General features: G+C 29.9%; 54 protein-coding genes and 3 tRNA genes (1 of these 57 running past the window's edge). 33 read left to right on the top strand and 24 right to left on the bottom strand.

Features of this window, described 5'->3' with window-relative positions:
* On the bottom strand, positions 1–1,176 hold the 5' portion of the coding sequence (locus tag J3U20_RS08680; protein ID WP_160542893.1) for a pyridoxal phosphate-dependent aminotransferase. The gene continues 9 nt to the left of window position 1, outside the view; 1,176 of the gene's 1,185 nt are visible here — the first part of the coding sequence; it begins with the start codon at positions 1,174–1,176; its stop codon lies off the left edge, out of view.
* A 179-nt stretch (positions 1,177–1,355) separates the two neighbouring features.
* On the opposite strand from J3U20_RS08680, the gene rlmD reads away from it, so the two are divergent.
* The 16 genes from rlmD to J3U20_RS08600 all read left to right on the top strand — a co-directional run bounded on the left by rlmD (position 1,356) and on the right by J3U20_RS08600 (position 15,983).
* Positions 1,356–2,762 carry a 23S rRNA (uracil(1939)-C(5))-methyltransferase RlmD gene (rlmD, locus tag J3U20_RS08675; protein WP_160542892.1) on the top strand — a complete coding sequence of 469 codons (1,407 nt, stop codon included), beginning with the start codon at positions 1,356–1,358 and terminating at the stop codon, positions 2,760–2,762.
* Between the two features lie 2 nt (positions 2,763–2,764).
* The gene (locus J3U20_RS08670) at positions 2,765–3,247 is read left to right on the top strand and encodes a DUF6452 family protein (protein ID WP_160542891.1); all 483 of its coding nucleotides are present in this window, start codon (positions 2,765–2,767) and stop codon (positions 3,245–3,247) included.
* The gene (locus J3U20_RS08665; RefSeq protein WP_160542890.1) at positions 3,213–3,893 is read left to right on the top strand and encodes a DUF6048 family protein; all 681 of its coding nucleotides are present in this window, start codon (positions 3,213–3,215) and stop codon (positions 3,891–3,893) included. Before J3U20_RS08670 ends, J3U20_RS08665 begins: the two co-directional genes overlap by 35 nt.
* A gap of 82 nt (positions 3,894–3,975) precedes the next feature.
* Positions 3,976–5,286, top strand: a complete 1,311-nt coding sequence (locus J3U20_RS08660; RefSeq protein ID WP_160542889.1) for a UDP-glucose dehydrogenase family protein — start codon at positions 3,976–3,978, stop codon at positions 5,284–5,286.
* 15 nt (positions 5,287–5,301) lie between these two features.
* On the top strand, positions 5,302–6,354 hold the full coding sequence (rfbB, locus tag J3U20_RS08655) for a dTDP-glucose 4,6-dehydratase (RefSeq protein WP_160542888.1): 1,053 nt from the start codon (positions 5,302–5,304) through the stop codon (positions 6,352–6,354).
* A gap of 8 nt (positions 6,355–6,362) precedes the next feature.
* Positions 6,363–6,887 (top strand): hypothetical protein, encoded by a 525-nt coding sequence (locus J3U20_RS08650; RefSeq protein ID WP_160542887.1) that lies wholly within the window; start codon positions 6,363–6,365, stop codon positions 6,885–6,887.
* Positions 6,888–6,891: 4 nt separating this feature from the next.
* The gene (rfbA, locus tag J3U20_RS08645; RefSeq protein ID WP_160542886.1) at positions 6,892–7,761 is read left to right on the top strand and encodes a glucose-1-phosphate thymidylyltransferase RfbA; all 870 of its coding nucleotides are present in this window, start codon (positions 6,892–6,894) and stop codon (positions 7,759–7,761) included.
* Between the two features lie 13 nt (positions 7,762–7,774).
* On the top strand, positions 7,775–8,635 hold the full coding sequence (locus J3U20_RS08640) for an ABC transporter permease (RefSeq protein ID WP_160542885.1): 861 nt from the start codon (positions 7,775–7,777) through the stop codon (positions 8,633–8,635).
* 58 nt (positions 8,636–8,693) lie between these two features.
* Positions 8,694–9,959 (top strand): polysaccharide ABC transporter ATP-binding protein, encoded by a 1,266-nt coding sequence (locus J3U20_RS08635; RefSeq protein ID WP_160542884.1) that lies wholly within the window; start codon positions 8,694–8,696, stop codon positions 9,957–9,959.
* The gene (locus J3U20_RS08630) at positions 9,952–10,362 is read left to right on the top strand and encodes a sugar 3,4-ketoisomerase (protein WP_160542883.1); all 411 of its coding nucleotides are present in this window, start codon (positions 9,952–9,954) and stop codon (positions 10,360–10,362) included. The genes J3U20_RS08635 and J3U20_RS08630 overlap by 8 nt, the downstream gene beginning before the upstream one ends.
* On the top strand, positions 10,359–10,844 hold the full coding sequence (locus J3U20_RS08625) for an acyltransferase (protein ID WP_160542882.1): 486 nt from the start codon (positions 10,359–10,361) through the stop codon (positions 10,842–10,844). Before J3U20_RS08630 ends, J3U20_RS08625 begins: the two co-directional genes overlap by 4 nt.
* Entirely contained in the window at positions 10,841–11,947 is a 1,107-nt protein-coding gene (locus J3U20_RS08620) for a DegT/DnrJ/EryC1/StrS family aminotransferase (protein ID WP_160542881.1), read from the top strand. Before J3U20_RS08625 ends, J3U20_RS08620 begins: the two co-directional genes overlap by 4 nt.
* A gap of 14 nt (positions 11,948–11,961) precedes the next feature.
* Positions 11,962–12,936: a glycosyltransferase gene (locus J3U20_RS08615; RefSeq protein ID WP_160542880.1), complete on the top strand. Its 975-nt coding sequence runs from the start codon at positions 11,962–11,964 to the stop codon at positions 12,934–12,936.
* Positions 12,929–13,738: a DUF5672 family protein gene (locus J3U20_RS08610; protein ID WP_160542879.1), complete on the top strand. Its 810-nt coding sequence runs from the start codon at positions 12,929–12,931 to the stop codon at positions 13,736–13,738. The genes J3U20_RS08615 and J3U20_RS08610 overlap by 8 nt, the downstream gene beginning before the upstream one ends.
* 20 nt (positions 13,739–13,758) lie before the next feature.
* Entirely contained in the window at positions 13,759–15,057 is a 1,299-nt protein-coding gene (locus tag J3U20_RS08605) for a glycosyltransferase (protein ID WP_160542878.1), read from the top strand.
* Positions 15,054–15,983 (top strand): glycosyltransferase, encoded by a 930-nt coding sequence (locus tag J3U20_RS08600; protein ID WP_160542877.1) that lies wholly within the window; start codon positions 15,054–15,056, stop codon positions 15,981–15,983. Before J3U20_RS08605 ends, J3U20_RS08600 begins: the two co-directional genes overlap by 4 nt.
* A 70-nt stretch (positions 15,984–16,053) precedes the next feature.
* On the opposite strand, the gene J3U20_RS08595 is transcribed toward J3U20_RS08600, so the two are convergent.
* The gene (locus tag J3U20_RS08595) at positions 16,054–18,159 is read right to left on the bottom strand and encodes a leucine-rich repeat protein (protein ID WP_160542876.1); all 2,106 of its coding nucleotides are present in this window, start codon (positions 18,157–18,159) and stop codon (positions 16,054–16,056) included.
* Positions 18,160–18,865: 706 nt separating this feature from the next.
* On the opposite strand from J3U20_RS08595, the gene J3U20_RS08590 reads away from it, so the two are divergent.
* Positions 18,866–19,912 carry a glycosyltransferase family 2 protein gene (locus tag J3U20_RS08590; protein WP_160542875.1) on the top strand — a complete coding sequence of 349 codons (1,047 nt, stop codon included), beginning with the start codon at positions 18,866–18,868 and terminating at the stop codon, positions 19,910–19,912.
* Positions 19,913–19,918: 6 nt separating this feature from the next.
* On the opposite strand, the gene J3U20_RS08585 is transcribed toward J3U20_RS08590, so the two are convergent.
* Genes J3U20_RS08585 through J3U20_RS08575 form a run of 3 tightly spaced genes read right to left on the bottom strand, consistent with a single transcriptional unit; the run spans position 19,919 to position 23,303 of the window.
* On the bottom strand, positions 19,919–20,917 hold the full coding sequence (locus J3U20_RS08585; RefSeq protein WP_160542874.1) for a glycosyltransferase family 2 protein: 999 nt from the start codon (positions 20,915–20,917) through the stop codon (positions 19,919–19,921).
* Positions 20,918–20,926: 9 nt separating this feature from the next.
* A complete protein-coding gene (locus tag J3U20_RS08580) occupies positions 20,927–22,234 on the bottom strand; it encodes a nucleotide sugar dehydrogenase (RefSeq protein WP_160542873.1) in 1,308 nt (435 codons plus the stop codon).
* Positions 22,235–22,250: 16 nt separating this feature from the next.
* Positions 22,251–23,303: an NAD-dependent epimerase gene (locus J3U20_RS08575; RefSeq protein WP_160542872.1), complete on the bottom strand. Its 1,053-nt coding sequence runs from the start codon at positions 23,301–23,303 to the stop codon at positions 22,251–22,253.
* A gap of 629 nt (positions 23,304–23,932) precedes the next feature.
* On the opposite strand from J3U20_RS08575, the gene J3U20_RS08570 reads away from it, so the two are divergent.
* Both J3U20_RS08570 and J3U20_RS08565 read left to right on the top strand, forming a co-directional pair.
* The gene (locus J3U20_RS08570; protein ID WP_160542871.1) at positions 23,933–24,505 is read left to right on the top strand and encodes a 5'-nucleotidase C-terminal domain-containing protein; all 573 of its coding nucleotides are present in this window, start codon (positions 23,933–23,935) and stop codon (positions 24,503–24,505) included.
* Between the two features lie 11 nt (positions 24,506–24,516).
* Positions 24,517–25,449 (top strand): metallophosphoesterase, encoded by a 933-nt coding sequence (locus J3U20_RS08565; protein WP_160542870.1) that lies wholly within the window; start codon positions 24,517–24,519, stop codon positions 25,447–25,449.
* Here the strand turns inward: J3U20_RS08565 and J3U20_RS08560 are convergent.
* Positions 25,437–26,096, bottom strand: coding sequence for a YggS family pyridoxal phosphate-dependent enzyme (locus tag J3U20_RS08560; protein ID WP_160542869.1), 660 nt, complete (start codon positions 26,094–26,096; stop codon positions 25,437–25,439). The two genes, J3U20_RS08565 and J3U20_RS08560, sit on opposite strands and share 13 nt — an antisense overlap.
* 150 nt (positions 26,097–26,246) lie before the next feature.
* Positions 26,247–28,712 (bottom strand): beta-glucosidase, encoded by a 2,466-nt coding sequence (locus J3U20_RS08555; RefSeq protein ID WP_255448190.1) that lies wholly within the window; start codon positions 28,710–28,712, stop codon positions 26,247–26,249.
* 282 nt (positions 28,713–28,994) lie between these two features.
* On the opposite strand from J3U20_RS08555, the gene J3U20_RS08550 reads away from it, so the two are divergent.
* Positions 28,995–29,294, top strand: coding sequence for a DUF3817 domain-containing protein (locus J3U20_RS08550; protein WP_160542867.1), 300 nt, complete (start codon positions 28,995–28,997; stop codon positions 29,292–29,294).
* A gap of 157 nt (positions 29,295–29,451) precedes the next feature.
* Here J3U20_RS08550 and J3U20_RS08545 read toward each other — a convergent pair whose 3' ends face one another.
* Positions 29,452–30,195 carry a YebC/PmpR family DNA-binding transcriptional regulator gene (locus J3U20_RS08545; RefSeq protein ID WP_160542866.1) on the bottom strand — a complete coding sequence of 248 codons (744 nt, stop codon included), beginning with the start codon at positions 30,193–30,195 and terminating at the stop codon, positions 29,452–29,454.
* A gap of 189 nt (positions 30,196–30,384) precedes the next feature.
* On the bottom strand, positions 30,385–31,173 hold the full coding sequence (nadE, locus tag J3U20_RS08540; RefSeq protein ID WP_160542865.1) for an NAD(+) synthase: 789 nt from the start codon (positions 31,171–31,173) through the stop codon (positions 30,385–30,387).
* A gap of 54 nt (positions 31,174–31,227) precedes the next feature.
* On the opposite strand from nadE, the gene J3U20_RS08535 reads away from it, so the two are divergent.
* The 3 genes from J3U20_RS08535 to hemB all read left to right on the top strand — a co-directional run bounded on the left by J3U20_RS08535 (position 31,228) and on the right by hemB (position 33,696).
* Positions 31,228–32,244, top strand: coding sequence for a gliding motility protein GldB (locus tag J3U20_RS08535; RefSeq protein WP_160542864.1), 1,017 nt, complete (start codon positions 31,228–31,230; stop codon positions 32,242–32,244).
* A 42-nt stretch (positions 32,245–32,286) separates the two neighbouring features.
* The gene (gene gldC / locus J3U20_RS08530; RefSeq protein ID WP_160542863.1) at positions 32,287–32,613 is read left to right on the top strand and encodes a gliding motility protein GldC; all 327 of its coding nucleotides are present in this window, start codon (positions 32,287–32,289) and stop codon (positions 32,611–32,613) included.
* 105 nt (positions 32,614–32,718) lie between these two features.
* Positions 32,719–33,696, top strand: a complete 978-nt coding sequence (gene hemB, locus J3U20_RS08525) for a porphobilinogen synthase (protein WP_160542862.1) — start codon at positions 32,719–32,721, stop codon at positions 33,694–33,696.
* Positions 33,697–33,864: 168 nt separating this feature from the next.
* Here hemB and J3U20_RS08520 read toward each other — a convergent pair whose 3' ends face one another.
* The 7 genes from J3U20_RS08520 to recJ all read right to left on the bottom strand — a co-directional run bounded on the left by J3U20_RS08520 (position 33,865) and on the right by recJ (position 40,756).
* Positions 33,865–36,039, bottom strand: a complete 2,175-nt coding sequence (locus tag J3U20_RS08520; RefSeq protein WP_160542861.1) for a peptidylprolyl isomerase — start codon at positions 36,037–36,039, stop codon at positions 33,865–33,867.
* Positions 36,040–36,192: 153 nt separating this feature from the next.
* Entirely contained in the window at positions 36,193–36,450 is a 258-nt protein-coding gene (locus J3U20_RS08515; RefSeq protein ID WP_160542860.1) for a DUF6952 family protein, read from the bottom strand.
* Complete coding sequence (locus J3U20_RS08510) at positions 36,431–36,745, bottom strand: thioredoxin family protein (protein WP_105296559.1); 315 nt, start codon at positions 36,743–36,745, stop codon at positions 36,431–36,433. The genes J3U20_RS08515 and J3U20_RS08510 overlap by 20 nt, the downstream gene beginning before the upstream one ends.
* A gap of 22 nt (positions 36,746–36,767) precedes the next feature.
* Entirely contained in the window at positions 36,768–37,406 is a 639-nt protein-coding gene (locus J3U20_RS08505; RefSeq protein WP_160542859.1) for a peroxiredoxin, read from the bottom strand.
* 372 nt (positions 37,407–37,778) lie between these two features.
* Complete coding sequence (locus J3U20_RS08500) at positions 37,779–38,408, bottom strand: 7-carboxy-7-deazaguanine synthase QueE (protein WP_160542858.1); 630 nt, start codon at positions 38,406–38,408, stop codon at positions 37,779–37,781.
* A 50-nt stretch (positions 38,409–38,458) separates the two neighbouring features.
* Complete coding sequence (gene nadD / locus J3U20_RS08495) at positions 38,459–39,034, bottom strand: nicotinate (nicotinamide) nucleotide adenylyltransferase (RefSeq protein ID WP_160542857.1); 576 nt, start codon at positions 39,032–39,034, stop codon at positions 38,459–38,461.
* 9 nt (positions 39,035–39,043) lie between these two features.
* The gene (gene recJ / locus J3U20_RS08490; RefSeq protein ID WP_160542856.1) at positions 39,044–40,756 is read right to left on the bottom strand and encodes a single-stranded-DNA-specific exonuclease RecJ; all 1,713 of its coding nucleotides are present in this window, start codon (positions 40,754–40,756) and stop codon (positions 39,044–39,046) included.
* A 121-nt stretch (positions 40,757–40,877) separates the two neighbouring features.
* Here recJ and J3U20_RS08485 point away from each other — a divergent pair, with 121 nt between their 5' ends.
* The 4 genes from J3U20_RS08485 to J3U20_RS08470 all read left to right on the top strand — a co-directional run bounded on the left by J3U20_RS08485 (position 40,878) and on the right by J3U20_RS08470 (position 44,234).
* Positions 40,878–41,369 (top strand): hypothetical protein, encoded by a 492-nt coding sequence (locus tag J3U20_RS08485; RefSeq protein ID WP_160542855.1) that lies wholly within the window; start codon positions 40,878–40,880, stop codon positions 41,367–41,369.
* A gap of 121 nt (positions 41,370–41,490) precedes the next feature.
* A complete protein-coding gene (pyrF, locus tag J3U20_RS08480; RefSeq protein WP_160542854.1) occupies positions 41,491–42,849 on the top strand; it encodes an orotidine-5'-phosphate decarboxylase in 1,359 nt (452 codons plus the stop codon).
* Positions 42,850–42,866: 17 nt separating this feature from the next.
* Positions 42,867–43,433: a crossover junction endodeoxyribonuclease RuvC gene (ruvC, locus tag J3U20_RS08475; RefSeq protein ID WP_160542990.1), complete on the top strand. Its 567-nt coding sequence runs from the start codon at positions 42,867–42,869 to the stop codon at positions 43,431–43,433.
* Positions 43,434–43,445: 12 nt separating this feature from the next.
* A complete protein-coding gene (locus tag J3U20_RS08470; protein WP_160542853.1) occupies positions 43,446–44,234 on the top strand; it encodes a hypothetical protein in 789 nt (262 codons plus the stop codon).
* Positions 44,235–44,275: 41 nt separating this feature from the next.
* Here J3U20_RS08470 and J3U20_RS08465 read toward each other — a convergent pair whose 3' ends face one another.
* Positions 44,276–44,659 (bottom strand): DUF4293 family protein, encoded by a 384-nt coding sequence (locus J3U20_RS08465; RefSeq protein ID WP_160542852.1) that lies wholly within the window; start codon positions 44,657–44,659, stop codon positions 44,276–44,278.
* 195 nt (positions 44,660–44,854) lie between these two features.
* Between J3U20_RS08465 and rho the strand changes: the two genes are divergently transcribed.
* A complete protein-coding gene (rho, locus tag J3U20_RS08460) occupies positions 44,855–46,528 on the top strand; it encodes a transcription termination factor Rho (RefSeq protein ID WP_160542851.1) in 1,674 nt (557 codons plus the stop codon).
* Positions 46,529–46,681: 153 nt separating this feature from the next.
* On the opposite strand, the gene J3U20_RS08455 is transcribed toward rho, so the two are convergent.
* From J3U20_RS08455 to J3U20_RS08445, 3 genes are all read right to left on the bottom strand, one after another.
* Positions 46,682–47,254 carry a DUF2892 domain-containing protein gene (locus J3U20_RS08455; protein ID WP_160542850.1) on the bottom strand — a complete coding sequence of 191 codons (573 nt, stop codon included), beginning with the start codon at positions 47,252–47,254 and terminating at the stop codon, positions 46,682–46,684.
* A 131-nt stretch (positions 47,255–47,385) separates the two neighbouring features.
* Positions 47,386–48,276 carry a GTPase Era gene (era, locus tag J3U20_RS08450; RefSeq protein ID WP_105296571.1) on the bottom strand — a complete coding sequence of 297 codons (891 nt, stop codon included), beginning with the start codon at positions 48,274–48,276 and terminating at the stop codon, positions 47,386–47,388.
* A 29-nt stretch (positions 48,277–48,305) separates the two neighbouring features.
* Entirely contained in the window at positions 48,306–49,229 is a 924-nt protein-coding gene (locus J3U20_RS08445; RefSeq protein ID WP_160542848.1) for an N-acetylmuramoyl-L-alanine amidase, read from the bottom strand.
* 135 nt (positions 49,230–49,364) lie between these two features.
* Here J3U20_RS08445 and J3U20_RS08440 point away from each other — a divergent pair.
* From J3U20_RS08440 to J3U20_RS08430, 3 genes are all read left to right on the top strand, one after another.
* A tRNA-Ser gene (locus J3U20_RS08440) sits at positions 49,365–49,449 on the top strand.
* Positions 49,450–49,470: 21 nt separating this feature from the next.
* Positions 49,471–49,543, top strand: a tRNA-Pro gene (locus J3U20_RS08435).
* Between the two features lie 21 nt (positions 49,544–49,564).
* Positions 49,565–49,638 (top strand) — tRNA-Arg (locus J3U20_RS08430).
* 348 nt (positions 49,639–49,986) lie between these two features.
* On the opposite strand, the gene J3U20_RS08425 is transcribed toward J3U20_RS08430, so the two are convergent.
* The 3 genes from J3U20_RS08425 to J3U20_RS08415 form a co-directional block, all read right to left on the bottom strand.
* Complete coding sequence (locus J3U20_RS08425; protein WP_324125940.1) at positions 49,987–50,715, bottom strand: DUF5655 domain-containing protein; 729 nt, start codon at positions 50,713–50,715, stop codon at positions 49,987–49,989.
* A 318-nt stretch (positions 50,716–51,033) separates the two neighbouring features.
* On the bottom strand, positions 51,034–51,237 hold the full coding sequence (locus J3U20_RS08420) for a hypothetical protein (RefSeq protein WP_185149856.1): 204 nt from the start codon (positions 51,235–51,237) through the stop codon (positions 51,034–51,036).
* Between the two features lie 30 nt (positions 51,238–51,267).
* Positions 51,268–52,368, bottom strand: a complete 1,101-nt coding sequence (locus J3U20_RS08415) for a hypothetical protein (RefSeq protein WP_160572920.1) — start codon at positions 52,366–52,368, stop codon at positions 51,268–51,270.
* Positions 52,369–52,749: 381 nt separating this feature from the next.
* On the opposite strand from J3U20_RS08415, the gene J3U20_RS08410 reads away from it, so the two are divergent.
* Complete coding sequence (locus J3U20_RS08410; RefSeq protein ID WP_160542843.1) at positions 52,750–53,448, top strand: OmpA family protein; 699 nt, start codon at positions 52,750–52,752, stop codon at positions 53,446–53,448.
* Positions 53,449–53,475: 27 nt separating this feature from the next.
* On the opposite strand, the gene J3U20_RS08405 is transcribed toward J3U20_RS08410, so the two are convergent.
* Positions 53,476–55,647: a helix-turn-helix domain-containing protein gene (locus J3U20_RS08405; RefSeq protein ID WP_160542841.1), complete on the bottom strand. Its 2,172-nt coding sequence runs from the start codon at positions 55,645–55,647 to the stop codon at positions 53,476–53,478.
* 302 nt (positions 55,648–55,949) lie between these two features.
* On the opposite strand from J3U20_RS08405, the gene J3U20_RS08400 reads away from it, so the two are divergent.
* Positions 55,950–57,281: a hydroxymethylglutaryl-CoA reductase, degradative gene (locus J3U20_RS08400; RefSeq protein ID WP_160542839.1), complete on the top strand. Its 1,332-nt coding sequence runs from the start codon at positions 55,950–55,952 to the stop codon at positions 57,279–57,281.
* Positions 57,282–57,671: the final 390 nt, after the last annotated feature.

Below are 57,671 nucleotides of genomic sequence, written 5' to 3'. Positions count from 1 at the left end.
GGTATTTTTGATTCTTTTTAAAGCTTCAATAAGATCTTTTTCAGAAGCCGCATATGATAATCGTATGCAATTACTGTCTCCAAAACATACACCACCCACTGTAGCTACATGTGCTTTTTCTAATAATAATAAAGCAAAATCATCGGAATTTGTAATCTTATGTCCTTGAATAGTCTTTCCAAAATAAAAAGATACATCAGGAAAGAAATAAAATGCTCCGGCCGGTTTATTAACTTTAAATCCCGGAATTTCGTGCAATAAATTGTATACAAGCTCCCTTCTCTTTTTAAAACCGTCAATCATATAATTAATAACCGAAGGATCAGCTTCTATAGCTGTTATAGATGCCATTTGGGCAATACAATTTGCCCCTGAGGTCATTTGTCCTTGAATTTTATCACAAGCATCAGTAAGCCATTTTGGGCCTCCTAAATATCCAATTCTCCAACCTGTCATGGCATACGATTTGGAAACGCCGTTAATTGTTACAGTCTGATTAAAAACTTCAGGAAATTGAGCTATACTTTCGTGTTTTCCTTCATAATTTATATATTCATATATTTCATCAGAAATAATAATTACGTTAGGATGCTTTTCTAATACTTGAGCTAAGGCATATAATTCCTCTTTAGTATAGACAGTTCCCGAAGGATTACATGGAGAGCTGAATAAAAACGCTTTGGTTTTTGGAGTTATAGCGCTCTCAAGCTGTTCGGGTGTGATTTTAAAATCAGTGTCAATGGTAGTATTTACCACAATATTTTCCCCTCCGGCAAGTTTAACCATTTCATAATAGCTTACCCAATAAGGAGCAGGAACGATTACTTCATCTCCATCATTAATGATTGAAAGCAATACATTAATAATAGACTGTTTTCCTCCGTTCGAAACAACTATTTGATCAGGTTTATATTCTAAATTATTGTCTCTTTTAAATTTATTAGCAATAGCTTTTCTTAATTCAAGATATCCGGGAACGGGGGTGTAGGATTTAACACCATCATTAATCGCTTTGATGGCAGATTCCCTTACAAATTCAGGAATTTCAAAATCAGGCTCTCCCAAAGTTAAGCTAATAACATTGATTCCTTGAGCTTTTAATTCTCGAGCTTTGTTAGACATAACAAAGGTTTGAGAATAGCTAAGACGATTAACGCGATCGGATAATAAATTCATTTTGGACTAATTAATTTTTATTGTTTTTCAAAACTCAAAAATACAGTATTTTTTTAGATTAAAATAGTTTTATAAGATAAAAATATGAAGAGTATTCAGTTCAAAATCAGTAAATATAATCTCTTTTTATAGAATACATTTTTTGTGTATTTTTGTAATCTTATTTTATATTCTGTAATTTGAGAAGAAAAAAAAATATTCAAATCCCCAATTTAGAGCTTACTACTGCCGGAGCTAAAGGGGTTGCGATAGGAAAAACTGAAGAAGGAAAAACAGTATTAGTAGGATATGCCGTACCGGGGGATGTAGTTAATGCCCAGGTAATTAAGTCTAAAAAAAATTATTATGAAGCTAAAGTTTTAGATTTTATTAAATATTCTTCTGATCGAGTGGATCCCGAATGTATGCATTTTGGAATATGCGGAGGTTGTAAATGGCAAAATCTTTCTTATGAAAAACAATTAGAATATAAAGAGAAAGAGGTTTACAATAATATAAAAAGAATTGGAAAAATTGATAATTTTCAAGAATTAACCATTGTCCCTTCAACGGATAAGTATTTCTACAGAAATAAAATGGAATTTTCCTTTTCTAATGCTCGATGGTTGACATCTGAAGAAATACAATCCGATAAAGATATTGAAGATAAAAATGCGTTGGGTTTTCACATACCTCAACAATGGAATAAAGTATTAGACATTAAAGAATGTTTTTTACAACAAGAACCTTCAAATAAAATCAGAAATTCAATTAAAGAGTTTGCTTTAAAGCATAAGATGGAATTTTATGATTTTAAAGAACAAAGTGGATTTCTTAGAACATTAATGATTCGTTCTAATTCTAAAAATGATCTAATGGTTTTGCTACAGTTTTTTAGAGAGGATGAGCAAAATATTGGCAAAATATTGAACTATATTCGCGAAGAATTTCCTGAAGTAAAAACGATTCTTTATGCAATAAATTCTAAAGGAAATGACAGCTTATATGATTTGGATGTTAAAATATTCCATGGAAATGGTTTTTTAATGGAGGAGATAGAAGGACTAAAATTTAAAATTGGACCCAAATCATTTTTTCAAACTAATTATAAACAAGCCGTAAAATTATACGAAATAGCAAGAGATTTTGCAGATTTAAAAGGCGATGAAGTAGTGTATGATCTTTATACAGGAACAGGAACCATAGCGCAATTTATTTCTCGTAAAGCAAAAACGGTGGTCGGTGTAGAAGCGGTACCCGAGGCAATAAAAGCTGCGAAAGAAAATGCAGAGTATAATAATATTAAAAATTGTCGTTTTTATTGTGGAGATATGAAAGATATATTCACGGAAAAATTTATTCATGAAAACGGTCATCCGGATATTATTGTTACCGATCCGCCGAGAGAAGGAATGCATAAAAATGTAGTAGAAACTATATTACGCATAGCCCCCCCAAAAATAGTTTATGTAAGTTGTAATTCAGCAACACAAGCTAGGGATCTGGAGTTGATGAAAGAAAAATATGAGGTTGTAAAAGTTCAAGCTGTAGATATGTTTCCACAGACTTATCATGTAGAAAGCGTTGCGCTTCTTAAACTAAAATAAAAATGTTTCAAAAAAAAATAAATATACTATTCGTCCTATTCTTTATAGGTTTACTTGTTTTTTCCTGTGTAGATGATGATGTTTGCGACAAAGTTACTACACCGAGATTGACTATAGAATTGGATAGTTTAGGTAGTAAATATAAGAAAACTCGATTATATGTTGACAGGAAAATGCCGGATGGTTCTGTACATTCGGAAGGTGTCTTTCTTGGAAAAGACAGTATTCAATTACCTTTAAATTCTTTATCCGACGAAACTGTTTTTTATTTATACGATACACTGCATACTCCGGATTCAAGTAAAAATATTATTACAATAAAATACCTGACTGATCAACAGTTTGTTTCAAAGGCATGTGGATTCAAGGTAATATTTAATGAGGTAACTTATGATGCAACTGCGCTTACAACTATAAAATCCATAACAGGTCAAACTAATCAAATTTATAATGAATCCTCTACGAATTTACGTATTGCTTATTAGTGTATTTCTGGGTATATATGCTCATTCCCAAACAAAAAGCAACGATTCTATTCCGGTAAAAAATCCAAAGCATCAACTATTTATAGGAGTGGATTTATTAAATCCGGTTGCTGGTTTTTTTGCAGATAAAAAAAATTATAGTAGTTTTATCGCTTATAAAATTAAAAATAGGTGGTTGGCTGTTGCCGAAGTAGGGTATGAAAAAAATATTTATAATAAAAATAATTGGAATATTGATGCAAAAGGAGTTTTTGGAGAAATAGGAATAAATTATATTTTAACTAACAACTATGAAAAATCAGGCGAAGGGTTTTATATAGGAGGAAGATTTGGTTATTCCCCCTTCAAGCAAAATGTAAAAAAATATCCTCTTAAGGGAATGAATCCCGAAGGACAAATACAAATAATTGGAGAAGGTTCTTTACCGGAAGCAAATGTAAGTTCCGGCTGGTTAGAAGCAGTTGCAGGAGCTAAAGTTCAAATTGGAAACTCACCGTTTTATATTGATTTCATGGTTCGTCCTAAATTTCTATTGTTTTCCAGCAAACAGAAAAATGTAGACAATTTAGTTATTCCCGGGTATGGAAAAGATAAGGGATCGGCAAATATATCTCTTTTCTGGGGGATATCTTATAAATTATTTTAATCCTATTGAAAACCTATAGTATTACTAATAGATAAAATAATTAATAAAATATAAATTATATTTTTGTAAAATATTTAAATATATGAATATTACAATTGTTGGTACAGGATATGTAGGACTGGTTTCAGGAACCTGCCTTGCAGATTTGGGACATAGTGTACATTGTGTTGATATAAATGAAGAAAAAGTTACCTTGATGAAAAATGGGCAAGTACCCATTTATGAGCCACAATTAGAAGAAGTATTTCTGAGAAATATAAAAGGAGGTCGTTTGTTTTTCACCACAGATTTGAGTGAAGCAATGCGAGTTTCAAATGTAATATTTTTAGCCTTGCCAACTCCACCGGGAGAAGATGGCTCAGCGGATCTGTCTTACGTACTGGAAGTTGCCGGTCAAATAGGAGATTTAATGACTGAATATACCTTAATTGTAAATAAAAGTACGGTTCCGGTAGGTACAGCAGAAAAAGTCAAAAACCTGATAAAATCAAAAACTCAAGTACCTTTCGATGTTGTTTCAAATCCGGAATTTTTACGAGAAGGATATGCTGTGGAAGATTTTATGAACCCTGAAAGAGTAATTGTGGGAGCCGGTTCACAGAAAGCATTTGAAATAATGGATAAAATTTATTTGTCTTTAACTAATGCCGGTGCTAAAATGATAAAGATGGATGAAAAATCTTCTGAGTTAACAAAATATGCTTCCAATTCTTTCTTAGCCACCAAAATCACTTTTATGAATGAAGTAGCTAATTACTGCGAAAAAGTAGGAGCAGATGTTGATAAAGTAAGATTAGGTATGGGGTCGGATGAAAGAATCGGGAATCGATTTTTATTTCCGGGTGTAGGATATGGAGGAAGTTGTTTTCCCAAAGATGTAAAAGCTTTAATTAAAAGCGGAAAAGAAGTTGGATATACTTTTGAAATTTTGGAATCTGTAGAAGAGGTAAACCAAAAACAAAAAACCATATTAGTACCCGAAGTCGAAAAATATTTAGGAGATTTAAAAAATAAACAAATAGCAATTTGGGGGTTAGCTTTCAAAGAAAATACGGATGATATTCGGGAAGCTTCCTCACTTGAAATAATTGATATGCTTCTGGAAAAAGGAGCAAAAGTTAAAGCATACGATTCGATTGCCGTCAATAATGTAAAAAAAATATTAGGCAATAAAATAGAATATGCCAACAATATGTATGATTGTGTAGAAGGTGCAGATGCATTAATTATTGTAACAGAATGGGGCGAATTTAGAAATCCTCATTTTGATATTTTAGAAAAAAAGATGAATAAAAAAGCTATTTTTGATGGAAGAAACCTTTATAATCTAGATGAATTACAAATTCATGGCTTTTATTATAAAAGTATTGGTAGGAAATTAATAAATGGATAGATAATTTTTAAATAAATGAAAAAATTAATAATTACAGGAGGTGCCGGATTTATCGGATCTCATGTAGTCAGAAGGTTTGTAAATCAGTATCCGGAATATAAAATTTTAAATTTAGATGCATTAACTTATGCCGGTAATTTAGAAAATTTAAAAGATATTGAAAATAAGCCTAATTACCAATTTTTAAAAGCCGATATAACTAACGAAGAACAAATAAAAGAAATATTTTCTGAATTTCAACCGGATGGAGTAATACACTTAGCCGCTGAATCTCATGTAGACAGATCCATAACCACACCTTTAGAATTTGTAAAATCTAATGTTATAGGAACGGTTATTCTTTTAGATGCTGCAAAAAAAGTATGGAATAATAATTATGAGGGTAAAAGATTTCATCATGTATCCACCGATGAAGTGTATGGTACATTAGGTGAAACCGGTTTTTTTACTGAAGAAACAAAATACAATCCTCATTCCCCTTATTCGGCTTCAAAAGCCTCATCTGATCATTTTGTAAGAGCATATACAGATACCTATGATTTACCGGTGGTAATTACCAATTGTTCTAATAATTATGGTCCCAATCATTTTCCTGAAAAGTTTATCCCGTTGTTAATTCATAATATCTTAAATAATAACCCTTTACCTGTATATGGTGATGGAAATTATACCCGTGACTGGTTGTATGTAATTGACCATGCCGTAGCTATTGATCTGGTTTTTCATAAGGGAAAAAACAAAGAAAATTATAATATTGGAGGATTTAATGAATGGAAAAACATTGATTTAGTTCACTTATTATGTAAATTGATGGATAAGAAATTAGGAAGAAAAGAAGGAGAAAGTGCCAAATTAATAACTTTTGTTAAAGATCGTCCCGGACATGATTTACGCTATGCTATTGATGCTACTAAAATAAACAAAGAGCTAGGATGGAAACCTTCCGTAAATTTTGAGGAAGGATTAACTAAGACTATTGATTGGTATATGGATAATCAAGATTGGTTAAGCCACGTAACCAGTGGCTCATACCGAAAATATTATGATGAACAGTATGATTTAACGTAATACCTATCATGAGTAAAATAAGTGTATTTATTTTTTCGTTGTTACTTTTAATAAGTTCTTGTACACAAAGTAAGGAAAGTAAAAAACAAACAACGAATACCTATCAAAAAGAAGGATTATCTATTAATTTACCTTTACATTGGAAAGTTAAAAACGATTATTTCAAAGAAGGTGTTAGATATCTGGAATTAGACAAATACACAAATTACAAAGTAGAAAGTACCATAGCGATTAGCATTTTTAATAAAAAATTATCTGCCGACTCTATAGTAAGTGATCAAATCAATCAACTTCAATTTTTTTATCAAAAAGTAAATTTTAAAGTTACAAGCAAAAATAAATCAACCCATCTTGGTAAGTTTAATTGGATAACTACCTATTACGAAGCCGATGATACCAGAGACAAAGTATACGGTGAAGTAGGGGTTATGCACTATGAAGATAAAACAATTACTTTACAAATAGTTGAAGATAAAAATAATACCGATAGGTCGGATTATAATGTTATGTTTAATACATTTATAATAAAATAATTATATGAAAGGAATTATATTAGCTGGAGGATCCGGAACACGATTATACCCACTTACCATTGCAGTAAGTAAACAACTTATGCCTGTTTATGATAAACCTATGATCTATTATCCATTATCGGTTTTAATGGATGCAGAAATTAAAGATATATTAATTATTACCACACCTCATGATCAAGAGGCATTCAAAAAATTGTTAGGAGACGGTTCAGATTTCGGGTGTAACTTAACTTATGAAATCCAACATACGCCGAACGGTTTAGCTCAAGCTTTTGTTATTGGTGAAAAATTTATAGGAGATGATTCGGTGGCATTAATATTAGGAGATAATATTTTTTATGGATCAGGCTTAAGCCAATTATTGAGATCCAAGACCAATCCAAAAGGAGCTATAGTTTTTGCTTACCATGTAAATGATCCGGAAAGATATGGGGTAGTTGAATTTAATGAAGATATGAAAGCTATATCCATAGAAGAAAAGCCATTAAATCCAAAATCAAACTATGCAGTACCGGGATTATATTTTTACGATAATAAAGTAGTAGAAATAGCAAAACAATTAAAGCCGTCAGCTAGAGGAGAGTATGAAATTACAGATGTAAACAAAGTATATTTAGAAAACGAAGAGTTGGAAGTTGGAGTAATGGACAGAGGTACAGCTTGGCTGGATACCGGAACTTTTGATTCTCTTCATGATGCTACGGAATATATACGTGTAATTGAAAAAAGACAAGGTATAAAAATTGGATGTATTGAAGAAACTGCTTATAAGAGAGGATTTATTACTATTGAAAAATTATATGAGATTGCTAATAAATATGGAAAAAGCGGATATGGAGAATATCTTAAAAATATTACCTATTATAAACGTTAGTACTTATTATTAAATGGAAGAAACTCAAAAATGGACTGAAAATATAAGTGCAAAGCATTCTTTATTAGATTTTAAGCTTAAAGAAATTTGGGATTATAGAGACTTATTAGTCCTTATGGTAAGGAGAAATTTTGTTGCTAACTATAAGCAAACCATTCTAGGCCCCCTTTGGTTTTTTATAAATCCAATTATAACTTCTTTAATGTTTACTGTTGTTTTTGGAGGGATTGCCGGTATAAAAACAGATGGAATACCGGGAATTTTATTTTATTTATCGGGTTTAACTCTTTGGAATTATTTTCAAGATTGCTTAGCGGGAACTTCATCAGTATTTAGAGATAATGCAAGTATTTTTGGAAAAGTATATTTTCCTCGCTTAATCATGCCTTTGTCAATAGTTATTGGTAATTTATTGAAATTTTTAATTCAGTTTATTTTATTTCTGATATTTTTGTTTTATTATATATTTAAAGGAATTCATCTTCAAACAAATATATATGCTATTTTACTTCCTATTTTACTTGTTCTTATGGCAGGTATAGGACTAGGTTTAGGTATGATTATTAGTTCCATGACAACTAAATATAGAGATTTATCCTATTTATTGTCATTTGGAGTGTCATTACTTATGTATGCTACTCCAATCATTTATCCTATATCCATGATTTATAACAAACTTCCCGAAAATTTTCATTGGTTAGCTATGATTAACCCTATTTCACCGATCATAGAAGCCTTTAAATACGGCTTTTTAGGAGAAGGAGTTTTGAGTTGGGGAGGCTTATTATATAGTACTCTATTTGCTTTTTTTAGCATATTTTTTGGTATCATAATTTTTAATAAAGTGGAAAGAAGCTTTATGGATACTGTATGATATGTAAATTATTATATTATCAAAAAATTTATAAAAAATATATTCATTACTTTTCAATATGAATTTAGCAATAAAAATAGAAAATATTTCAAAACTATATAGATTAGGTCAGGTAGGTACCGGAACTTTACAGCAAGATTTAAAAAGATGGTGGTGGAAAACGATGGGAAAGGGAGATCCCTTTGCTAAAATAGGGGAAACGAATGATAGAACGACAAAAGGTTCTTCAGATTATGTATGGGCATTGAAAGAGGTTAGTTTCGACGTTAAACAGGGTGAGGTCTTAGGTATTATAGGGAGAAATGGTGCAGGAAAATCAACCTTGTTAAAAATACTATCTAAAACTACATCTCCTACATCAGGATGTATAAAAATTAATGGTAGAATAGCATCTTTATTGGAAGTGGGAACCGGTTTCCATCCGGAATTAACAGGCAGAGAAAATATTTTTTTAAATGGGGCTATTTTAGGAATGACTAAAAGAGAAATACGATCCAAATTTGATGAAATCGTAAATTTTTCGGGTGTTGAAAGGTATATAGATACCCCCGTGAAAAGGTACTCTTCAGGAATGTATGTTCGGTTAGCATTTGCTGTAGCAGCACATTTAGAACCTGATATTCTTATAGTTGATGAAGTATTAGCTGTAGGAGATGCGGAGTTTCAGAAAAAATGTTTGGGTAAAATGAAAGATGTTAGTATTAATGATGGAAGAACCGTTTTATTTGTAAGTCATAATATGGCTGCCATCAGAACTCTCTGTAATCAAGGGGTTGTAATGCAACATGGTGGTGTGTCTTATATCGGGGGAGCATTAGAATCTGTAGAATACTATCAAAAATTAACTAATATTTCATCTTTTCTTGAACATAAAGGAGATATTGAAACAGCTCCGGGTAATGAAAATATTAAAATACTTAAATTTAATACTCAACCGATAAATGGAAGTTATCTAACAATCTCTTCAGGAGTACAATTTGAATTAGTATTTTATAATAATAAAGTTGGAATAAATTTAGATGCTACATTTGAATTACGTAATTCAGATGAAATAACTATTTTTCATACAGGAGAATTAATAACAAAAAATAAAGATTCAAAAAGAGGTATTTATAAGGTTACAGGTCAAATAGATCCTAATTTTTTAAATGCAGGAGTTTATAAATTTAATTTGATTTTTGGAGAAGATCAGAGATATCCATTATACATACAAAACGAGGTAATTCAATTTGAAATAATAAACGAATCTTTAGGGTTTAACAGTAATTTACTTCCAGGTGTATTACGACCGGATCTTAATTTTTCAAATAAATTTTATGGATAGAACGAATAAACCAAAGATTATTGAATTACCAAAAATAGGGTCTTCTATATTGGGATATATTACGGTTGCTGAAGAAAATCGTAATATTCCATTTGATATAAAAAGGGTTTATTGGACTTATTTTACTCCACAGGATGTACATAGAGGAGGTCATGCTCACAAAGATCTTGAACAGGTGATATTTGCGCTTTCCGGGACTATTGAGTTTAACATAGAAGATATATATGGCAATAAATCAATATTTATCTTAGATTCTCCCGAAAAAGGATTATATATACCCTGTAAAATTTGGAGAGATATAAAATTTTCACATAACGCAGTCTTATTATGTCTAGCTTCTGAATTGTATATTGAACAAGATTATATAAGAGATTATGACGAATTTAAAAAATTAACGAAATGATTAAAATTCATCCAACATCGGATGTACAGACTCATAATATCGGGGATAATACTTTCATTTGGCAGTTTTGTGTAATTTTAAAAAACGCAATCATCGGTAATAATTGTAATATTAACTTTAATGTTTTTATAGAAAACGATGTTACAATTGGAAATAATGTAACCATAAAATCCGGTGTTCAGATTTGGGACGGAGTCACTATAGAAGATGATGTTTTTATTGGTCCCAATGTTACCTTTACCAATGATTTAATACCCCGTTCAAAGCAATATCCTAGTGAATTCCAAAAAACAATTATAAAAAAAGGAGCCTCCATTGGAGCAAATTCTACTATTATAGCAGGACATAGTATTGGAGAATATAGCTTAATTGGAGCAGGAAGTGTAATAACTAAAGATATTCCCCCCTATACGGTTTGGTATGGCAATCCCGCAATTCAACATGGCATAATATCAAAAGAAGGTAAGATTCAAAAATTATGATAAAATTTTTAGACTTAAAAAAAATTAATCTTCAATTTCAAAAAGAAATCGAAGATGAAATTATAAAAGTATATCGGTCAGGATGGTATCTTTTAGGAGAAAAAGCTAAAGAATTTGAAATTAATTTGGCAAAATATATTGGAGTAAAAGAAGCGATTGGAGTAGCCAATGGATTGGATTCTTTACGATTAATAATTAAAGGATATAAAGAATTAGGAGTAATAAATGAAGGGGATGAAATAATCGTTCCTGCCAATACATACATAGCTTCGGTTTTAGCTGTTTCAGAAAATGGATTGATTCCAATTTTTGTAGAACCAGATGAACGAACCTTTAACATAGATATATCAAAAATTGAAGAAAAGATAACCCCTAAGACTAAAGCAATCATGCTTGTCCACTTATATGGACAAGCCGTGTTTTCCAATGAATTAAAATTATTGGCACAAAATTATAATTTAAAAATTATTGAAGATAATGCTCAAGCAATTGGAGCCGAATGGAAAGGAACTAAAACCGGAAACTTAGGAGATGCTTCGGGTTTTAGTTTTTATCCGGGGAAAAATTTAGGAGCTTTAGGAGATGCGGGAGCAGTATGTACCAATGATACTGAATTAGCGCAAATTGTAAGAACGTTGGCTAATTACGGGTCACAGAAAAAATATGTGAATAAGTATCAAGGATTAAATAGTAGGTTAGATGAAATACAAGCCACAGTTCTTAATCTAAAATTGAAATATAATGATCAAGAAAATCAGAAAAGGAGAGAGGTTGCTAATTATTATTTAAACCATATTAAAAATCCTAAGATTGAATTACCTAAAATTGAAAATTGTCTTCAAAACCATGAGCATGTTTGGCATATATTTGTAATTAAATGCAAACAAAGAGATGAATTACAAGAATATTTATCAAAAAACAATATTCAAACTTTAATTCATTATCCTATACCCCCTCATAAACAGGAAGCATATTCAAACTATAATCATTTACAATTACCAATAACAGAAAAATTAAGTAGAGAAATTTTAAGCATTCCCATTTCACCTGTTTTAATTCAAGATGAAATAAAAAAAGTAGTTGATCAAATAAATCAATTTTAAATTATAAACTTGTTGTGGACAAAGAATTACCTTTAGTTAGTATAGTAGCTATCAATTATAATAATAGTAAGCATCTAGTAGAAACTTTAGATAGTATTGATCAGCAAACGTATAAGAACATTGAATTAATAATTGTTGATGATTGTTCCACAGATGATAGTGTAAAAAAAATAGATCAGTGGTTGCTCACTTATAATAAACCATTTCAATTTATAAAGCATACTGAAAATAAGGGAATTTGTAAAACTATAAATGACGGATATAAAGTGGCCAAAGGGAAATACATTTCATCGATAGCAACGGATGATCTCATGTTACCTAAAAAAACTGAAATCCAAGTACAATTATTAGAGAATACAGATGATCGTGTAGGAATGGTATTTTCTGATGCTTTTCTTATAGATGAAAATTCAAGTCCTATAGAGAGCAAATTTATTGAAAAATATAAATCTAATGTATTTCATATAAATTCCGAAAATATTTATGAAGATTTATTAAAAGGGAATTTTATACCGGCTATGTCCATAATGATAAAAAGTAAAATTTTTTCGAAAATTGGATATTTTGATGAAAGCTTGAATTATGAAGACTATGATATGTGGTTGAGAATAGCTGAAATATACAAAATACTTTATTCGGATTACATTTCCGCTAAGTATAGGATACATAACAGTAGTTTTACACAAGTTTTATCAAGAGATAAATGGGTGGTTGATGATATTAAAATATATAATAAACATAAAAATAAGTCGCCAACAGCCCAACGTGCTTTTAATTATTTAATAAAGGATTCTTTTATAAAGGATAATAAAAATCTATATAAATATTTAAAAAGTATGAAAATAAATAAAAGGATCACAATTATGTGCAAAATATGGGGTATAAATGCTTTATCACATAAAAATAAAATAAAACTATATGAAAAATCTCTTAATTTGATTTCCTTTTATTATAAATTACAAGCAATTTTAAGCAATAAAAATGGATAAATTAGTAACTATAATTATTCCAGTTTACAAAAAAGAGTTATCTAATCTTGAAAAAATATCTTTTAAACAAGTTTTAAAAATTTTAGGGAAAAGATATTCTATCTGTCTTATTTGTCCTGAAAATTTGTCACTAAATTCGTATTATACAATAGCACAAAACTACGAGACTATTAACTTACAACATAAAAGATTTCCATTATTTTTTTTTGAAAATATAAAATCATACAATAAATTAATGCTTAGTGTAGATTTTTATGAAAAATTTTTAAATTATAAATACTTGCTAATATACCAATTAGATTGTTATGTATTTAAAGACAAGTTGGAATATTGGTGTAATCAAAACTATGATTATATTGGAGCACCTTGGTTTACCTATTCAATATATAATTTAACAAAATTTAAAAAATTAAAATTTTTTGCCAAACAGTATTTTAATTCTATTTTAAAGAAGAAGGTTACTGAAAATTCATTATATTATAAAGTTGGAAATGGTGGGCTTTCATTGCGTAAAACAGAAAAGTTTTACCAAATTTTATTGAATTACGATCAAAATATTATAGATCAATATACAAGTAATGACTCAACTTCTCTTTTTAATGAAGATGTATTTTGGAGTTATGAAGTAAATAAAGGATTTATAAAAAAGTTGAAAATACCAAATTATAAAAAAGCAGTACAATTTTCTATAGATCCATGCCCCAATATTGCAATGAAATTTATTTATCCCGAACTGCCTTTTGGCTGTCACGCGTGGCAGAAAAATAGTATATTTTGGAAAAATTATATTAAAGATAAATAGCCTTATTTCATAATTGAATAATGAAAAAAATTCTAATTCTTACCCCTATTATTCCTTATCCGCTATCTGAAGGTGGAATAGTAGCTCAATATGCAATTGCAGATTATTTAAGAAAAAAAATGAAGCTCATTTTTATATTTATCTTAAAAAAGCAAAATCATATAATAGCGGTTGAAGAATTAAAAAAACAATGGCCGGAAGTAGATATCTACACTATTAATTGTATTCCTAAAAAAATTAAAAAACCGTTAATTAAAAATTTTTTTAATAAAATTATAACTTTCTTATATAAATTATCAAACCTTCTTTCAACTAAAGATAATATACTTATTACGAAGAATATTTTTCAAGAAGATTTACAAAATTGTGTAAATTTTATCAGACCCTTAAATAAAGATTATATTGAAAAAATAAGTGAAATTTCTAAAAAAGAAAAATTAGATATCATACAAGTTGAACATTTTGGATTCATGAATTTAATTTTTACGCTGCCAAAAGGCATTCCAACGGTTTTTGTACATCATGAGCTTCAGTTTGCTAGATTAAATACTTCAAGACAAATCATTAATTCAGAAAAACTCAATGATTACAACTACAACAACTACGTTTATAATCTTTTAAAATGTATGGAAAAAGCAATATTGGAGAAGTTTTCAGCAGTTATAACATTTAGCGATATTGATAAGAAAAAGTTGGAACAATTATTATCATTGGATAATATATATAATTCTCCATTTCCTATTTTAGAGAGTGCATTTTGTAAATATGCTAAAGAAGAATTTACTATTGAAAAATTGATTTTTGTTGGTTCAGATGTACATTCTCCTAATTTTGATGGACTAAGGTGGTTTATTAATGAATTATATGAAGAAGTATATCGTGAAACTCATTTAAAATTAGAAGTTATTGGAAATTGGTCAATTGAAAATCAAAAATTATTTGAATCTTATGAAAATATTAAATTTTTGGGTTTTGTAGAGAACTTGCAATCATATTCTCGTAATAGTATTCAAATAGTTCCTATAAGAACAGGTAGCGGTATAAGAACTAAAATACTATATTCAATGGCGCAATTTACTCCTGTTGTCACAACTATAATAGGAATAGAAGGAATTGATGCAAAAGATACGGAAGAGGTTATGATTGCAAAAAATGGAAAGGAATTTATTGAGAAAATTAAATATTTATTTGACCATAAAGAAAAAGCCTATCAAATAGCTGAAAAAGCACAAAATTTTGTTAAAGCTAATTATACACAAGAAGTATTAGGAAATCGTCGTTTGGAAATTTATCAAAATTTAATTGATAAAAAAATATGAAAAATGTTTATGCTATAATCGTTATTTATAATGGAATGAAAAAGAATTGGATACAAAAATGTTTTGATTCCATTTTCAATTCTTCTATAAAAATAAATATAATAGCAATTGATAATGTTTCTACAGATGAAAGTGTTCAGTTTATTAAGAAAAATTATCCATCCGTTGAGCTTATCGAAAATCAATCAAATGATGGTTTTGGGAAAGCTAATAATATAGGAATTAAAAGAGCATTTGAAAAGGGGGCAGACTATTTTTTTTTATTAAATCAAGATGCATGGATACAGGAAAGAACTGTTGAAGTGTTATTAAAAAATAGTATAGATCATCCGGACTATGGAATTTTAAGTCCTATACATATGAATGGGGAAGGAAATTTAATTGATCAAGGGTTCTACAATTGTGTAAATCCTTACAAAAGTAGGTATCTTTATTCTGTATTAAGTACACATAAAGTAAGTGAAGAATTAATTTGTGATTTTGATTTTGTTCCAGCTGCCTGTTGGCTTCTTTCCAAAAAAATTATAGAAAAAATTGGGGGGTTTAATCCAACTTTTTATCATTATGGAGAAGATGATAATTATGTCCACAGAATACATTATTTTTCATTGAAAGTGGGGGTAGTTCCTTCTGTTAAAGTTTATCATGATAGGGAAGAAAGACCTCCTCATGTATATTTTGATGCATTACTAACAAAATATAAAAGAAAAGTTTTATTAGATATTTCAAATCCACTTTTAAAAGGAAATAGAAAATTAGTTGAATACAGATTACTTTTAGCAGACTTATTTAAAGCCCTTCTTTTCTTTGATAAGAAATCAATCAAACTAATATTTGATAAGTTTAAAGTTGTATTAAAAATAAAAAAGAAAGAGATATTAAAAAATAAAAAAGTTTCAGAAAAAGAAGGAATGAATTTTTTGTAGTAATTTTACATTTCTATAGTATAAAGCTAAAAAAAATCGGGTTATTAACCCGATTTTTTTGTCCTAATAATTAATTTTTTATAATTTTTTTAGTTATTACTGTTTGATTTGAAATAACGTTAACAATATAAATACCGGAAGGCTGAGTTTGTATGTCCACATAAATTTCGTTTATTCCATTGAATTTTTTAGAATAAATAATACCTCCGTTTATATTAGAAATTTCAATAGACCCTTCGGATATATTTCCTAAATTAATACTAAATAAGCCATTGTTTGGATTGGGATATACATTAATCTGAGGTTCTGTAGTTAAATAATTATTAAAAGCAAAGTTTGCTTTTTTACCACAAGCAACCAAATCTGCATTCTTAATAAAATCTTTCCACTGATCAGCTTCTGCATAGGCACAAGTATTAGCAATTAATTGAGTAGCTATTGTGTTGACACCTTTAAATACATTTTTTCCTAATGCAGGAGGGGTTGGATTATTGCTAAATATTTTTTCTAAAGTAGAATTTTCTATAAAAGCAGAATTGCCTATATAATTAACAGTTGAAGGAATTACAATCTCTTTCATTTTAGCATAAATAAATGCATTATCTTCTATGATTTCCAATAAAGGGGGTAAAGTTACATTACCTCTAAATTGTGAAAACGTCAAGCTGGATATTTTTTTTAGGTGTTGAGGTAAAACAACATTACCTGTAAAAAAAGTAAACGATCCGGTGTTGGAACCTGGATTAGAAGAAAAAGTATTTAATTGACAATTTTTAGAAAAATCTAAAGTTTTATTCTCAGTTAAATTTAAATTTTCAAAAGCTCTATCTTTAATTTCTGTTAATATAATTGATTTACAAAAATCAAGTTTATCTATATTAGCGTATAAGAAAGCTCTATGATCGATAACCCTTAAAGCTACAGGTAAGCAAACACTTCCGTTAAATTTAGAAAACATATAGCTATAAATTCTAGTTAAATTTATAGGTAAAATAACATGTCCTGTATAATTTGAAAATGTGCCTGAGGCAGAATTTACATGCGGTGGGAATGACTTTAATTTAATATTCTTAAGAAAATTTATGGTTTTATCCGTTGTAATTTGTAAACCTTCAAAAGCTCGGTCTTTAATAGTACTTAAATTAGGAGTACTGGAAAAATCAAGTTTATCAATTTTAGCAAATAAGAAAGCCCTTTGCTCAATAGTTTCTAAGGCAGAAGGTAAAATAACGCTACCCGTAAATTGAGAAAACATAAGATTTGAAATTTCTTTAAGATTATTCGGTAAAATTACGTTTCCAACAAACCCTGTAAATGGTCCTGAAGCAGCACTACCATAAGGAAGAAAAGAATTTAATTTTAAATTTTTAGAAAAATCTAATGTATTGTTGGTTTTAGTTAAAGTAAGTCTTTCGAATGCAGAGTAATTAATAGTATTTAAATTAGGAGTACTGGAAAAATCAAGTTTATCAATTTTAGAGTATATAAAAGCTTTGTGCTCTATAGTTTCCAGAGCTGCAGGTAAAGTAATGCTACCGGAAAATTGAGCAAACATTAGATTTGATATTTTTTTAAGATTATTTGGTAAAATTACGTTTCCTACAAATCCAGTAAAAGGACCTGCAACAGAACTACCATATGGCAAAAAAGAATTTAATTTTAAATTTTTAGAGAAATCTAAAGTATTATTGGTTGTTGTTAAGGTTAGCCCTTCAAATGCAGAATAATCAATCGTATGTAAATTAGGAGTATTAGAAAAATCTAGTTTATCGATTTTAGCAGCTAAGAAAGCCTTATGTTCAATAGTTTCTAATGCAGAAGGTAAAGTAATACTTCCTGAATATGAAATGAAAGTGTTGGAAGGTATTACTTTAAGAGTTGCAGGTAATGATATATGGCCTTTGAAATTAGAAAAAGCCCCTTTTGGTAGATTGTTGTCTGATAATTTTACTTTAGTTAAATCCAAATTATTAAGAGCAGACATTTCCCGTATCGTTTTAATGTCTTCATTACTTATTGAACCTGTTAACTTAAGGTGAGTTATTTTACTTTTATCAGAAGTAACTAATTGGGATAAGGTTCCGGGTAATTTAACATCTAACTCTTTATAAACTTGTGCATGGCAAACTGCTCCTATTAAGAAAATAGAAAGCATAAAAAAAATAAATTTTTTCATAATAATTAATTTTATTAAAATGTATTTGAATACTTTTTTATTTGATTATGATATTATAATCATAAGAGGATATCCATTATTAAATTGTTAATGGGTGTAAAAAGATATTGATTTGTATATAGCATAATATTTCATTTGTGTTAGTTTTAGTTAAATAAATCAGTAAATTATTAATGTGCACATATAATAATTACATTAGTATATGAAACAAAGTTAATAAAAATATTTATACTTTAATCGCAAAAATAAATATAAATTTATATTTAAAACGTAAACAAATTGTTTATAGGTATACACTTATAATAATTAAAATACTTGTAATCAATAATTTAAAAGTTTGGATAAAAATATTAGCAATGAAAATATTAATTAATAAATATAAAATAAAATGAAGCATAAGAAGCTAATAATAATTAGTTGTATTTAAATTTAGAGTTTTTATTTATTAACTAAAGAAGATAAAACTTAACTTAAAAAAAATTAAAAATGCAATAAATACAATTCATATTTTGAACTAAATGAACTTTGAGAAGAGATAGTTAATAAAACGATTATTTATACTAAGATAATAAAAACAGAAACTTGAATTTTTCTAATTTTGTATGATTAAATACTAATAATTTTTTATAATCCTTTAAATAATTATAACAAAGAATTTAGAATATTTGTTTCAATATTCATCGAAATAAATTAATTTTAATTACTCATGTGCCAACCTTTAGTATCTATAATAATTCCTACTTACAATGTTGAAAAATATATTGAGCAAGCAATAGATAGTATATTAAATCAAACCTATTCAAATTTGGAAATACTTGTTATTGATGATTGTTCTACAGACAATACAGTACAAATGGTGAAGAGTAAATATTCTAAAAATCAAAAAATTAGATTATATGAAAAGTCACAAAATTTAGGTCCAGCAAATTCTCGAAATATTGGAATTAAACAAGCAAAAGGAAAATATATAGCTTTGTTAGATGGAGATGATTATTACTTGCAAGATAAAATAGAAAAGCAGGTTCGGGTACTGGAAAGAAATCAAGATTTAGCTCTTTGTTCTACTTTTTTGAAATGCATTGGATTAAAAAACAATGTGATAAAATTTAAAATTAATCACTCAGATATAAAAGATCAACAATTGCTAGGCTGTCCCATTGCTCATGCAGCTGTTATGTTCAGGGCAACTTTTTTAAAAGAAAATAATTTATTTTATAATGAAAATTTAAGATTTTCAGAAGATTATGAATTATTTATAAGGATGATTGAAAAGGGAGGCAAATTTTTAACAATTCCTGAAGCCCTCTATATATATAGAATTACAGGAAACCAAGCATCCTTTATAAAATCAGATAATAAGATTTTAAAAAATGAAAAGCAATGGGAAATATCTAAAAACTTACATTATCAAGTCTTAAGCAAATTAATCGATGAAAATTCAGAATTGTATGATAAAAAATTTGTAGACGCTTTATTAATCCATCAAGTGATAAGAAATTATGATGATCTGAAGCTATTTATAGATTGGGCAAAAAAATTAATTGAATATAATGAAAGTATAGAATGTCCATTTAGTTCAAAATTTTTAGAAAACACATATAAAAAAAGTGTACTAGGATATTTTCTTGCTCAAAAGAGATTATCCTGGAATATTTTATACCAATATATATCAGTTTATCCGTATTGTGCTAAATTGGATCTAACCTATCAATTTAAATATATTATAAAATGTCTTTTATTTCTAAAACATTAAAAAAAATTATTTTCGTTCAAATCTCCATTTAAATAATTTATATCCAATATTGACCGGTAAGTTTTGAAAAAAATTTTTCTTTTTTTGGTCTAATGAATAAAAAGAAGAAAAGTAATCTAGAAAAGATAATGACGGAGCTTTTTTTAATCTTTTATAATTCTGTTTCCAATAAGCAATATCCTTTTTCATACATTTCCATTGCATGGTAAGAGTAATTTCTTTAAATGAGATAATATGCTTAAGCATATATTTTTTCCTTATTGGATTAGCTTCTTTAAAAGCTCTTGTAAAATATTCAACTATAGTTTGATGATTTTCAAAATTTCTTTTAGTTTTATTAAAAATAATAGATTCATTGTGAAGATAATAAAAATAGGTTGATTTATGTAAAAAACAAATACTGTCTAGCTTCAATGCCGTATGAAAAGACCATAACTCGTCCTGAGAGAATAAATCTTTTACAAAATAAATTTTATGTTTTCTAAAAAAGTCAACTTCAATAAGTTTATTGCAAGCACTTACTGACCAAGATCCATTACAAAAATATTCAAAGATACTATCGTTTCCTTTAAGGGAAGTAAGGGAGTGATTAAAAGGAAATATTTTATATTGTGTTTTTTTGAATGTATTAATTGCGGATATTTCACCTACTGCAACAGTAGACTGCGTTTTAGTAATCAACGTTACTAATTCCTCAATACACTCGGGAATAATTTCATCATCACCATCCAAAAAAAATAAATATTTACCCCTTGCATGATCTATACCCGTGTTTCTAACTATGGAAAGACCTTGATTGGTTTCGTGTTCTATAATTCTTATTTTTTCAGGGTGTTGAGACTGTATCTTTTTAATAACATTTAAACTATTATCTTTTCCTTTATCATCCACCAATAGTATTTCTATATTAGGATAGGTTTGATTCAATACAGAATTAATGCTGCGACCAATATATTTTTCACAATTGTAAACGGGAATAGAGACGGTAACTAATGGATATGGCATACAAATTAATTATAATCGAGCATCAACAATTTTTTTGTCTAGAAAAGATTTGCAATCGTAAATTACAGCATTATCTTTACAATACTTCTTAATATTCATTTCTTTAAATTCTTGATGTGGTACGGCAAGAATTACTGTGTCGAATTTCATGGAATTCGGAATTTCATTAAATATATCTAAACCATATTCATGCTTAACCTCTTTAGGGTTTGCTAAAGGATCGCAAATAGTTATATTCAAATCATATTCATCCAAACATTTAACTATATTAACCACTTTAGTATTTCTAACATCCGGACAATTTTCTTTAAATGTAATGCCTAAAATTAAAATGTCTGAATTGTTTATAATAATATCCTTTTTAATCATTAACTTAATTACTTCGGAAGCGATATAATAAGGCATCGAATCATTTAATCTTCTTCCTGCGAGAATAATCTCGGAATGATATCCTAATTCCATGGCTTTTTGGGCCAAATAATAGGGGTCAACGCCAATGCAATGCCCACCTACCAGGCCGGGTTTAAACGGTAAAAAATTCCATTTAGTTCCGGCAGCCTCTAACACTTCCGTCGTATCAACACCTAATAAATTAAAAATTTTTGCTAATTCATTAACAAAAGCAATATTAATATCCCGTTGTGAATTTTCAATTACTTTTGCTGATTCGGCAACTTTAATACAGCTTGTCTGATAGGTACCTGCGGTTATAATGGAAGAATATAAATTATTTACAAATTCTGCAACCTGAGGAGTAGACCCGGAGGTCACTTTTTTAATATTTGTGAGAGTATTAATCTTATCACCGGGATTGATTCTTTCAGGAGAATATCCTGCAAAAAAATCACGATTGTATGTTAGCCCTGAAATTTTTTCAATAATAGGCACACATTCTTCTTCCGTGCATCCCGGATAAGTCGTAGATTCATAAATAACAACATCACCTTTTTTAATTACTTTCCCTACAGTGGTACTAGCAGAATGTAAAGGGGTTAAATCAGGTCTGTTGGATGAATCTACAGGAGTGGGTACGGTCACGATGTAAATCGTTGAATTTTTTATGTCATCCAAATTCGAAGTAGGATAAAATCCGTTTTGGTTTTCTAAATCTTTTGCGGATTTAACTATAACATTTGAAATTTGTTCAGAAGATACCTCTCGAGTAATATCTTTAGATTCAATTAATTGTTTTATTCTTTCGGTTGAAATGTCAAATCCTGTTACCTTATATTTTTTTGCAAATTCCAAAGCTAAAGGAAGTCCGACATATCCGAGACCTATTATACTTATTTTAATATTTTGAGGGGAAAAAAGCATTGTGTCGATTTTTAATTTAAATTGAATAAAAATTTCTATACCATTCAATGAAATTTTTAATTCCTTCCTTTACGGATACTTGAGGTTTATAATTAAAATTTTCAATTAAATCAGTAACATCAGCATAGGTAGCAGGAACATCTCCGGGCTGAATAGGCAATAAATTGATTATTGCTTTTTTACCCAATTCTTCTTCTATAGTTTTAACAAAGGACATAAGTTCCACAGGTTTACTATTTCCTATATTATAAATTTTATAAGGAGCAGATGAAGACGAAGGGTCCGGATTAACAGGGTCCCAGTTTGAGTTGCCTATTGGCGGATTGTCATTAACCTTTATAATTCCTTGAACAATATCTGAAATATAGGTAAAATCACGTTGCATTTTTCCATAATTATAGACATCAATAGGTTTATTTTCTAAAATGGATTTAGTAAAGATAAATAAGGCCATATCGGGTCTACCCCACGGACCGTAAACGGTAAAAAAACGCAATCCGGTGGTTGGGATTTTAAATAAATGGCTATAGGTATGTGCCATCAGTTCATTGCATTTTTTACTGGAGGCATATAAACTTACCGGATGATCAACATTATCTTTAGTTGAAAAAGGCTGTTTTTCATTCAGACCATATACGCTGGAACTACTGGCATAAGTTAAATGCTTGATAGAAAAATTCCTGCAACATTCTAATATAGTAAGGAATCCGGTTATATTTGAATCAATATAGGCTTGAGGATTGACTAAAGAATATCTAACCCCGGCTTGAGCAGCAAGATTAATTACTTTATCGAATTTTTCTTCTTTAAATAAATTTTCTAAATTATTTTTATCTTCAAGACCTAGTTTGATGAATGAAAGATTGGAATATTTGGAACTCTTAATCAGTTTATTATATTCAATATCGGATTTATCAAATCCACAATTTTTTAATCTTCCATATTTAATAGAGACGTCATAATAATCATTGATAATATCGAGACCAATTATCTCATCGTCTCTGTTTATTAAAGACATTACTAAGTGATAACCGATAAATCCGGCAATTCCTGTAACAAGGATTTTCATTCAGATTTTTTTTATAACAAAATACAAATTTAAAAATTTTTATTTTGATAGTTTGAGTGACTCATTAACTTTGAGTGGATAGTATTGAAAAAATGAATAAGATATACCTTACAACAGATCATGCTCTCAAGTAATTCAGTACTAAAAAAAATTTTTAAACTCATGGAATTCTTAAAATAAAGGGATATACATATTTGGTATATAGTAGTTTAATGCTTAAGATTGTTTGTTACTGATGATAAGTTTATAGTAATGCATATGCAGTTGACGAAATAAATGCAAAAGATTAAAGTTTATGATCCTTTTTACAACGAAGAAAATTTGATTGAAAAGATGCAAAAAAAGAAAGCTTGGAAGTAGAATTAGAAATAAAATTTTACTGAATTCATTGCAGGTTAAATAAAATTTATCTAACTTTCAATTAGTTCGATGAAAAGGTTATGAAAGCAATAAGACATATATTCTTATTAAGTTTTATATTACTAATACTTATACTGATACATTGTAAAACAAATAAGGTAAAAGAAGTACACCAAATACATCTTAATAAAAAGATTACTGATTCAATTAAATCGGATTCACAAATTATAAATTTCATTTATCCATATAAAAAACAGTTAGATTCAATAATGAATCAACCCATTAGTTATGCCAATGTAGACTTCACCAAAGCAGGATACTCCAGCAACGAAGGAAATTTATTAGCAGACTTAGTATTGGAATATGCTAAAAAATATGCTAAAAGAAACAATAAACCTGAACCCGATTTTTGTTTGTTAAACAGCGGCGGAATCAGAACTATAATCCCTAAAGGAGTAGTTACTGTTGAAAACATATTTGAAGTATCGCCCTTTGAAAATGAAATGGTCCTTTTACAATTGGATGGATCTCGAATGAAAGAAATGTTTGATTATTTAAGAATTGAAAAAAAAGGACATCCATTGGCAGGAATAAAATTAATATATAAGAAAGATAAATTAATTTCTGCACAAATTGAAGGTAAAGATTTTGATCCAACAAAAAAATATTGGGTAGTTACCATAGATTATCTAATGAATGGCGGAGATAGAATGAATTTTTTCATGAAATCGGATGCCAAAGAAATCACCCATTTAAAATTACGAGACATTCTATTAGAACAGGTAAAAAATTACAAAGTATTGCCGGACATTAAAGATCAAAGATTAGTCTTTGAAGATTAAAAAAAATTCAAATGAAAAGAAGAGATTTTATCAAAACAGCTGCTTTAGCAGGAGGAGCTTTAAGTTTTCCCTCCCTATCATTTGCTTCCCGTGTTTTACATTCAGACAAAAAAATAACCATAGTACATACCAATGATCAACATAGTAGAATAGACCCTTTTCCGGCGACTTATACCAAAAATCCCAATCAAGGAGGTTTTGCCAGAAGAGCAACTTTAATAGATGCTATACGAAAACAAGAATCACAGGTATTATTATTAGATTCGGGGGATGTTTTTCAAGGAACTCCTTATTTCAATTTTTTCGGAGGTGAACTGGAGTTCAAATTAATGTCAACCATGGGATATGAAGCTTCAACTATGGGAAATCATGAATTTGATAATGGATTGGAGGGATTTAAAAAACAACTGCCACATGCTAAATTTGATTTTCTTTGTTCAAACTATGATTTTAGTAATACGTTGTTGGAAGGATTAACCAAAGATTATAAAATCATAAAAAAGGGAGGCATTAAAATAGGATTATTTGGGTTAGGCGTTGAATTAGCCGGATTGGTAGAAAAAAAGAATTATTTAGAAACTAAATATCTGGATCCTATAGAAATTGCACAAGATCGAGCAAGAATGTTAAAAAAAGAAAAAAAGTGCGATCTAGTAATTTGCCTTTCCCACATAGGATATAAATATCCTGATTTTCCCGATAAAATTTGCGATGTGAAATTGTGTCAGCAAACATCGAATATAGATTTAATACTCGGAGGCCATACTCATACCTTTTTTAAAGAACCGGAAAAATATCTAAACAAAGAAGGCAAAGTAGTATTGCTCAATCAAGTGGGATGGGCCGGTTTATTATTAGGCAGAATTGATTTTCTCTTTACCCAAGACAATACGTTAAAAGAAATAGCTTATCAAACAATTCCCGTAAAAAATTACACCGTATAATTTCGCTTTCCAAATAATTTAGATCCAATTCTAACCATATTACTTCCGCACTTTATGGCAATTAGATAATCATCCGACATGCCCATGGATAAAATCGATAGACCATATTCATTTTGATGGGTTATATAAAAATCGTGAAGGAAAGAAAATTCTTTTTCAATTTGAGAAGTATTATCAGTAAATGAAGCCATACCCATAAGACCAAGAATAGTAACATGTGGAAACATTCCATCCTTTTTGAGCTTAAGTATTTCAAGAGCCGAATCGAAAGTTAATCCATATTTAGAATCTTCTTGGGCTATTTTTATTTGTAATAAAACAGAAATCGGGCGATTGTTTTTTACCGCCTCTTTTTCAATAGTATCAAGCAATTCCAAACGATCAACAGAATGTATCAGATGAACAAAAGGAGCAATATATTTTACTTTATTCTTTTGTAAATGCCCAATTTGATGCCAGCGAATATTTTTAGGCAATTGATTATATTTTTCAACTAATTCTTGAACTTTATTCTCACCGAAATCGATCTGTCCACATTGATACATTTCTTCAATTTCCTTTGCAGGATGAGTTTTTGAAACGGCTATTAATTGAACATTAGAGGGTAGGGTTTCTAAAGTTGTTTGTAATGAATCTGCTATAGACATGGATTGAAAATATATTTTTACGAAGGTTAAAAGTACTAATAAATTTTTTGATAAAATAATGGGAGAAACATAGTATATAAAAAAGAGCGGAAAATATTTTATTTTCCGCTCTGTTAAATTAATATGACTTTAAAAATGATGGATTATGATTTATCTATTAGATTTTAAATCTTGAAAATTAAGATCATTATTTAACACATTGTTTACTTTTTCAACAATTAACTTATTTGGTAATGAAAAATTAGATACTTGCTTAGTGTTGGTAAGAGATGAGTTAAACTCAATTTTATAGATTCCAGCATCGGCAATCCATGCGGAAGCCAAAGGATTAAAAGAAGCTAAGTCTTTGGGTTGAAGTTCGAAAAAGACTACTTGAGTTTCTCCCGGTTTCAATACTCTGGTCTTAACAAATCCCTTTAATTCTTTTGATGGTTTATCTATATTCCCTTTAGGAGTTGAAAGATACAATTGAACAACTTCTTTACCTGCAACACTTCCGGTATTTTTAACTTTAAGAGAGATCAAAAGTTTTTGATTAAATTCAACGGAACTCAATACAGGTTCAGAATAGTCAAACTTTGTATAAGAAAGGCCGTACCCAAATTCATAAGAAGGGATAACATTAAAGGTGTTAAAATATCTGTATCCCACATATATGCCTTCCTTATAAGATACGTCAGTTGGTTTTTCTGCCGGAACTCCGTCAAAATTAGAAGAAGAAGAAACATCTGTATATTTAACAGGTAGAGTTTGAGTTAATTTTCCGGATGGATTCACAGCTCCTGAAAGTACATCGGTTATAGCATAGCCGCCTTCCTGACCGGGAAGACTTGCCCAAACTATAGCATCTACTTTATCTTTCCAACTGGAAGTTTCAATAGCGCTTCCTGAATTTATAATCACAACCACTTTTTTATTTTGTTGATGAAATGCTTTTGATACTTCAGAAATTAAATTTTGTTCTTTTTCGGAAAGATCAAAATCATCAGGAATTTTTCTGTCTCCGGATTCACCCGCTTCCCTTCCAATAGTAATGATTGCAATATCATTTTCTTTAGCACTGTTTTGGATCGCTTTTTCCTTAATGGTCGGCTGAGTTAAAGTTGGTAAGATAGCGAGTAATTTTTTCTTTAATTCCTCAGTTTTAGCTAATTCCTCCTTAACAAATTGAGAATAGGTTTGATTTAAATTTTTATCAATCACATAACCGTTATCTTCCAATCCTTTAGGTAAAGAAATTACATATGCTTTATTTACATTTCCACTTCCTGTTCCTCCTGCTATAATATTATATGAACCACTTCCAAATAAGGCTATTTTACTTCCTTTATTTAAAGGTAAAGCCCCTTGCTCATTTTTTAATAAAACCATACCTTCTGAAGCTGCTTTTCTGCTTAAAAGTGCATGGGATTTCAAATCCGGATTATTAGTTGGTACATAACCGGCTACCCGTGGAGATTTATAGATCATTTCCAATACATTTCTCAAGCAATTATTTACATCTTCTATAGAAAGACGTTTAGTTTCAATGTATTTTTTAAGGGTTTCAAATTGTACTTGTGTACCCGGCATTAATAAATCATTTCCTGCATGTAATTGCTTTGCAAATATATCTTCATCATAAGAATCTTTACTTATTCCATCATGGCTGGTATCACTTATAGCTGATACATCGGCATATCCGCCAAACCAGTCTGTAATTACTGCTCCTTTGAAGCCCCATTCATGACGTAAAATGGTAGTTAATAAGTCATAACTTGCCGAAGTGTAAGTCCCGTTAATTTTATTGTATGAAGACATAATGGTTGCCGGATTAGATTCTTTAACAGCAATTTCAAATCCGCGTAGGTAAATTTCTCGTAACGCTCTTTGAGATAGATGAACATCTAAGTCCATTCGATTATTTTCACTATTGTTTGCGGCAAAATGTTTTAAAGAAACACCCACACCGTTTTTTTGAATTCCTTGTGTGATCGCTGAAGCGAATTTACCTGCTATTAAAGGATCTTCTGAGAAATACTCGAAATTACGCCCACACAAAGGGTTGCGAATGATGTTTAATGCCGGAGCCAATTGAATATCCGAGCCATATTTTAAGGCTTCATCTCCAATAGCATTTCCAACTTCTTTTGCTAATTCTGTATCCCAAGTGGTCGAAATAAGGGCCCCTACAGGAAATCCTGTGGCATAATAAGTTCTTGTTTCTCCTTTTCTTTTATAAGAAATGCGGACACCTGCAGGACCATCGGTAAATATTACTGCAGGAACGCCCCATTTGTCAATGGGTGTAGTTGAACCTGCTGATCCGGGAATAAGATAGCTTGGTATTGTGACTCCTTTAGGGTCTATAGCTTCAAACCCTTTCAACATTTCAAATCCAACCATTCCCGTACCCAAGAGTAAATGTATTTTATCATCAACAGATAAACGAGAAATTAAATCATTAATTCTTTCATAATCCGACAGTCGAGTATCTTCGTAAGGTTGTAGTTTTCCATCTTTGTTCCAATCAGAAAATCTTTGATTATTAACAACGATTTGAGGATAGGTTTGCGCCTTACTGACGTTAAATGCGCAAAAACCGGCTAATGCATATAATACAAATCTTTTTTTCATCATATTATTTTTTTTTCTCATAAGGTACAAATTATTTATTATATATTAACATAGACATGATATAAATTAGGTGTTAAGTGTCTTGCTATTGCTATATAATATTCAATAATTGATATACAATAAGATATATATTCTGATTTTATATAATAAAAAAAGATGAAATTGATCTAAAGATGTATTCACATACAGTAGTATCTAAATAAAAAGATAATACGAACCATTTATGTAAATGCGAAAATTATCTTGATAAATGATTATTTTTGTACAAGTAAAGGTAAGCAAATGAATAAAAAAAAGGTAGAAAAATATTTTAATTTAGCTTGTTATGCAGAATGCATAAGTTGTTTCTTACTTTTTTTAGTAGCCATGCCCTTAAAATATTTTTTTCATTATACCTTATTTATGATTCCGACGGGTATGATACACGGTTTATTTTTTACCGCATATATTATATTGGCGATTTTAGTTAGAAAGCATTATAAATGGGATGATGAAGATTTTGTATTTGTATTAATGTCAGCCTTTTTCCCGTTCGCAACACTATGGGTCGAAAAAAAATTAGCTAAGATCAATCGAACATAAATTAACCAATTTTAGATTTCCGGTTGTAAAAATCAACTAATAATTTAAAACTGTTTAAATTATTATCAATGATTTAAAAGGAATACGATAGGTATAAAAAATAAAAAGCTTCTTATAAGCATAAGAAACTTTCTATTTTTTATATATGTAAAAAATTCTAATTTACAGCGTTTTGCAATTCTTCTGTAATTTCCATATTATGAAATACTTGTTGAACATCATCATCGTCTTCAAATTTTTCAAGCATTTTCAAAATAGTTTGTGCCTGTTCTAACGGAAGAGCTTTAGTATTGTTTGGCAACCTTTGTAATTCCGCACTCTTAGGCTCTATACCTAATTCTTCAAATTTATGATTTATAGAACCAAAATCTTCAAAAGAAGAGGTAATAATCACTTCATTATCATCTTCTTCAATTTCTTCGGCTCCTGCGTCAATCATTTCCAATTCAAAACTGTCCCAATCCATAGTAAGATTTGACTTATCTAAAGTAAAAATCCCCTTTCGATCAAAAATAAATGTAAGTTCTCCATTTTTTCCCAGATTTCCTTCAAATTTGTTAAATATAGCACGAACATTGGCTACAGTTCGGGTAGGATTATTAGTAGTACATTCTAAAAAAATGGCAATTCCTCCCGGTCCATATCCTTCATAGGTTATTTCGTCATATTGTTCTGCATCTGCCCCTGAAGCCTTTTTAATAGCTCTTTCTACATTGTCTTTAGGCATATTTACACCTTTCGCATTAAGTAAACAACGACGAAGTGCAGGGTTAGATTCAGGGTTAGGACCACCGGCTTTTACAGCAATTGCAATTTCTTTACCAATACGGCTGAACTGTTTTGCCATTTTGTCCCATCTGGCTAATTTTGAAGCTTTTCTATATTCAAATGCGCGTCCCATAATCAAGTTTAATTTCTAAAACAAAAATAATAATTGAATGAGTTATAGAAAAATAAATTATTAATTTTTAAATCTTTTTTACATGTTTAACTATTTGATCGTTTGTTCTTTTTTTACAACTAATACATAGATAAACTAAGAACAATTAATTATAGTAACCATGTAGTTAAACAGTATCCTTAACAAAGTTTAATCAAGTAATTCTTTAGGAATTTTACAAACCGGAATAGGATTAATTTTATGTTGAGCAAGTCGGTTTAATTGATCATAAATTTCGAAAACTTCACGTTCTCTTCCTGTAAAATCAGAAGCCTTATGATTTTCATGAACATTCATTGCCCATTCAAGTTCCGGATAGGAAGCTCCAATTTGGTCTTCATCAGATCGGTCATCGGTCCAGAGCCCATCGGTAGGTTTCGCTTTCTGAATAGATTCGGAAACATGTAATTCTTTGGCTATTTCAAAAACCTGACTTTTTAAGAGGTCGGCAATAGGGCTGATATCAACTCCTCCATCTCCATATTTAGTAAAAAAGCCGATACCAAAATCCTCTATTTTATTACCTGTTCCACAAACCAAGAAATTGTTGAGTCCTGCATAATAATATAAGGCAGTCATACGAAGACGAGACCGAGTATTAGCTAAAGATAAATTGTTTTTTTCATGAGATTCATCCGCTTCTAAATCAGATTTTAAAGCCTCAAAAGTGTTGGTGAGATTTATAGTTTTTCCGGTAACATTTGTATAGTGTTCAGTAAGATATTTTATATGTTCTCTGGCTCGAGTAACTTGGTCTTCCGGTTGATGAATAGGCATTTCTAAAACTAAAACGGGTTTACCGGTTTGAGCGGCTAATGTAGAAACTACAGCGGAATCTATTCCTCCGGATACTCCTACAACAAATCCTTTTGCCCCACTATTTTTGAGATAATCGTTTAACCAATTAACAATATAGGAAATTACTCTGGTTGTTTTCATAATATTGTATCTTTGCGCGTAATATTATATATTTAAAAATCAAGTGTAAAGATAATGAAGATTATTAAATATCTTACAGTATTGTTATTAGTAATAAGCTGCACTCATAAAAGCAGTAAAGATGATTTGAATAAGAGGTGGAAAGTAGAGGTTAGCGAGATACAAGAACCTGTTGAAATTCATGATATAGCAAAAGATTTTTACAATTTAGATATTTCAATACCGGATTTTAGAAAAAAATATCCTTTTTATTTGAGTCAAACTACCCCGGATTCCCGATTTGAAAAAGATCGAAGGGATAGTACAGAACTCAATATTTATTCTGAAATAAAGAAAAAAGTTTCTAACGATAGAATTAAAACAGAATTAGAAAACCTATTTAAGCATATCAAGTATTATTATCCGGAATTTAAATCTCCCGCAGTATATTTATATTCATCATTTACCTCAGATTATTTGAATCCGATTACATATATTCCACAAAATAATTATTTACTTATTGCTACAGATTGCTTTTTAGGTTTTGATAATAAATACTATAATATGATGAATATAGATAAATATATCCAGAGAACAATGAGCATGGAATATTTTTCATCAAAAACGGCAAAAGAAATAATTAAAGGAATGGCAATAGTCCCGCGAGAGACGAACAGCCAATCTTTTGTTTCACAAATGATTTATCAAGGCAAAATATTAGTTTTGGAAGATGCCTTTTTGCCTGAAGTAAAAGATTGTTATAAAATAGGATATACCCAAGACCAGATAAATTGGGCGAAAACTAACGAATATGAAATATGGAATTTCTTTATTGAAAGTAATTATGTGTTTAGTGATGATATTTCTTTATCTGATCGATTTTTATCGTTAGCGCCTTTTTCTAAATTTTATACGGAGGTAGACTCTCAAAGTCCGGGGAGAATAGGTTGTTGGACCGGATGGCAAATTTGTAGAAAGTACTTACTTGAAAATCCTCAAATAAGCCTACAAGACTTTATTAAAAATCCTAACCACGAGCAAATATTTGCCAAGTCCAAATATAAGCCCCATCCTGAGATAGATACACACTAATATTTAAAGATACAAAACAACGTAATATTTTAATAGGAGCTAATGAAAGAAACTGAAATAAATTTTAATGTACAATTAGATGAAAACCATATACCCGAAAAAATTGTATGGGCAGCCCCGGACGGAGGAGTAATTGGAGCAGAAAGTAAAGCCATTTTATTATCCGTTTGGGATGATAAAGTTAAAGAAGCTTTAAGGATTGATTTATGGACCAAAGAAATGCCTGTTGATGATATGAAGCGGTTTTTTCATCAAGTATTGCATTCTTTAGGAGATTCTTATCAGAGAGCCACAGATGAGGAAGAAATAGCAGAAGAAATAAGAAAATTTGCAGAATATTTTGCAGATAGGAGTGGTATAAAAATGTAATATTATTTTTAAACTGAATAAGATTTTATTTATCTTATGGGTCTATACCAAATTCTTTTAAATTATACCTTTTTAAGGTCAACTATTAACACGAAATAACAAAAAATGATACTATATAATAGAAATAGAAGATTAAGATCAACTCAAGCCGTAAGAGATTTAGTAAGAGAAACGATTTTAACTACCGATGATTTTATCATGCCGATATTTATTGCAGAAGGAGAAAATATAAAAGAAGAAATTTCTTCTATGCCGGGAATATATCGACAATCATTGGATTTAACAATTAAAGAGGTTAAAGAATTATGGTCTTTAGGAGTTAAAGCGGTGAATATTTATGTAAAAATCAATGAAAATTTAAAAGATAATACAGGCAAAGAAGCATGGAATAAAAACGGCTTAATGCAAAAATCAATCAAAGCTATTAAAGATGCTGTACCCGAAATGGTAATTATGCCGGATGTAGCTCTTGATCCTTATTCAATTTACGGACATGACGGAATTGTTGAAAACGGTAAAATTGTAAATGATGCAACCGTGGATGCATTGGTAAAAATGAGCCTAAGCCATGCAGAAGCAGGAGCAGATTTTATTGCTCCAAGCGATATGATGGATGGAAGAGTTGCAGCAATTAGAGAAGCATTAGAAGAAAATGGATTTGATGAAGTAGGTATTATGAGTTATGCAGCGAAATATGCCAGTTCGTATTACGGTCCTTTTAGAGATGCTCTGGACAGTGCTCCCGGATTTGGAGATAAAAAAACCTACCAAATGGATTACGGTAACAGTAAAGAAGCTATCAATGAAGCATTGAAAGATATTGAAGAAGGCGCAGATATTGTTATGGTAAAGCCGGGCCTTCCTTATTTAGATATAGTCTCTAAATTAAATGAAATAGTAGATGTGCCTATTTCGGTATTTCAGGTTAGTGGAGAATATGCCATGATTAAAGCGGCTGCAAAAAATGGATGGTTGGATAATGATAAAATTATTATTGAAAGCTTAACATGTATAAAAAGAGCAGGCGCCGGTCTTATTTCTACCTATTTTGCCAAAGAAGCTGCTAAACTATTGAATCGATAAATTGTAAGTAATAAATATTTTATAAGAAGCCTCTTTTATTTCGATAAGAGAGGTTTTTTATTTACAATAATAAAATAATTAATTCGAAAATTGTTTGAGGAAGTATCACTAAAAACAAAAAAGCATACTTATAACTAAGTATGCTTTTTTTAATATTTATTGTCTAAATTATTTTTGTTGTTGATTTAACAAGATACCTCTATAATCGGTAATATCTGACTCTTGAACTAATGATCTTAAAAGTAAAGAAGGCATTTGTTGAGCATATTGACTCATTAAAGAAGTTTTAAGCTGTTTTTTGTCTCCAACTTGTCCTTTAGTAATCGATTTAGTTACAATTATATAAACTCCGCTTTTTCCTTCAATAGCTTTCGAGGTAACTCCTTGTTTTAACCCAAATGCTGCACCACCCACCTTAGGCTCAAATTCTCCGTTCACTGATGGATTATCAAAACTTATTGAAGCATTGCTTTTTGTAGTTTTAAATTCAGTTGCTAAGTTGTCAAGTGATTTGTTTCCTGAATTTACTTTTTCAGCAATTATCTTACCCAGCTTTTCATTCCTTACCTCAGTTTCAATTTCATCTCTAACTAAAGAAGGATCTGCCAATCCTTTACTAAATAAAGATGAAACTCTGGCTACAATATAACTTTGGTCACCCGTAGTGAATACTTCAGTATCACCAAGTTTTCTTTTAGAATCAAAAGCCCAAGCAATAATATCAGAATCTTTATCTGTGTGTAATCCGTTCAACATAGAACCAAAACGTACTATGCCTCGTTGCTGTTGTGGTTTATAGTTAGATTTTTTAGCGAAATCAATAAATTCTCTTGATGACTTTCCTTGAATGGATTGTATGAAATTGGTTGATTGTTTACGGGCAGTCTCGATAGTTTCCTCAGAAGGTTTAATTTCTTTCGCAAGATCTGCTAGTTTATAAACAATTTCATCCGGTTTCCTTTGAGATATCATTAATACCAAATATCCCTGAGGAGTTTCAATAACTTCTGCTTTATTTGTTGGAGAAGTTTCCAAAAAACGTTGTAATTTTTTATAAGGAGCAGGAAAATCTTGAGCAGTTGTTAACTTCATTTCACCATTATTCGAGGAAGCCGTCGGATCGTCTGAATATTGAGAAGCTAATTTTGCAAAATCACTAGGATTAGCATTTAATTTTGCCGCAAGTTCATCCGCTTGTTTTTTTGCCTGATCCTTGTTTCTGGCAGTTTTAGGCTGGATTTGCTGAGCTCCGGTGTAACTTATTAATATATTTTTAGCAGTTACCGAATCCGTATTTTTTTTAGCGATTAATTTAGATAATACATAGTATCCATTATCTTTATAAGCATTAGAAATTTGTCCGATAGAAGCATTTTTTACCCAATTTTGTATGTTTTGAGGCAATTGCTTTTCGCTTCTGTATTGAGAGATAAAAGGTTTATCTGCAATTTGTGCGGTATTTAGCTCGCTGATATATAGTGAATCATTTTTAACCGAACCAAATGCTTGAATAGTATCCCCTTCAATAATGGATTGAGATAATAAGGCATTTAATGAATGTAATGTGTTATTTTCATCGGAAGGAGTAGGTTTTGCAGAGAAATATACAAAATCTAGCGTTCTGTTTTCATCAATTTTAAATAAAGATTTATGTCTTTCAATATAAGCTTTTAAATCTTCATCTGTGACCTTAACAGGGTTTGATTTTTGGTATGCATTGTAATCGATTTTAACGTATTCAATATCTGCAATATTGGATTGATTTTGTGCTAAAAGTTCAATTTCCTTGTTATTGGTTAACATTCCGGAACCATAAGTCCCTAAATATTGTTTACCCATTGCTTGATAACCAAAATTCTTTTTTAAAGTCATCATAGTTTGGAAATATTCTCTGTATTGCGGAGAAGCATTTTGGCTTTCTTCCATTTTTTGGAATTCATCCTGAATCAATTTGGTATTAATATTTCCGCTTTTATCTTTGAATTGAGGATTGTTAAATAAAGGAGAGGATTTGGCCATATTCCAAATCATTTTATCAGTTAAAATTAATCCGGAGGCATTAAATTTTTGCTCAATTAATTTTTGTTCAATTAACGAATTCCAAATTTGTCCTTCAAGTAAATTTTCCGGATATTGCCCTTGGTACTGAGAAGAAAGAAGACTAAGTTGACTATAATATTCCTGGCGTGAGATCGCTTCTTTGTTTACTTTTCCCAAAACATTGGGATCTTTCTTGCCAATTCTGCTCCAATCAATTCCACCTAATAAAAATAATAATAATGCTACAGCAACAAAACCTATTAATAACCCGTTTCTTTTTCTTATTTGTCCAAGAATAGCCATTTATTCGTAATTTAATTTATTTTAATTTACGAAATTACGGTTTCGACATGAAATATGAAAATAATATTTACCTTAATAGTCATTTTTAAAAATAAAAAAACCTCACAAGAAAAATCTTGCAAGGCTTTTAAAAATTAAATTTAAAAGTATAGACTATTTATCAATTGATCCGAGGACACGTTTCATAAATGCATTTAAAGCATTTTTTTCATCCATACCCTCTCTCATTAGCTTATTAACTTCAATAGCTCCGTACATATTAGAAAGCACTTCTCCTAAAACATCTAATTCTTCATCTTTCAAACCCGGAGCTTCCGTTAAGTTCTCTAAGGTTTCAATTGTTTCATTGATATAATCTTCATCATTATTTTCAATGAATTGAGTTAAATGTTTAATTATGGGTAACTTCATTTACTAATTCTTGTAAAGGTTCTATTTTATTTGTTTGTATTTGATTAACCAGCTTTCCGTCTTTAAAAGAAGCAAAAGTCGGTAAGTTGGTCACATTTGCTAATTTTCTGGATTCAGGAAATTTTTCCGCATCGACAATTAAAAAAGGAATGGTGCTGTTTTCTTCGCCAATTTTTTTAAATTTCGGCTTCATAATTTTACAGTTTCCGCACCATGAAGCAGCATACTGAACGAGAACGATCGGAGATTCTTTGATAATTTCACTTAAATTATCTTCTTGTAATTCTTGTACCATTTTTTTGTATTTTAAATTATAATTAATGAGAAGATAAATAATCCGATACTCCTTTACGATTGGCATTCATCGCATCTTTTCCTTCTTCCCAGTTAGCCGGACATACTTCACCAAATTTTTGAACATGAGTATAGGCATCTATAAGGCGTAAATATTCTTGAACATTTCTTCCTAATGGCATGTCATTAATACTTTCATGGAAAACTTTTCCCTCTTCATCGATTAAAAAGGTTGCTCTGTATGCAACATTGGATCCTTTCAATATCACAGTTTCATAATCTTCATCATATTCGGAAGATTCAATATCTAAAATTCCTAAAATATTAGAAAGATTACGTGTTGTATCTGCTAAGATTGGATAAGTAACCCCTTCTATACCGCCATTGTCTTTAGGTGTATTTAACCAGGCAAAATGTACTTCGTTAGTATCACATGAAGCCCCTATAACTATAGTATTTCTTTTTTCAAATTCAGGTAGTGCTTGTTGAAAAGCATGAAGTTCGGTAGGACAAACGAAAGTAAAATCTTTAGGATACCAAAATAATAAAACCTTTTTATTTTTTTTAGTTGCCTCCTCAAAAATATTGATCTTTAAATCATCCCCCATGTGATCCATGGCATCTATTGAAATGTTTGGAAATTTTTTACCTACTATTGACATAATTTTATTGTTTTGTTTATCAAAATATTATTTCATTTTTTACATTTCAAAATTAGTCAATAAAACAAAGTCCCTACGTTGTGTAAGCATAATTCTTTTTTATTGAAGAATAAAAAAAAACTATATACATAAAAATATTTCACGATAACTTCCCGGATTTTTTATTAAGATAGTAAAAAAAAATAATTTATCCTATTAAATGATATAAACACAAAAGGATGAATTAATTAAAAGATATTGAAATCTGATAGTAATCGGTTATAAAGACATGATTCTGCTAATTCTAATAAAGATTAAAGGCATTAAAAACTAAAAAATGAAGGCAGAAGGGTTTTTTAATGATATAGGATTAGACTTTATCAATTGCTGTTGTTAAGGAATGTTTAAATATTTATGAGTTTGTAAAGAAACTTGCCATTTAGGGTTTTTCATCACATAATCAATGATTTTTGGAGTAACTTTATTCCTATTACTCCATTCAGGTTGTAAATATAAAATGGCATTATCATTTACTTTAGAAGCCTGTTCTTCCGCAAAAATAAAGTCATGATTATTATAAACAATTACTTTTAATTCATTTGCTTTTGCATACACACTTTCGAGAGGAAGGGCTGTTTTTTTAGGAGACAGACAGATCCAATCAATATGTCCCGATAGAGGATAAGCTCCCGAAGTTTCGATATGTATTCGGCAACCCAAATTTTTTAATCTGGATGTTAAGGGCTCTAAATTCCACATTAAAGGTTCCCCTCCGGTTAAAACAATGGTTTTCGATTGGGAAGCAGCCGTTTCGGCAATTTTATCTACAGAACTAACCGGATGAATAGAAGGATTCCAACTTTCTTTTACATCACACCAATGACATCCTACATCACAACCGCCTATTCTTATAAAGTATGCAGCCGTACCGGTATATCTACCTTCCCCTTGAATGGTGTAAAAATGCTCCATAATAGGTAATGATAGACCGGATTCTAAATCCATAGTTATACTATCTTCCATTTACTTATAATTTTTTAGCAAAAACAACTTGCAAAATTACAAAAAAGTAATTATTTATAAAGATTGCTGCCATCAATATAATTGAAGACTTCCGGAGGAAGCATGGGACGAACATTTTTATGTTCTTTAATCATGGAGCGTATTAAGGTAGAAGAAATTTCAATGATAGGAGCGGAAATTTTATGAATATGTGGATGGTCCATAGTTTGTTCCTTCTGAATACTGTTAATTCGAGGATAAACAAATAAGGAATGATATTTTAAAATTTGTTCATAATTTTTCCATTTATGAAATGAATTCAAATTATCTTCTCCCATTAGTAAAACAAAATCATAGGATGGATATTTTTCTTTTAGTACAACCAACGTATCAATGGTATAGGAAGGTTTGGGTAAAGCAAATTCAACTGAAGAAGATCTGAAATGAGGGTATTTTTCAATGGCAAGGTTTACCATTTCCAATCTGTGATGATCTTTTAACAGAGTAGATTTATTTTTGAAAGGGTTTTGCGGAGTTACAACAAACCAGATTTGAGTAAGGCCTGAATTTTCAATGATATAATTAGCAATGATTAAATGTCCTATATGAATAGGATTAAATGATCCGAAAAATAAACCAACTTTCATTCAACAAAGTTACAAATCCTCATAAAATTTAACATCTTTAATTTGAAGTTGATAAAAAGTTTTGCCTTGCCAATAATTTTCATATAAAGTGAAAACCATATCAAAAGGATATTTTTCAAATTTAGGCAAAAGATGACCCATTTTAAAGGCGATAGCTTCAAATGAATTTTTAATGGAATCTTGGAAAACAATAATTTTTAAATGGGAACGATCCTTACCCATAAGCGTATAATCGCCTCCAAAATGTACATTTCGGGCTAAAAATACCGGGCGCAAATTAGCCGGACCAAATGGAGCAAAATAACTGATTAGTTTGAAAAAACGTTTATTTATTACGGATAGAGATATTTCTTCGTCTATTTCAATAGTTGGCGTTCTTTGGCTTTCCTTAATCGTTTCTTTAACTACAGATTCAAATTTTTCTTTAAAGGGTAAAAAATTCTCTTTTTTTATCGAGAGCCCTGCAGCATACATATGACCTCCAAATTGTTCCAAATACTCAGAGGTTTTTTCCAAAGTTTTATAAATATCAAAACCGGTAACACTTCGAGCAGAAGCAACCAGGTCTTTATTTTTTCCTTCTGTAAAGACTAAAGTAGGCCTGTAATATTCTTCAATTAATCGGGAAGCTACAATTCCAATGACCCCTTTGTGCCATTTGCGATTAAAAACAATGGTGGAATAAGTACTGGTTTGACCTGTTTTTATAATTTCTTGAATGGCTTCGGAAGTGATATTGGCATCAAGCTCTCGACGTTCGTTGTTAAGCTCATTAATTTGAGTATAGATCTTTCGAGCTTCAATATCATTAGTTGTAATAAGTAGCTTTACAGCATTGCTTGCATGGCTGATTCTTCCTGCAGCATTTATTTTAGGAGCTATTCCAAATACAATATTATTAATTGAAAAAGCTTCACGAGTTTCTTTGGGTAAGAAAACCTTTAAACCTACTCTGGGTTTTTCCAACAATTGTTTCAAACCAAATGCAGCTAAAATTCGATTTTCACCGGTTATCGGTACAATATCGGCAGCGATACTGATAGCTACTAAGTCTAAGTAGGGAAATATATCTTCCTGTGGAATTTGTTTTTGGGAGGACAAAGCTTGTATAAGTTTAAAGCCAACTCCACATCCGCTTAAAAATTTATAGGGATACTTGCAATCTGATCTTTGCGGATCTAAAATAGCAACCGCTTCCGGAAGAACTTCATCCGGCAAATGATGATCGCATACGATAAAATCAATGTTTTTATCTTTTGCATAAGAAATCTTATCTTTTTCTTTAATTCCGCAATCTAATGCAATTATTAAGGAAAAACCATTAGCAGCGGCAAAATCGATGCCCTGGTAAGAGATGCCATACCCTTCCTCATATCTATCCGGTATATAATAATCGATATGCTTATAAAAAGAATTTAGAAAAAGATACATCATTGCCACAGAAGTAGTACCATCCACATCGTAATCTCCATAAATAAGTATTTTTTCATTAGTATTTATGGCTTTTTCGATTCTTTCTACAGCAATGTTCATGTCCTTTAGAAGAAAAGGGTCATGAAGTTGATCAAGCGAAGGTTTAAAAAAAGTTTTAGTTTCATCAAATGTAGAAACACCTCGTTTTAAAAGAAGGCTGGTAATTTCCACAGGGAATCCCAGTTCTTCAGCTAGTTTTTGGGCTTTATTTGGATCAGGTTGAGGTAAAATTAACCAACGATTTCGCATAGTTTACAAATGTATATAATTTTAGTAAATATTAGTACTTTGATTTTATCTTTTATAATTATAGAAGATTGGCTAAAAAAAGATTGAATGTTTTTATATATTTGATTAAAAATAAAATATAATGGAAAAATTAAGAATTTTATTCTTTTATGTATGGCTGTTTAGCTTATACTCTTGTAATCCGGGACCCGGAAAATTTAATGACAATTTAATGGAAAATTTAAATAGAGCAGACAGGGAATATACTACCTTTTATGCTATGGTTGAACAGCACCCTGATACCGGTGACTTTGTTTCCGTCACCAAAAAAGGAAAAGTTGCTTCTGAAGAATTAGAAAAATTGATCAACAAAATTAACGGCTATGAAGTACCCAAAGATGGGGAAGATTTAAAAAACTTATGTGAAGAGTATATCCATAATATGATTACGTCGATAAAAGGATTTACTTCAAAAGAAAAATTAACAAAAGATCAATTTGAAAAAGCTCTGGAAGACATGGATGTAAATGAAGTTAAATTAAATGAAATTGACGGTAAAATTGTAGAAGCCCAAAAATCATTTGCCAACAAAAGAGGGTTTGAGTTGAAAGATTCATCATCAAATAAAAGATAAATATGGATAAATTTTATTATTGTTACCAAAGTGTTAAATAGTTAAGGAATTTAATTTCTCTTAGTTTTTTACAAACACTTAAATTTATTAATTTATTACCTTTGCTTAAATCAAAAGAAAGATGATTAACAAAGAAAAATTTTTACTCAAATCTTATGAACTGGGAATAATAAAATTTGGTGAATTCACTTTAAAAAGTGGGATTCTTTCTCCTTTTTACGTTGATTTACGACCATTAGCCTCCAGTCCGGAATTACTAAGCGAATTGTCACAACTTTTATTGGCTATGCTAAAAGATTGTAGGCACGAACTTATTTGCGGTGTTCCCTATGCAGCTTTACCTATGGCTACGGCGATGTCTTTAGAATCTAAAGTGCCATTAATTATAAAAAGAAAAGAGAGTAAAAATTACGGGACGAAAAAAATGTTGGAAGGGATCTTTAAAGAAGGACAACGTTGCGTACTCGTGGAAGATGTAATAACAAGTGGGAAAAGTTTGCTTGAAACGATAGAAGAGGTAGAAAAAGAAGGACTAAAAGTAAAAGATATTGTTGTAGTATTAGATAGGCAACAAGGGGGTAAAGAATTATTGGAAAGCAAAGGATATCATGTTCACACTTTATTCAGTATTGAAAATGTAATTGATATTCTGTACAATCATGAATTTTTAAATCAATCACAAGTTGTTAAAATTAAAGACTTTCTTAAAGAAAAACCAACGGTACAATTAAGTGCTCCTCGATTAACCTTTGAGGAAAAATTAAAATTACAGAATCATTCGGTTTCTAAGAAGCTGATCGAAATTGCATTATCAAAAAAAACCAATTTAATAGCTTCCTTAGATACCCATAAATCTGCAGAAATTTTAAAATTAGCCCATCAAATAGGGGATTCCATTGTGGCTGTTAAATTGCATTCAGACATAATTTCAGACTTTACTGAAAATTTTATACACGAATTGAAAGAGATTGCTGCAGCTAAAAACTTTTTATTATTCGAGGATAGAAAATTTGGAGATATAGGTAATACACAACATATGCAGTTTACCGGAGGAATTTATAAAATTTCAGAATGGGCAGATTTAATAACCTCTCATGTTATAGCCGGAGAAGAAAGCTTACAAGTATTTGGTGAAAAAACCGGAGTAGTGACTATTGCAGAAATGTCGTCAAAAGGAACTTTAACAGATGAAAACTATAAGTCGAAAGTTATCGAAATTTCAAGTAAAGTATCCAATGTAATAGGATGTGTTGCCCAATCCAAACTACCTTCTGCTTTATTGTTATTCACTCCGGGGGTTAATTTAACTGAATCAGGAGATTCCAAAGGTCAGCAATTCAATACCCCTGAAAAAGTATTCTCCGACTATCATACAGATTTTATTATTGTCGGCAGAGGCATTTACGGAGCTAAGAATCCGGAAGATGCTGCCAAGAAATATAAAGAAGAAGGCTGGAAAGCATATTTAAAGAATTGCTAAGATTACATTATTAAAAAATTTTGACGGAAAGAATTATAATAGGAATCGATCCCGGAACGAATGTTATGGGATTTGGGATTATTAGTGTAGTGGGTAATAAAATGAAGCTTTTGTGCATTGATGAGCTAATTCTTAAAAAGGTTGAATCCCATGCATTAAAGCTTAAAAAAATATTTGATAAAACCTTGTCGCTGATTGATACCTATCATCCGGATGAATTGGCAATCGAAGAACCTTTTTACGCTAAAAATGTTCAGTCTATGTTAAAATTAGGCAGAGCGCAAGGTGTGGCTATGGCTGCCGGCTTACTAAGAGAAATTCCTATTACAGAATATTTTCCTAAAAAAGTTAAAATGTCAATAACAGGAAACGGTAATGCATCCAAAGAACAAGTTGCAGGAATGTTAAAAACTTTATTGAATTTAAAAGATTTTCCTACTCAATATTTGGATGCTTCCGATGGACTGGCTCTGGCAGTATGCCACTTTTTAAACAGTAGAACTCCCTCATCGGCAAATACTTCAAAATCATATTCGGGGTGGGATTCCTTTGTAAAAAATAATCCAAAAAGAGTGGGCAGTTGATAAGGCCGTGAAATGAAAAAATCGATTGAAAGGTTTTTAATCAATACTCAATTGTGGGTTTCTTTCATGATTTCTTTATTATGTCTATTTTTTGGAAGTTTAAACCACTCCGTAAATTACAACAGAATTGCAATAATTTTTTTTTCTGCTTTAGCTGCTTATAATTTTATTTGCTTTCAAAATACTTGGTCGCGAAATATCTTAAAAAAACTTTCTTTTCATATTTCATTCATCAGTTTAATACTTGTGGCTTTTATAGTATGTAAGGAAAAAGATTTACTACAATTTTTTCATATTGCATTTATTGGAAGTATTGTAATCATGTATAATTCGGACTTTATAAAGATTCCATTTAGAAACATTCCTTTATTAAAAATTTTTATTATATCATTTGCATGGGCCTATGCGATTCTATATATAGGAAATACGGGTAATCGTAATACTCTCTCAGAATTTTTAATTCTGTATTTTTTTATCATAGGTATAACCCTGCCTTTTGATATTTGCGACATGAAAAAAGATGTTATTTGTACAATACCCAACTATTTAGGAATACGAAAAAGCAAAGGTATTGCTTGTATATGTTTATTTCTATCTGCACTAGTTTTTGCTTTGACTTATTATAAACAAGGCGATTTAATCTATGTGACAGCATGGGAAGTGGTGTGTATAATCAGTATGGGTATGGTAGTATTTATGGGAAAAACACATCAATTTTTTTACACCCGTTTTTGGATGGAAGCTTGTTCTGCTTTACCCATAATTATTATATGGTTGCAAAAAATAAGAGTCGTTTTATAAAATAAAACGACTCTTGCACTCATTAAAAGTTGTTATGAGTTTTAACGGAATCTATCTACAGATTTTATGAGCTTTTCATCCTTATTGATGTACTTATTTGCCATGGCAAGCAGAATAATCAGCAGGACCGGGACGAGTAGCTCAACACCTTTCTCAGGAAGTATAGTACTTCCTCCAGATGAATTTAGCAAATCATAAACCATAAAACCGATCAACAATACGTTTATAATTATATTTGTATAATTAATTTTTCTTTGAACATTTCTGCTTTTAAAGCAGAATAGGGAAATAAAAGCTAACAATCCGATGAGGAACAAAAGGAACATATCTGTTAAATCATTAGGAATGAAATCGGTTATATAACCGACAGCAAATCCTAGTATACCGGCTAATGATAGATAAATACTTTGAATTCTTTGGATCAAAATTTCGCTTTTTTGAACAGCAAATGTATAAAAAATTAGCGTTTTAATAAAATATTTTGTAATATTGCTGAATAATCTACTAAAGATTAGTGCATTATTTTTCATAAAGTTACCACTTTATTCTTTTATAAAATAATCAAAATCAATATTTTACGTAATTTTCGAGTAATTTTAAAATCATACTAAACATAACTTATGTTTGAGGAACAAAAGCTTAAAGCAATGAAAGTGGCTGATTTGCAGTCTATTGCTAATGAATTAAAAATTAAAAGTTCAGGATTAAAAAAATCAGAATTAATTGAATTAATTTTAGCTCATCAAAACAAACAAACACACCATAATGAGTCGGAAAAATCAACCGATGAAGAGCCTATAATAACGGAAAAAAGACAAAGAAAAAGAATACCTGCTAAACAACAGCAAAGAGATACTTTATTTTCTAAAGAGGAAGTGGTTGAAAATAAAAGTTCCCAAGATGATGACTCACTAATAGATGATGACGTTCAAAAAGAAGTTTCGGAAAATGATGAAGATTTTAAAATTGATATTCCGGTTTACAGAAAGCCGCAAGTTATATTAAGAAAAAGTGCAGACAGCACTCATTTTCAAAAAACTACAGTTTCTAAGGATGATAAAAAGCTTTTTGATGAAGAGCCTAAAACCAATTATCAAAGCCCGAAGAAAAACAATACTAAGGAATATGCTAACAGACCGCATACCAATGGTAATAAATATCGTTCCTCCGATTATGAATTTGAGGGTATTATAAAAACAGAAGGAGTTTTAGAGATCACTCAGGACGGATATGGTTTTTTACGTTCTTCTGATTTTAATTACCTTTCATCTCCCGATGATGTATATGTTTCTCCTTCCCAAATTAAGCTTTTCGGACTTAAGACCGGAGATACTGTTACCGGAGAAGTTCGTCCACCGAAAGAAGGTGAAAAATTTTTCCCTTTAGTTAAGATTATCGAAATAAACGGAAGAGATCCTTTATTTGTTAGAGATCGAGTATCATTCGAGCATTTAACTCCCTTATTTCCTGAAGAAAAATTTAAATTAGCAGGTAAAGGAGCTACTTTGTCAACTCGTGTAGTAGATTTATTCTCACCTATTGGAAAAGGACAAAGAGGGATGATCGTTGCTCAGCCTAAAACAGGTAAAACAATTTTACTGAAAGATATTGCCAATGTAATTTCCATAAATCATCCGGAAGTTTACATGATTGTATTATTGATTGACGAGCGTCCGGAAGAGGTAACCGACATGCAAAGAAGCGTCAAAGGAGAAGTAATTGCTTCAACTTTTGATGAATCAGCCGAAAAACATGTAAAAGTTGCCAATATTGTTCTGTCTAAAGCACAAAGAATGGTGGAATGTGGACACGATGTAGTAATATTGTTAGATTCCATTACCCGTTTGGCTCGTGCTTATAATACGGTTTCTCCGGCATCCGGTAAAGTACTTTCCGGAGGGGTAGATGCCAATGCACTTCATAAACCTAAACGTTTCTTTGGAGCAGCAAGAAATATTGAAGGAGGAGGTTCTCTTACCATTATTGCAACGGCATTAATAGATACCGGATCTAAAATGGATGAGGTTATTTTTGAGGAATTTAAAGGTACCGGTAATATGGAGCTTCAACTGGATCGAAAAATTGCCAATAAACGTATTTATCCGGCTATTGATTTGGTTTCGTCTTCAACACGTCGTGACGATTTATTATTAGACCCGGTTTCTCAACAAAGAATGTGGATATTAAGGAATCATTTGGCAGATATGAATCCATTGGAAGCTATGGAGTTCTTAAAAATGAGATTAGACCGATCTCTTTCCAATGAAGAATTCTTATTAACGATGAATCAATAAAATAGCTAATAAAAAATATATAGTATAGATAAAAAGGCTGTTAATTTAACAGCCTTTTTTATTGATAAAAATCTAAAACTAGGATATTTATATTTGAAATTTGAAAAAGTTTTTTTAAATGAAATGTGTGATACAAATATAAGCTAAAATTAATTATTTCATGAATTTAGAACGACTTCTCATTTGAGGGTTGATCATATTGCTTCTCGAAACATTTACTCTTTTCATTTGTTCTTTCATCATTTTAATTTGATCTCCCAACATGTTGGAAGTATCTAATTTTTTAGCTTCAGTTAAAAAACGTTCTGCCTCATTTTTATTACCTCTCATCATAGCTCCTGCCGCCAAATTTAGTGTAGCTAATGCGCGATCGTGTTTAAAACTTAAACCGTAATCCAAAGCAGTTTTCATATACGATTCGGCCTTAGCAGCATTGCCTTGAGCCTCAGTAATCCCCATAAGATAGTTATAATATCCGTATTGTTTTCTTACTAATTGACTTTTCACATTAGTAATTTTGTCCAACCAGGAACGAGCACCTACAAGATCTTGTTTTCTCAATTTCCAAAAAGCCAATAAAATATATTCGTTTCTGAAAAATAATAAAATAGGCACGGCAGAAAGAATAACCAATAGAATTCCTAATCCTATTTGACGATTAAACATCAGATAAATGCCCAATCCGATTATGAGGGCTGCAATAACAAGTTTTATATATTTATTCATGGTAAAGTCTTCAAATTTCGACAAAGGTAACAATAAGTGTTGAAAAAATAAGGATTAATAAAAATGTGAAAAGTACTTTTAATGAAAATAGCACAAAAAAATAAGTTAACCTGTCAACCAGTTATTTAATCTTATTTATTTGTATATCCGAAATTTTTTAAATCCCGATCATTGGATCTCCAATCTTTTTTTACTTTGACATAAAGGTTGAGGAAAATCTTTTTATTAAAAAATTTTTCTAAGTCTAGCCGAGCTTCCGTCCCTACTTTTTGAATTTTTTGTCCTTTATGACCGATAAGAATGCCTTTTTGTGTGTTTCTTTCTACATAAATAGTCGATTCAATACGGATAATATGATCTTCTTCTTTAAAGCTTTCGGTAACGACTTCTACAGAATAAGGAATCTCTTTTTGATAATTGAGCAATATTTTTTCTCGAACGGTCTCGTTCACAAAAAAACGTTCCGATAAGGTAGTAAATTGTTCTTTATCATAATAAGGAGGCATTTCCGGCAATAAACTTTTAATTTTTGGAAGAATTAATTCGGTATTGAGAGAATGTAAGGCAGATATAGGAAGAATTTCTGCATTTGGTAATTGGTTATGCCAAAATGCAACGCTTTCTGATATAGTTGAAGCATCTTTAGCTTTATCAACTTTATTTAGTAATACAATAACAGGTATTTTTACCGAATTTAATTTTTTAACTAAAAATTCAGAAGGATTTTTTTCTTCGCCAAATTCTGTGATAAATAAAATCAAATCAGCATCTTCAAAAGACTCTTTTACAAAATCATTCATTTTTTCCTGCAATTCATAAGCAGGATTTTGTATGATTCCGGGGGTATCGGAAAATATAATTTGTGTATTTTCATCATTCCAAATTCCATATACTCGATGACGAGTAGTTTGTACTTTTGGAGTTACGATGGATAGCTTTTCTCCTATTAATTGATTTATCAAAGTGGATTTTCCTACATTGGGTTTTCCTACAATGCTGACAAATCCTGAGTGGTGTGACATGAAATTAATTTTTTGATAAAATTATAAAGTTATTTAGTATTGGAACGATATTTTTTATTCAAGGCTTGTAAAATAGCCCAAGTTTCAGCATCTACATTGCCATCAGCCTTTTCAGGTCTGAAATGCCATTGAAATGCACGGATTGTTAGATATGTATTTTTGTCCCATTCTCCGGTTAAATCTATTTTATAACCGTATTTTTTAAGTGCTTTCTGAAATTCCAATGGAGAACTGTAAGGGTAGGAATCCGGAATATATTGAGTCAAATAATACTCTTTGTCATACTCCTCATACCAAGCTCCAATTCCATACTGAGTATATAACTCTTTCCAAGGAAACATAGGTCCGGGATCTTGTTTTCTTAACGGGGCTATATCGCTGTGTCCCACAACATTCACTGGGTCAATCTCGTAACGATTAATAATGTTTTTGGATAAAGTAGCAACTTTCTTAATCTGATATTTTGGAAAATAAGTAAATATTAATGAATCTTTTATTTTAGTGTATCCTTTATTTACTATTTCAATACCTATGGAGGTATCATTTAAATTTTCTGTTCCATTCCATGAGCTAACTCCCGCATGCCAGGCTCTTTTGTCCTCACTAACTAAGATATCAATGGTATCGTTCGGCTGGTCGGTGATTAAATAATGAGCGCTTACTTGTCCCTTTTTAGCCAATATCTTAACAGAGGTTGGATAATCTGAAACTGTATAGTGTAAGACTAAAAATTTAATTCTTTCATTAAAAGCGACAGAAGGGAAATTTTTTTGAGAAATAACATATTCCGGAAGGTTGGCTTCGGTTATGATGTGATATTTAGGATTAGCATGGGTTATATATACAGTATCTCTAATAACCTTGCTATCAACGATAATCTTTTTTTGTGATCCACAGCTTACTAAGAAGAAGAGTGTACAACACAGAATGTTGAATTTTATTATTTGTATCATTTATTTTATTATATAATAACAAAGTTAAAAAACAGTAAAATAATTATAAGTCAAAAATTTTAAAAAAATACTTGCATAAGTAAAATCTTACACTTACTTTTGCACTCCAAATTAGTTGGAATTCGGACTAAATTTGGAGAGTTGCCGGAGTGGTTAACGGAGCAGTTTGCTAAACTGTCGACAGGAAACTGTCGCGTGGGTTCGAATCCCACACTCTCCGCATTAACACACAAGGTATATTCGGGGTGTAGCGCAGGTGGTAGCGCATCTGGTTTGGGACCAGAGGGTCGCAGGTTCGAGTCCTGTCACCCCGACATTATTAAAATCCGAAAGGAGGTCGCGTAGCTCAGCTGGATAGAGCATCTGCCTTCTAAGCAGACGGTCAAAGGTTCGAATCCTTTCGCGATCACAATCTTCAAGAGTAGTTTATTACTCTAAAAATATTATTAAACTTCTATAAATTTTAATTATAGAAGTTTTTTTATTTATTATAAAATAATAGTTCATTATTTATGTTCTTAAAATGGTTGAAATAGATAATTGTTACTAAAGATTTTATTAAAAATAAATCTAATGAAATCATTGTAAATAAAGAATTTGAAATAGCTACCTATAATTTTCTGAATAATGAGAAGAATTATTTTTTTAATTTGTATATCGGATTTAATTTTGATCTAAATACTATTATAATTATGTAGAATAGGTTCGATAATATATTAAAAAAATGATATAATTAGAAAAATAGATATTTTATAATCTATAAAGCCTGTTTTATTAAACTCATAATATATTTTAAATTATGCGTATCATCAACAATGAGTTCATAATCTCCATTTCCCCAATGTCCAATTTTAGATACATCTCTCGTCAATTTTTTAGGATCATCCAATTCTCCATTTTTCTTATTTATAAAAATTTTCAACCCTTTTTTTAATAGTACAATATCTGCAATATTTTTATCTTTTTTGAAAGTAATATATAGTTTTTTAGGCTCTGTTTCAATATTAGCAGGAAGATTTAAAATCGTATTTTTATACATTTCGTATAATTCTTTAACCTCTTCGGATTTGTGATCCAAATGATCCTCTTCTGTAAATACTTTTATAGCGTTAGTTACTTTTGATATTTTCGAGTTTCTGTCACTTTGTATCTGTTTAATACTAGGAGCTGATTTCGATTTTTTTATCGGATTTATTATAAGACTATCATTTTCATAACGTTTAATTTCCCATAATTCTATTGCTAAATCCTTAAAATTGGAAGACTGTTTCTGAAATTCGGTAAAGAAAGGGGAAACAAAAATTATTCGGCTCTGCGACCAATCCACCTCATTCCTTTTAATGGAATGCTTTTGGGTTTCATTATATTCGACAATAAAATCGGCTTTATACTCAAGCATCAGATTAAGATAAGAAACGCCCTGGTCTATAATACTGTAATTCCGTTCTCTTTTATACTCAATGATAACAAAGGCTTTACTTTCCATGTCAAAAGCAAGGGTATCAATCCGGCTATTTTTAATCGTAAATTCACTTTAATCCTGTTAAGATTTCCATATTGTTTTCAAATAATAATTGAATTTCCTTTTCTAGTTTAAAAGGCTTTTCTTTTAGTTCAGACAATTGGTTTTTATTTTGAGAAAGTACGAACATAAAAATCAGTTTTAATAGTTGAGGGATAGATAATTACATATGTTTCTGAAATACGATAAGGTATTTTTTGCTTTTTTTATTCCCATATTTATATATTGTTGGAATACAAAACCTTTTATAGTCGGGCTTGCCTTCTTCCGTTTTAAGACAGCCTATTTATTCCATTGAAATTCATCTATGATAATTGCTTTGAAGACATTTTCTTTTAAATCGAATAAATATTTTAGAAATAATTTTAAAGAATATTGTTCCTCATCATCAAGCTCTGACTCGCATCCGTCGTCCTTATGAAATATTACAATATTAAAGAAATTTTCAAACAAGTAATGTAATTTAAATAAATTAAAAATTTTCATATAATTTGTAGTTTAAATGTAATTAATTGATCAAGCAGTGACAAAACTAAGTTTCAACCATAAAATATAGTAATAAATTTGTATAGAGAAAGTTAAAGCAACAATAAGCCATTTTATTTTTGTGTTGTTAACAGCATTACCAACTATTATATAAAGTGGAAATAATGTACAACTGTATCTTGGAATAGAACCAAAAGTCCCGGTTGAAATAGGAAGTAATAGATTCAATAAAATTAGTAGAGTAAAACTTAATTGATTTTTTTTAACATTTAAAAAATAAACAAACAAAAATAAAGATAGTATCGCTAAAGGAATTCTAAAAATAATAAAGTCATGAGGAATTCCGCCAGTTCTTCCCCAAGCCTTCTGTACTGTTGAAAAAGCAAAAAAATCTCCTGTCATATAATATTGATATAAGCAGTAGCATAGAAATACTAATACAGGAGGAATGAAAAATAATGACTTAATAACAAGTTCTTTATTAATTGAAAAATTAAATCTAAAATATCCGGAAATGATTCCTTTATTTTCTAATAAAAATAAAAAAAGGATAAATACCGATAACATTCCATTAGCTCTAACAAGAACAAGCAAAGAAGATAGAATCGAGAAGATAAAATATTTTTTCTTATAAATACTAATAAATGAAAATATTAATAAAAGTAAAAAAGTACTTTCAGTTAAAAAAGCTGAAAAGTAGTAACTAAATGGGAGAAATAAAAAAAGTATAGTTATAAATAATGATTTTTTAGTATTGTTAAAATAAATGTTACAAAACAAGTAAATTCCTAGAAAAGCAGCTAAAGAAGATACAAGAGACCAAAAAAATGCAGCTGTGTTAAAACTTAAAGAAAATACCTTCATTAAAACAGAAATAATTCCGGGATATAGCGGAAAAAAAGCCCAAATATGATCTTTTTCAGCTAAAATCTCCGGTGATGAATGTGGGTATCCATTTATTATTAAAGAATAGTATTTATGGGAGTCCCATCTAAAAAAAATATCACCAATAAAAGTGTTAAAACTAGAATAATCTATAGCGTTTTTTAAAATTAAGACAGCTGTAAAAATATATACTATTTTGATGGTAATTGCAAACAAGAAAATGTATATTATATTTTTATATTTCATTATTAAACTATTGCAAATGGTCAAATATAATATAAAAAAAATATAATGAATATATTTTAAAAATAAAAAAAAATAATTTAATAGATATAATAAAAAAATAAAATTAATCCACATTATCTTAATTGAAAATTAATTTAAAAAAAAGAAAAAAAAATAAGATAATGATATGGTTAGTTTAATTATAAAACATTTTTTTTAAATGATTAGTATTCGACAAATACAAGTTCTTTTAATTCAAATTTATTTAATATCTTAAAAATAAAATATATGATAAGGTATAAAATAATTGTTTATTAAAATTTTCCTAAATGAAATATTAATGTAAATTTACCTTCTTAATAAATAATACTGTGAGTTAATTTTTTACATTAAATTATTAATATGAATAAAAATTTATATAAATCTCTTGTAAACTTTTTAGGAGCTTTAACAATAGTTTGTACTATAGCAAGTTGTGAATGTGACAGAGATAAAAAAGAAGAACTAATTAAACAACAGGCAGAAAAAGAAAAATTAGAAAAAGAACAATCGGTTGAAGTAGATAAAATTGGTACAGTCATTCAAGGTACTTTAGATCCTGCAACAGGAAATTTTATATATGAAACCGGGGATATATTTACCATAAAACTTCCGAACGGAGAAGAAATTTTCGAAGTAGGAAACAATTCAACCGAAGCTAAATTGTTTAATTTTCTAAAAGATTCAACTCTAAATGTAAGTGAAGATAAAACCAAAGGCTGGATTACATTAGATCGAGTATATTTTGATACAGGTAAAACCACATTAACTACAGAATCAGGAAAACAAATAAAAAATTTAGCGCAAATTTTAAAAGCATTTCCTAAAGCTAAAGTTAAAATTGGAGGATATACCGATACTACCGGATCAGAAGAAACTAATAAAAAAGTTTCAGAAGATAGAGCAAAAATCGTTCAAGAAGAATTAATCAAATCAGGAGTACAAACAGAAAGAATATCATCTGAAGGATATGGATCACAGCATCCGGTTTGTGAAGCTAATGATACACCTGAATGTAAAGCACAAAACAGAAGAGTAGATATACGCGTACTTGAAAAATAAAATTCAATTACTCACAGTATTGTTTATTTATATCCCCAAGTCACTTCGTACAAATTTAATTTCATCGTAAGAAACTTCATCTCCCAATGACTCCTTAATAAGTTTTAATTCTTTAGTATTTAACTCAGCTAATTTTTTTTCAATCAAAACATACTTTTCCTCAGAGATGAAATCATATACAGATACTTTATTTTTAGAAATCAATTTAGCTACATGATTGCTAATGGTAGAAACCGTCAAATTTCTAACTTTGGCTACTTCTGTAAGATTTTTTCCTTCTTGCAAAAGCTGTAAAGTTAATTCAACAGTGTCTTCTTTTTTATTGGCTTTTGAAAAAGTTTCGGAATCAGAAGTAAAAACATATTCTTTATATGTAATCCGTTGATCAATAAGATTCGTGGAAAGTATATATTTTATTTTCACTTTACTATCATTTTCAAATTCACAAATGAATTTTAGATATTGAGAAATTCTTGATTTATTTTTATAATCAAGATAATGAGTTTGCAAAGGTTTCCAAACTTTAAGAAAAAGCTCATCTGCAAAATATTCCACAGCATCTTTAGCCCTCATTTCGATAGTTCGCCATATTTCCTCCTTATTGGTTATAGTTGATGAATTAAAACGAGAAAGAATATTTCGTTGAAATTTTTGATTGATTAACAAAAGAGAATGTAAGCACTCATCAATAGAAGTAATTAAATCCAAAACCCGTTGTTTTTCAGGAATAGATTTTTCAATAGTCATTTTGCGCCAATCCTGAATCCTATGAGTTAAAGAAAGAACCGATAAAGATTTAAAAAGAGTTTCAAGTCCAAAATTATATTTCTCTTCATTAAGAGTATTTTCTAACTCATGCACATTCCACATTTGATTTTGAAATTCGTTTATCTTAGAATCTTGAATAATATTATGATTTCTTATAATAGATTTTAAAATAATTCCTTCCAAAGTTCGGCACCTGCTTAAGGCAACATAAACCTGGCCGGAAGCAAAAGATTTTCCTGCATCAACAATTACTTTATCAAAAGTTAGCCCTTGACTTTTATGGATGGTTACAGCCCAAGCAAGTCGAATGGGAAATTGAGAAAACGATCCCAAAACTTCTTCCGTAATCTTGCCCGTTTCAGGATCAACACTATATTTTATATTTTTCCAAACTTCATGTTCCAATAAAAAGGATTCTTTTTGATTTTCAAATCGAACATAAATTTCAAAATTCTCAATTTTTTCAATAATACCGATTTTTCCGTTGAAATACCTTCTGTTGCCGGAGCTGTCATTTCGAATGAACATGATTTGAGTGCCCTCTTTTAATACCAATTCCATATCAGTGGGATATGAGGTTTCAGGAAATACACCATCTACAATAGCCTCAAAAAACTTAATAGGTTTATTGAGTTTTCTTAATTCATTCTCATTAATGGAAGTAGCAATAGAATTATGAGTTGTCAAAGTTATATAACCGGGTTCCTTCGGAATAAAATCAGGATCATATCTTTCATGAAGTAATTCAAAATCAATAGAATCAAAATCCTGGTATCGAATAGCATTCAATAAATTTATAAAAACAGGATCATCTTGCCTGTATACTTTTTTGAATTCAATACATACCGGAGGATTATTTTGCAAAACTAAAGCATCAAAGAAAAAAAGGCTTTTATAATAATTCTTTAAAAGATTCCATTGTTCCTCTTTTATTACAGGAGGCAATTGATACATGTCTCCAATCATAAGTATTTGTATACCTCCAAAAGGAGCTGCATTTTTTCTTGTGTATTGCAAAGACCAGTTAATAGCATCAAGAATATCCGCACGCAACATGGAAACTTCATCGATAATTAATAATTCAACCTCCGAAAATAATTTTTTCTTATCTTTATTATACCTAAAATGTTGATGAAGTTCAAATTTAGTGATAGCAATATTCCGATCAATCCATCCGTCATTAACAGGAATAAAACTTGTAAGAGGAAACCCGAATAAAGAATGTATAGTAACCCCTCCCGCATTTATAGCTGCTACTCCCGTGGGAGCAACGATAATAGTGTTTTTTTTAGTAGAATTTTTCAATTCCTTTAAAAAAGTGGTTTTACCCGTTCCCGCCTTTCCGGTTATAAAAATGTTTTTGTTAGTATAGTTGGCTAAATCAAAAGCTAATTTCTGTTCAATATTGACTGCAGTGGATGGGTTTTCCATTTACTTTTAGGTTTTAATACAAATATATACTAAAAGTTTAAAAAAATAAATATAAAAAAGTAAACAAAATAGAGGATTTTAATTCTAAAATTAAAAAATAATTTAAAAAGAGTAAAATGTATAAAAAAATATTCAAAAAAATATAATTTGACTACTTATACTATATATAAAAGATTGTATCTATAAAGAATGTTACTAAACTATAGTATTAAAAAAACAAAATGTCATGAGCAATAAATGTAAATAATTACGATATATAATTATAAATTTTACTTTTGTTAAAGACTTAATCAAGTAATAAGATGAAAAGTAAAATTATTGAAGGGTTTTCAAAACTAAACAAAGAACAAAAAATTAACTGGCTAAACCAACAATACGGAGGAGGTTCAGGAGATTTAAAAAATATATTAGAACAGTATTGGAATCATAACGCTGATTTGCAAAAACTACATGACGAATTTACAGAAAACACTATAAGCAATTTTTACCTTCCCTATGGTATAGCTCCCAATTTTTTAATAAATGATGAAATATATGCCTTGCCCATGGCTATAGAAGAAAGCTCAGTAGTAGCGGCTGCCTCCAAATCGGCTAAATTTTGGTTAGATAAAGGAGGTTTTAAAACGAAACTTTTAGGAAACACTAAATTAGGACATATACACTTCATATATAAAGGAGAAGGGAGTAAATTATTACAATGGTTTAACACCCATTTAAAAGAAGAACTCATTAAACAATCGAAGGATCTCACTAAGAATATGCAGATGAGAGGAGGAGGAATTGTGAATATTGAATTAATAGATAAATCCAAAGAGCTTGAAAACTACTATCAGATAAAAGGTTCTTTTAATACACAAGATAGTATGGGAGCAAACTTTATAAATTCATGCCTAGAACAATTTTCAAAAACATTTAAAACAGAATTTCAAAAATCCAATATATTTAATAAAGAAGAAAAGAACAGCTTGCAGATTATTATGTCTATACTTTCCAATTATACACCCGATTGTATGGCGAGAGCGGAAGTAAGCTGTAAAATAAAAGACTTAAAGGACGACAGCGGAATGCCTCCGGAGGAATTTGCCTGGAAGTTTAAACAAGCAGTTGAAATAGCAGAAGTAGAACCTTATAGAGCAGCTACTCACAATAAAGGAATTATGAATGGAGTTGATTCTGTAGTAATAGCCACAGGAAATGATTTTAGAGCAGTTGAGGCATGTGCACATACCTATGCCTCACATAAAGGGAAATACACCAGTTTAACTCATTGTGAAATTAAAAGCGATCAATTTCGTTTTTGGCTTGATCTGCCTATATCCTTAGGAATAGTTGGAGGCTTAACGAAACTTCATCCATTAGTAATAGCATCCTTACAAATATTAAATAATCCCTCAGCAGAAAAACTTATGCAAATTGTAGCAGTTGCTGGACTGGCTCAAAATTTTGCTGCAATACGATCATTAATTACAACAGGAATTCAAAAAGGACATATGAAAATGCATCTTACCAATATAATAAATCAATTAGGAGCAACGGAAAAAGAAAAGAAGGAGATACTCAATATATTTAAAGAAAAAACAATATCACATCATTTAGTGGCTGCAGAACTGGAAAAACTCCGTAAAGAACAATAATGTTAAATAAAAGATACATTAAAAAGTATTAATAGTAAAGCGTACTAACAATACATATATATAAAAAAAGTACTTGAATAAAAACATTAGAGGATAGGAATACAAAACTAACAATATAAATATAGGGTATGCCTATAAAGATTATAAAATAGAAAAGAATAAGAACGGGCCAATAAGCACCAATACGAATGATCAGGAGAGAAGCAGGAATAAATAGAAAAAAAATTAAAATTTTTTTTGGAAGTTAAATAGGTGATATTCAATATATTAGTAAAAAATTAGCAAAAAAGATTAAAAAAAGATTAAAAAAAAACTTGCGGGGAAAGAAAAAGTAGCTATCTTTGCACCCGCAAGTCAGGAACAACGAAAGAGAAAAACAGAAGATGAGGG

The organism is Apibacter sp. B3919 (assembly GCF_026537405.1).
Lineage (GTDB): Bacteria > Bacteroidota > Bacteroidia > Flavobacteriales > Weeksellaceae > Apibacter.
Note: the sequence above shows the minus strand (reverse complement) of the source record. Positions and strands in the feature narration are given on the sequence as shown.

What these genes read in the sequence shown, in the direction of transcription:
- gldC (WP_160542863.1), top strand. Translation starts at nt 32,287, where the DNA reads ATGAAAGAAACTGAAATAAATTTTAATGTACAATTAGATGAAAACCAT.
- J3U20_RS08500 (WP_160542858.1), bottom strand. Translation starts at nt 38,408, where the DNA reads ATGGAAGATAGTATAACTATGGATTTAGAATCCGGTCTATCATTACCT.
- recJ (WP_160542856.1), bottom strand. Translation starts at nt 40,756, where the DNA reads ATGCGAAATCGTTGGTTAATTTTACCTCAACCTGATCCAAATAAAGCC.
- J3U20_RS08560 (WP_160542869.1), bottom strand. Translation starts at nt 26,096, where the DNA reads ATGTCTATAGCAGATTCATTACAAACAACTTTAGAAACCCTACCCTCT.
- J3U20_RS08445 (WP_160542848.1), bottom strand. Translation starts at nt 49,229, where the DNA reads ATGATACAAATAATAAAATTCAACATTCTGTGTTGTACACTCTTCTTC.
- rho (WP_160542851.1), top strand. Translation starts at nt 44,855, where the DNA reads ATGTTTGAGGAACAAAAGCTTAAAGCAATGAAAGTGGCTGATTTGCAG.
- J3U20_RS08570 (WP_160542871.1), top strand. Translation starts at nt 23,933, where the DNA reads ATGAATCAACCCATTAGTTATGCCAATGTAGACTTCACCAAAGCAGGA.
- pyrF (WP_160542854.1), top strand. Translation starts at nt 41,491, where the DNA reads ATGATTAACAAAGAAAAATTTTTACTCAAATCTTATGAACTGGGAATA.
- J3U20_RS08630 (WP_160542883.1), top strand. Translation starts at nt 9,952, where the DNA reads ATGGATAGAACGAATAAACCAAAGATTATTGAATTACCAAAAATAGGG.
- J3U20_RS08605 (WP_160542878.1), top strand. Translation starts at nt 13,759, where the DNA reads ATGAAAAAAATTCTAATTCTTACCCCTATTATTCCTTATCCGCTATCT.
- J3U20_RS08410 (WP_160542843.1), top strand. Translation starts at nt 52,750, where the DNA reads ATGAATAAAAATTTATATAAATCTCTTGTAAACTTTTTAGGAGCTTTA.
- J3U20_RS08565 (WP_160542870.1), top strand. Translation starts at nt 24,517, where the DNA reads ATGAAAAGAAGAGATTTTATCAAAACAGCTGCTTTAGCAGGAGGAGCT.
- J3U20_RS08415 (WP_160572920.1), bottom strand. Translation starts at nt 52,368, where the DNA reads ATGAAATATAAAAATATAATATACATTTTCTTGTTTGCAATTACCATC.
- J3U20_RS08575 (WP_160542872.1), bottom strand. Translation starts at nt 23,303, where the DNA reads ATGAAAATCCTTGTTACAGGAATTGCCGGATTTATCGGTTATCACTTA.
- J3U20_RS08610 (WP_160542879.1), top strand. Translation starts at nt 12,929, where the DNA reads ATGGATAAATTAGTAACTATAATTATTCCAGTTTACAAAAAAGAGTTA.
- J3U20_RS08505 (WP_160542859.1), bottom strand. Translation starts at nt 37,406, where the DNA reads ATGTCAATAGTAGGTAAAAAATTTCCAAACATTTCAATAGATGCCATG.
- era (WP_105296571.1), bottom strand. Translation starts at nt 48,276, where the DNA reads ATGTCACACCACTCAGGATTTGTCAGCATTGTAGGAAAACCCAATGTA.
- nadE (WP_160542865.1), bottom strand. Translation starts at nt 31,173, where the DNA reads ATGAAAACAACCAGAGTAATTTCCTATATTGTTAATTGGTTAAACGAT.
- hemB (WP_160542862.1), top strand. Translation starts at nt 32,719, where the DNA reads ATGATACTATATAATAGAAATAGAAGATTAAGATCAACTCAAGCCGTA.
- J3U20_RS08670 (WP_160542891.1), top strand. Translation starts at nt 2,765, where the DNA reads ATGTTTCAAAAAAAAATAAATATACTATTCGTCCTATTCTTTATAGGT.
- J3U20_RS08620 (WP_160542881.1), top strand. Translation starts at nt 10,841, where the DNA reads ATGATAAAATTTTTAGACTTAAAAAAAATTAATCTTCAATTTCAAAAA.
- J3U20_RS08535 (WP_160542864.1), top strand. Translation starts at nt 31,228, where the DNA reads ATGAAGATTATTAAATATCTTACAGTATTGTTATTAGTAATAAGCTGC.
- J3U20_RS08660 (WP_160542889.1), top strand. Translation starts at nt 3,976, where the DNA reads ATGAATATTACAATTGTTGGTACAGGATATGTAGGACTGGTTTCAGGA.
- J3U20_RS08595 (WP_160542876.1), bottom strand. Translation starts at nt 18,159, where the DNA reads ATGAAAAAATTTATTTTTTTTATGCTTTCTATTTTCTTAATAGGAGCA.
- J3U20_RS08665 (WP_160542890.1), top strand. Translation starts at nt 3,213, where the DNA reads ATGAATCCTCTACGAATTTACGTATTGCTTATTAGTGTATTTCTGGGT.
- J3U20_RS08590 (WP_160542875.1), top strand. Translation starts at nt 18,866, where the DNA reads ATGTGCCAACCTTTAGTATCTATAATAATTCCTACTTACAATGTTGAA.
- J3U20_RS08425 (WP_324125940.1), bottom strand. Translation starts at nt 50,715, where the DNA reads ATGGAAAGTAAAGCCTTTGTTATCATTGAGTATAAAAGAGAACGGAAT.
- J3U20_RS08625 (WP_160542882.1), top strand. Translation starts at nt 10,359, where the DNA reads ATGATTAAAATTCATCCAACATCGGATGTACAGACTCATAATATCGGG.
- J3U20_RS08515 (WP_160542860.1), bottom strand. Translation starts at nt 36,450, where the DNA reads ATGAAGTTACCCATAATTAAACATTTAACTCAATTCATTGAAAATAAT.
- J3U20_RS08650 (WP_160542887.1), top strand. Translation starts at nt 6,363, where the DNA reads ATGAGTAAAATAAGTGTATTTATTTTTTCGTTGTTACTTTTAATAAGT.
- J3U20_RS08600 (WP_160542877.1), top strand. Translation starts at nt 15,054, where the DNA reads ATGAAAAATGTTTATGCTATAATCGTTATTTATAATGGAATGAAAAAG.
- J3U20_RS08520 (WP_160542861.1), bottom strand. Translation starts at nt 36,039, where the DNA reads ATGGCTATTCTTGGACAAATAAGAAAAAGAAACGGGTTATTAATAGGT.
- J3U20_RS08545 (WP_160542866.1), bottom strand. Translation starts at nt 30,195, where the DNA reads ATGGGACGCGCATTTGAATATAGAAAAGCTTCAAAATTAGCCAGATGG.
- J3U20_RS08555 (WP_255448190.1), bottom strand. Translation starts at nt 28,712, where the DNA reads ATGAAAAAAAGATTTGTATTATATGCATTAGCCGGTTTTTGCGCATTT.
- J3U20_RS08420 (WP_185149856.1), bottom strand. Translation starts at nt 51,237, where the DNA reads ATGAAAATTTTTAATTTATTTAAATTACATTACTTGTTTGAAAATTTC.
- J3U20_RS08585 (WP_160542874.1), bottom strand. Translation starts at nt 20,917, where the DNA reads ATGCCATATCCATTAGTTACCGTCTCTATTCCCGTTTACAATTGTGAA.
- J3U20_RS08400 (WP_160542839.1), top strand. Translation starts at nt 55,950, where the DNA reads ATGAAAAGTAAAATTATTGAAGGGTTTTCAAAACTAAACAAAGAACAA.
- rfbB (WP_160542888.1), top strand. Translation starts at nt 5,302, where the DNA reads ATGAAAAAATTAATAATTACAGGAGGTGCCGGATTTATCGGATCTCAT.
- J3U20_RS08455 (WP_160542850.1), bottom strand. Translation starts at nt 47,254, where the DNA reads ATGAATAAATATATAAAACTTGTTATTGCAGCCCTCATAATCGGATTG.
- J3U20_RS08635 (WP_160542884.1), top strand. Translation starts at nt 8,694, where the DNA reads ATGAATTTAGCAATAAAAATAGAAAATATTTCAAAACTATATAGATTA.
- J3U20_RS08510 (WP_105296559.1), bottom strand. Translation starts at nt 36,745, where the DNA reads ATGGTACAAGAATTACAAGAAGATAATTTAAGTGAAATTATCAAAGAA.
- J3U20_RS08580 (WP_160542873.1), bottom strand. Translation starts at nt 22,234, where the DNA reads ATGCTTTTTTCCCCTCAAAATATTAAAATAAGTATAATAGGTCTCGGA.
- rfbA (WP_160542886.1), top strand. Translation starts at nt 6,892, where the DNA reads ATGAAAGGAATTATATTAGCTGGAGGATCCGGAACACGATTATACCCA.
- J3U20_RS08485 (WP_160542855.1), top strand. Translation starts at nt 40,878, where the DNA reads ATGGAAAAATTAAGAATTTTATTCTTTTATGTATGGCTGTTTAGCTTA.
- J3U20_RS08640 (WP_160542885.1), top strand. Translation starts at nt 7,775, where the DNA reads ATGGAAGAAACTCAAAAATGGACTGAAAATATAAGTGCAAAGCATTCT.
- J3U20_RS08405 (WP_160542841.1), bottom strand. Translation starts at nt 55,647, where the DNA reads ATGGAAAACCCATCCACTGCAGTCAATATTGAACAGAAATTAGCTTTT.
- nadD (WP_160542857.1), bottom strand. Translation starts at nt 39,034, where the DNA reads ATGAAAGTTGGTTTATTTTTCGGATCATTTAATCCTATTCATATAGGA.
- J3U20_RS08470 (WP_160542853.1), top strand. Translation starts at nt 43,446, where the DNA reads ATGAAAAAATCGATTGAAAGGTTTTTAATCAATACTCAATTGTGGGTT.
- J3U20_RS08550 (WP_160542867.1), top strand. Translation starts at nt 28,995, where the DNA reads ATGAATAAAAAAAAGGTAGAAAAATATTTTAATTTAGCTTGTTATGCA.